Source organism: Vibrio sp. 14G-20, from assembly GCF_026241515.1.
Lineage (GTDB): Bacteria > Pseudomonadota > Gammaproteobacteria > Enterobacterales > Vibrionaceae > Vibrio.
Genome location: NZ_JAPHPW010000002.1, coordinates 288,358 through 346,028, shown reverse-complemented (window position 1 = coordinate 346,028; position 57,671 = coordinate 288,358). Strand labels below are relative to the sequence as shown.

General features: G+C 43.7%; 51 protein-coding genes and 1 pseudogene (2 of these 52 only partly in view). 26 read left to right on the top strand and 26 right to left on the bottom strand.

Features of this window, described 5'->3' with window-relative positions:
• The 3 genes and pseudogenes from OQJ75_RS03165 to OQJ75_RS03155 all read left to right on the top strand — a co-directional run.
• Positions 1 to 3: pseudogene (locus OQJ75_RS03165) on the top strand (GTP-binding protein); its annotated part reaches 111 nt to the left of the window's first position; the annotation flags it as partial.
• A gap of 182 nt (positions 4 to 185) precedes the next feature.
• The gene (locus OQJ75_RS03160; protein ID WP_019821956.1) at positions 186 to 1,472 is read left to right on the top strand and encodes a DEAD/DEAH box helicase; all 1,287 of its coding nucleotides are present in this window, start codon (positions 186 to 188) and stop codon (positions 1,470 to 1,472) included.
• Between the two features lie 136 nt (positions 1,473 to 1,608).
• Entirely contained in the window at positions 1,609 to 2,229 is a 621-nt protein-coding gene (locus OQJ75_RS03155; RefSeq protein ID WP_265970620.1) for a LysE family translocator, read from the top strand.
• Between the two features lie 272 nt (positions 2,230 to 2,501).
• On the opposite strand, the gene OQJ75_RS03150 is transcribed toward OQJ75_RS03155, so the two are convergent.
• Positions 2,502 to 4,529, bottom strand: a complete 2,028-nt coding sequence (locus OQJ75_RS03150; RefSeq protein WP_265970621.1) for a PhoX family protein — start codon at positions 4,527 to 4,529, stop codon at positions 2,502 to 2,504.
• A gap of 254 nt (positions 4,530 to 4,783) precedes the next feature.
• Between OQJ75_RS03150 and OQJ75_RS03145 the strand changes: the two genes are divergently transcribed.
• The 5 genes from OQJ75_RS03145 to OQJ75_RS03125 all read left to right on the top strand — a co-directional run bounded on the left by OQJ75_RS03145 (position 4,784) and on the right by OQJ75_RS03125 (position 9,130).
• A complete protein-coding gene (locus OQJ75_RS03145) occupies positions 4,784 to 5,125 on the top strand; it encodes a YggL family protein (RefSeq protein WP_048606344.1) in 342 nt (113 codons plus the stop codon).
• 399 nt (positions 5,126 to 5,524) lie between these two features.
• Positions 5,525 to 6,208 (top strand): spondin domain-containing protein, encoded by a 684-nt coding sequence (locus OQJ75_RS03140; RefSeq protein WP_265970622.1) that lies wholly within the window; start codon positions 5,525 to 5,527, stop codon positions 6,206 to 6,208.
• A 9-nt stretch (positions 6,209 to 6,217) separates the two neighbouring features.
• Positions 6,218 to 6,898, top strand: coding sequence for a spondin domain-containing protein (locus OQJ75_RS03135; protein ID WP_265970623.1), 681 nt, complete (start codon positions 6,218 to 6,220; stop codon positions 6,896 to 6,898).
• A gap of 81 nt (positions 6,899 to 6,979) precedes the next feature.
• On the top strand, positions 6,980 to 7,711 hold the full coding sequence (locus OQJ75_RS03130; protein ID WP_265970624.1) for a response regulator transcription factor: 732 nt from the start codon (positions 6,980 to 6,982) through the stop codon (positions 7,709 to 7,711).
• Between the two features lie 45 nt (positions 7,712 to 7,756).
• The gene (locus OQJ75_RS03125; RefSeq protein WP_265970625.1) at positions 7,757 to 9,130 is read left to right on the top strand and encodes a sensor histidine kinase; all 1,374 of its coding nucleotides are present in this window, start codon (positions 7,757 to 7,759) and stop codon (positions 9,128 to 9,130) included.
• 33 nt (positions 9,131 to 9,163) lie between these two features.
• On the opposite strand, the gene OQJ75_RS03120 is transcribed toward OQJ75_RS03125, so the two are convergent.
• Together OQJ75_RS03120 and OQJ75_RS03115 are read right to left on the bottom strand one after the other, a co-directional pair.
• Complete coding sequence (locus tag OQJ75_RS03120; RefSeq protein WP_265970626.1) at positions 9,164 to 9,619, bottom strand: exoribonuclease R; 456 nt, start codon at positions 9,617 to 9,619, stop codon at positions 9,164 to 9,166.
• A 158-nt stretch (positions 9,620 to 9,777) separates the two neighbouring features.
• Entirely contained in the window at positions 9,778 to 10,707 is a 930-nt protein-coding gene (locus OQJ75_RS03115) for a DMT family transporter (protein ID WP_265970811.1), read from the bottom strand.
• Between the two features lie 149 nt (positions 10,708 to 10,856).
• Here OQJ75_RS03115 and OQJ75_RS03110 point away from each other — a divergent pair, with 149 nt between their 5' ends.
• A complete protein-coding gene (locus tag OQJ75_RS03110; RefSeq protein WP_265970627.1) occupies positions 10,857 to 11,315 on the top strand; it encodes an Lrp/AsnC family transcriptional regulator in 459 nt (152 codons plus the stop codon).
• A 169-nt stretch (positions 11,316 to 11,484) separates the two neighbouring features.
• On the opposite strand, the gene OQJ75_RS03105 is transcribed toward OQJ75_RS03110, so the two are convergent.
• Both OQJ75_RS03105 and OQJ75_RS03100 read right to left on the bottom strand, forming a co-directional pair.
• On the bottom strand, positions 11,485 to 11,727 hold the full coding sequence (locus OQJ75_RS03105) for a hypothetical protein (RefSeq protein ID WP_017062621.1): 243 nt from the start codon (positions 11,725 to 11,727) through the stop codon (positions 11,485 to 11,487).
• A 269-nt stretch (positions 11,728 to 11,996) separates the two neighbouring features.
• The gene (locus OQJ75_RS03100) at positions 11,997 to 12,572 is read right to left on the bottom strand and encodes a hypothetical protein (protein ID WP_265970628.1); all 576 of its coding nucleotides are present in this window, start codon (positions 12,570 to 12,572) and stop codon (positions 11,997 to 11,999) included.
• A gap of 96 nt (positions 12,573 to 12,668) precedes the next feature.
• Between OQJ75_RS03100 and OQJ75_RS03095 the strand changes: the two genes are divergently transcribed.
• The 5 genes from OQJ75_RS03095 (at position 12,669) to phaC (ending at position 18,291) form a co-directional block, all read left to right on the top strand.
• Positions 12,669 to 13,346 carry an SH3 domain-containing protein gene (locus tag OQJ75_RS03095; protein ID WP_265970629.1) on the top strand — a complete coding sequence of 226 codons (678 nt, stop codon included), beginning with the start codon at positions 12,669 to 12,671 and terminating at the stop codon, positions 13,344 to 13,346.
• A 585-nt stretch (positions 13,347 to 13,931) separates the two neighbouring features.
• The gene (locus tag OQJ75_RS03090; RefSeq protein ID WP_265970630.1) at positions 13,932 to 14,672 is read left to right on the top strand and encodes an SDR family oxidoreductase; all 741 of its coding nucleotides are present in this window, start codon (positions 13,932 to 13,934) and stop codon (positions 14,670 to 14,672) included.
• 26 nt (positions 14,673 to 14,698) lie between these two features.
• The gene (locus OQJ75_RS03085; RefSeq protein WP_265970631.1) at positions 14,699 to 15,910 is read left to right on the top strand and encodes an acetyl-CoA C-acetyltransferase; all 1,212 of its coding nucleotides are present in this window, start codon (positions 14,699 to 14,701) and stop codon (positions 15,908 to 15,910) included.
• 131 nt (positions 15,911 to 16,041) lie between these two features.
• Complete coding sequence (locus tag OQJ75_RS03080; protein WP_017632947.1) at positions 16,042 to 16,389, top strand: phasin family protein; 348 nt, start codon at positions 16,042 to 16,044, stop codon at positions 16,387 to 16,389.
• Positions 16,390 to 16,464: 75 nt separating this feature from the next.
• Positions 16,465 to 18,291, top strand: coding sequence for a class I poly(R)-hydroxyalkanoic acid synthase (gene phaC / locus OQJ75_RS03075; RefSeq protein WP_265970632.1), 1,827 nt, complete (start codon positions 16,465 to 16,467; stop codon positions 18,289 to 18,291).
• Positions 18,292 to 18,466: 175 nt separating this feature from the next.
• On the opposite strand, the gene OQJ75_RS03070 is transcribed toward phaC, so the two are convergent.
• The 6 genes from OQJ75_RS03070 to napF all read right to left on the bottom strand — a co-directional run bounded on the left by OQJ75_RS03070 (position 18,467) and on the right by napF (position 23,093).
• A complete protein-coding gene (locus OQJ75_RS03070) occupies positions 18,467 to 18,604 on the bottom strand; it encodes a TIGR02808 family protein (protein ID WP_010430103.1) in 138 nt (45 codons plus the stop codon).
• Positions 18,605 to 18,615: 11 nt separating this feature from the next.
• Positions 18,616 to 19,197, bottom strand: coding sequence for a NapC/NirT family cytochrome c (locus tag OQJ75_RS03065; protein WP_170964248.1), 582 nt, complete (start codon positions 19,195 to 19,197; stop codon positions 18,616 to 18,618).
• A 29-nt stretch (positions 19,198 to 19,226) separates the two neighbouring features.
• Positions 19,227 to 19,688, bottom strand: coding sequence for a nitrate reductase cytochrome c-type subunit (locus OQJ75_RS03060; protein WP_017062614.1), 462 nt, complete (start codon positions 19,686 to 19,688; stop codon positions 19,227 to 19,229).
• 110 nt (positions 19,689 to 19,798) lie between these two features.
• Entirely contained in the window at positions 19,799 to 22,288 is a 2,490-nt protein-coding gene (napA, locus tag OQJ75_RS03055) for a periplasmic nitrate reductase subunit alpha (protein WP_265970633.1), read from the bottom strand.
• Positions 22,285 to 22,590 (bottom strand): chaperone NapD, encoded by a 306-nt coding sequence (locus OQJ75_RS03050; RefSeq protein WP_019824440.1) that lies wholly within the window; start codon positions 22,588 to 22,590, stop codon positions 22,285 to 22,287. Before OQJ75_RS03050 ends, napA begins: the two co-directional genes overlap by 4 nt.
• A 23-nt stretch (positions 22,591 to 22,613) precedes the next feature.
• Positions 22,614 to 23,093: a ferredoxin-type protein NapF gene (gene napF / locus OQJ75_RS03045; protein ID WP_061038200.1), complete on the bottom strand. Its 480-nt coding sequence runs from the start codon at positions 23,091 to 23,093 to the stop codon at positions 22,614 to 22,616.
• Positions 23,094 to 23,345: 252 nt separating this feature from the next.
• On the opposite strand from napF, the gene narQ reads away from it, so the two are divergent.
• Both narQ and OQJ75_RS03035 read left to right on the top strand, forming a co-directional pair.
• Positions 23,346 to 25,076, top strand: a complete 1,731-nt coding sequence (gene narQ, locus OQJ75_RS03040) for a nitrate/nitrite two-component system sensor histidine kinase NarQ (RefSeq protein ID WP_265970634.1) — start codon at positions 23,346 to 23,348, stop codon at positions 25,074 to 25,076.
• Positions 25,063 to 25,695: a response regulator gene (locus OQJ75_RS03035; RefSeq protein ID WP_008219279.1), complete on the top strand. Its 633-nt coding sequence runs from the start codon at positions 25,063 to 25,065 to the stop codon at positions 25,693 to 25,695. Before narQ ends, OQJ75_RS03035 begins: the two co-directional genes overlap by 14 nt.
• A 185-nt stretch (positions 25,696 to 25,880) precedes the next feature.
• On the opposite strand, the gene dcuC is transcribed toward OQJ75_RS03035, so the two are convergent.
• The 3 genes from dcuC to OQJ75_RS03020 form a co-directional block, all read right to left on the bottom strand.
• A complete protein-coding gene (dcuC, locus tag OQJ75_RS03030) occupies positions 25,881 to 27,248 on the bottom strand; it encodes an anaerobic C4-dicarboxylate transporter DcuC (protein ID WP_016785306.1) in 1,368 nt (455 codons plus the stop codon).
• 472 nt (positions 27,249 to 27,720) lie between these two features.
• On the bottom strand, positions 27,721 to 28,227 hold the full coding sequence (locus tag OQJ75_RS03025; RefSeq protein WP_265970635.1) for a hypothetical protein: 507 nt from the start codon (positions 28,225 to 28,227) through the stop codon (positions 27,721 to 27,723).
• Positions 28,220 to 28,924 carry a winged helix-turn-helix domain-containing protein gene (locus OQJ75_RS03020; protein WP_265970636.1) on the bottom strand — a complete coding sequence of 235 codons (705 nt, stop codon included), beginning with the start codon at positions 28,922 to 28,924 and terminating at the stop codon, positions 28,220 to 28,222. Before OQJ75_RS03020 ends, OQJ75_RS03025 begins: the two co-directional genes overlap by 8 nt.
• 357 nt (positions 28,925 to 29,281) lie before the next feature.
• Between OQJ75_RS03020 and OQJ75_RS03015 the strand changes: the two genes are divergently transcribed.
• From OQJ75_RS03015 to OQJ75_RS03000, 4 genes are all read left to right on the top strand, one after another.
• Positions 29,282 to 30,943: a lipase gene (locus OQJ75_RS03015; protein WP_265970637.1), complete on the top strand. Its 1,662-nt coding sequence runs from the start codon at positions 29,282 to 29,284 to the stop codon at positions 30,941 to 30,943.
• Positions 30,933 to 32,120: an outer membrane protein transport protein gene (locus tag OQJ75_RS03010; RefSeq protein ID WP_265970638.1), complete on the top strand. Its 1,188-nt coding sequence runs from the start codon at positions 30,933 to 30,935 to the stop codon at positions 32,118 to 32,120. Before OQJ75_RS03015 ends, OQJ75_RS03010 begins: the two co-directional genes overlap by 11 nt.
• 193 nt (positions 32,121 to 32,313) lie before the next feature.
• Positions 32,314 to 33,636, top strand: coding sequence for an efflux RND transporter periplasmic adaptor subunit (locus OQJ75_RS03005; protein ID WP_265970639.1), 1,323 nt, complete (start codon positions 32,314 to 32,316; stop codon positions 33,634 to 33,636).
• The gene (locus tag OQJ75_RS03000) at positions 33,623 to 36,700 is read left to right on the top strand and encodes an efflux RND transporter permease subunit (RefSeq protein WP_265970640.1); all 3,078 of its coding nucleotides are present in this window, start codon (positions 33,623 to 33,625) and stop codon (positions 36,698 to 36,700) included. Before OQJ75_RS03005 ends, OQJ75_RS03000 begins: the two co-directional genes overlap by 14 nt.
• A gap of 121 nt (positions 36,701 to 36,821) precedes the next feature.
• Here the strand turns inward: OQJ75_RS03000 and OQJ75_RS02995 are convergent, their stop codons facing one another.
• The 4 genes from OQJ75_RS02995 to OQJ75_RS02980 all read right to left on the bottom strand — a co-directional run bounded on the left by OQJ75_RS02995 (position 36,822) and on the right by OQJ75_RS02980 (position 40,820).
• Complete coding sequence (locus OQJ75_RS02995) at positions 36,822 to 37,838, bottom strand: polysaccharide lyase family 7 protein (RefSeq protein WP_265970641.1); 1,017 nt, start codon at positions 37,836 to 37,838, stop codon at positions 36,822 to 36,824.
• Positions 37,839 to 38,030: 192 nt separating this feature from the next.
• Positions 38,031 to 38,783 carry a DUF481 domain-containing protein gene (locus tag OQJ75_RS02990; protein WP_265970812.1) on the bottom strand — a complete coding sequence of 251 codons (753 nt, stop codon included), beginning with the start codon at positions 38,781 to 38,783 and terminating at the stop codon, positions 38,031 to 38,033.
• A 191-nt stretch (positions 38,784 to 38,974) separates the two neighbouring features.
• Positions 38,975 to 39,871: a hypothetical protein gene (locus OQJ75_RS02985; RefSeq protein WP_265970642.1), complete on the bottom strand. Its 897-nt coding sequence runs from the start codon at positions 39,869 to 39,871 to the stop codon at positions 38,975 to 38,977.
• A 232-nt stretch (positions 39,872 to 40,103) separates the two neighbouring features.
• Positions 40,104 to 40,820 (bottom strand): GntR family transcriptional regulator, encoded by a 717-nt coding sequence (locus OQJ75_RS02980; protein WP_102433833.1) that lies wholly within the window; start codon positions 40,818 to 40,820, stop codon positions 40,104 to 40,106.
• Positions 40,821 to 41,137: 317 nt separating this feature from the next.
• On the opposite strand from OQJ75_RS02980, the gene mngA reads away from it, so the two are divergent.
• From mngA to manA, 4 genes are all read left to right on the top strand, one after another.
• Positions 41,138 to 43,072: a PTS 2-O-a-mannosyl-D-glycerate transporter subunit IIABC gene (gene mngA / locus OQJ75_RS02975; RefSeq protein ID WP_265970643.1), complete on the top strand. Its 1,935-nt coding sequence runs from the start codon at positions 41,138 to 41,140 to the stop codon at positions 43,070 to 43,072.
• A 239-nt stretch (positions 43,073 to 43,311) separates the two neighbouring features.
• Positions 43,312 to 45,966: a mannosylglycerate hydrolase gene (gene mngB / locus OQJ75_RS02970; RefSeq protein ID WP_265970644.1), complete on the top strand. Its 2,655-nt coding sequence runs from the start codon at positions 43,312 to 43,314 to the stop codon at positions 45,964 to 45,966.
• Between the two features lie 45 nt (positions 45,967 to 46,011).
• Entirely contained in the window at positions 46,012 to 47,178 is a 1,167-nt protein-coding gene (locus OQJ75_RS02965) for a glycerate kinase (protein ID WP_265970645.1), read from the top strand.
• A 2-nt stretch (positions 47,179 to 47,180) separates the two neighbouring features.
• The gene (manA, locus tag OQJ75_RS02960; protein ID WP_265970646.1) at positions 47,181 to 48,368 is read left to right on the top strand and encodes a mannose-6-phosphate isomerase, class I; all 1,188 of its coding nucleotides are present in this window, start codon (positions 47,181 to 47,183) and stop codon (positions 48,366 to 48,368) included.
• 391 nt (positions 48,369 to 48,759) lie between these two features.
• Here the strand turns inward: manA and OQJ75_RS02955 are convergent, their stop codons facing one another.
• The 3 genes from OQJ75_RS02955 to OQJ75_RS02945 all read right to left on the bottom strand — a co-directional run bounded on the left by OQJ75_RS02955 (position 48,760) and on the right by OQJ75_RS02945 (position 52,056).
• Entirely contained in the window at positions 48,760 to 49,050 is a 291-nt protein-coding gene (locus OQJ75_RS02955) for a putative quinol monooxygenase (RefSeq protein ID WP_265970647.1), read from the bottom strand.
• Between the two features lie 182 nt (positions 49,051 to 49,232).
• Positions 49,233 to 50,654, bottom strand: a complete 1,422-nt coding sequence (locus OQJ75_RS02950) for an endonuclease/exonuclease/phosphatase family protein (protein ID WP_265970648.1) — start codon at positions 50,652 to 50,654, stop codon at positions 49,233 to 49,235.
• A gap of 259 nt (positions 50,655 to 50,913) precedes the next feature.
• On the bottom strand, positions 50,914 to 52,056 hold the full coding sequence (locus OQJ75_RS02945; protein WP_265970649.1) for an acyl-CoA desaturase: 1,143 nt from the start codon (positions 52,054 to 52,056) through the stop codon (positions 50,914 to 50,916).
• A 166-nt stretch (positions 52,057 to 52,222) separates the two neighbouring features.
• On the opposite strand from OQJ75_RS02945, the gene OQJ75_RS02940 reads away from it, so the two are divergent.
• Positions 52,223 to 52,768, top strand: a complete 546-nt coding sequence (locus OQJ75_RS02940) for a GNAT family N-acetyltransferase (protein WP_048613495.1) — start codon at positions 52,223 to 52,225, stop codon at positions 52,766 to 52,768.
• A 170-nt stretch (positions 52,769 to 52,938) separates the two neighbouring features.
• On the opposite strand, the gene OQJ75_RS02935 is transcribed toward OQJ75_RS02940, so the two are convergent.
• The 5 genes from OQJ75_RS02935 to OQJ75_RS02915 form a co-directional block, all read right to left on the bottom strand.
• On the bottom strand, positions 52,939 to 53,964 hold the full coding sequence (locus OQJ75_RS02935) for a GGDEF domain-containing protein (RefSeq protein WP_265970650.1): 1,026 nt from the start codon (positions 53,962 to 53,964) through the stop codon (positions 52,939 to 52,941).
• 282 nt (positions 53,965 to 54,246) lie between these two features.
• Positions 54,247 to 55,182 carry a ribosome biogenesis GTPase YlqF gene (gene ylqF, locus OQJ75_RS02930; RefSeq protein ID WP_029405588.1) on the bottom strand — a complete coding sequence of 312 codons (936 nt, stop codon included), beginning with the start codon at positions 55,180 to 55,182 and terminating at the stop codon, positions 54,247 to 54,249.
• A 167-nt stretch (positions 55,183 to 55,349) separates the two neighbouring features.
• Entirely contained in the window at positions 55,350 to 55,664 is a 315-nt protein-coding gene (locus tag OQJ75_RS02925) for a c-type cytochrome (RefSeq protein WP_265970651.1), read from the bottom strand.
• 89 nt (positions 55,665 to 55,753) lie between these two features.
• Positions 55,754 to 56,758 (bottom strand): low-specificity L-threonine aldolase, encoded by a 1,005-nt coding sequence (gene ltaE / locus OQJ75_RS02920; RefSeq protein WP_265970652.1) that lies wholly within the window; start codon positions 56,756 to 56,758, stop codon positions 55,754 to 55,756.
• 17 nt (positions 56,759 to 56,775) lie between these two features.
• Entirely contained in the window at positions 56,776 to 57,291 is a 516-nt protein-coding gene (locus OQJ75_RS02915) for an NUDIX hydrolase (protein WP_265970653.1), read from the bottom strand.
• Positions 57,292 to 57,578: 287 nt separating this feature from the next.
• On the opposite strand from OQJ75_RS02915, the gene OQJ75_RS02910 reads away from it, so the two are divergent.
• Positions 57,579 to 57,671: the start of an ATPase RavA domain-containing protein gene (locus tag OQJ75_RS02910; protein WP_017632334.1), read on the top strand. It continues 1,563 nt past the right edge of the window; the window shows 93 of its 1,656 coding nt (coding positions 1-93); it begins with the start codon at positions 57,579 to 57,581; its stop codon lies beyond the right edge, outside the window.

Here is a 57,671-nt window from a genome sequence, read left to right as displayed (position 1 = left end):
TAGCCCTGTTTTTGCTGTTTGAACCAAGGATCTTGGTGTTTACTTCGTTGAAGGCGGGATAAACACCAGATTAAATGAGAAAGTTTGCGTTATATCACGATAAATGTGAGATAAATCACTCTAATTACTTTATAGTGCTCGGCTGAAATAAGAATGTAGGCTGTCTGCTTAAGGAACCCGTAACAATGTCATTTTCCTCTCAAGGTTTTGCTCCTGAATTAGTCAAAGCGTTGACTGAGTGTGGTTATGAAAAACTCACTCCAATTCAACAAAAAGCGATTCCAATGGCTCGTAAAGGCCATGATATTTTTGCTACTGCTCAAACCGGTACGGGTAAAACAGCGGCATTTTCATTGCCTGTTATCCAACACCTTTTGAACAGCGGTAAAAAGGCGTCTAGAGGAACGGCTCGCGGCCTTATTCTTGCTCCAACTCGTGAGCTTGCTGCGCAGATCGCTCAAAACATTAAAGACTACGTTAAATACACGGATCTAAGCGTTTCTGCGGTTTACGGTGGTAACAAGATGTCTTCACAGGTTCGTCAATTAGAACTGGGTGTGGATATTTTGGTTGCAACCCCCGGCCGTTTAGAAGAGCACTTAGAAGCGGGTAACGTGTCTATCGCAAATCTAGAATTCCTAGTATTCGATGAAGCTGACCGTATCCTAGATATGGGCTTTATCAATGCCGTTCGTAAGATCATGTTGGATGTAGAAACATCGCCGCAAATCATGATGTTCTCTGCAACGACTTCTACTCAGTTAAACCAGCTGTCTGTTGATATTCTGCGTAAACCTAAACGTATTAGTGTTGAGCGCGAAAACTCAACGGCTGCTACTGTAGGTCACGTAGTGTACCCAGTGGATCAAGAGCGTAAAACTGAACTGCTTTCTGAACTAATTGGTCGTAAAAACTGGCGCCAAGTGCTTGTTTTCGTGAACTACAAAGAAACAGCGAACGATGTAGTTAAAGAGCTTAAGCTAGACGGTATTAAAGCAGTACTTTGTCACGGTGATAAAGCGCAAAGCGCTCGTCGTCGTGCTTTGGATGATTTCAAAGAAGGTAGAGCACGTGTGATGGTGGCAACCGACGTTGCGGCTCGTGGTCTTGATATCGAAGACTTACCACACGTAATTAACTACGACATGCCTTTCCTAGCGGAAGATTACGTTCACCGTATTGGCCGTACAGGTCGTGCTGGTAAACAAGGTCACGCAATCTCTTTCGTCAACCGCGAAGAAGAGCTGACTGTTGTCCAAGTTGAAAAACTGATTCAACAGCGTATTCGCCGTGTTGAACAACCGGGTTATGAACCGAAGAAACGTGATGCTTACATCGAGAAGTTGAACACTAAATCGGCTTACAAAAACCGTCAAGGTCGTAAGAACAACGCGAACGAAGAGCCACAAGATCAAGCAAGCGCTGAACGTCGTTTGACTATGATGAAGCGAATTAAAAACCGTCGTAAGTAAAATTATGGTTGGTAATGAAAAAGAGCCACTGTATTGTGGCTCTTTTTCGTTGTGTCGCTACATACAAGGTCGCTACTTACAAAGATCGTTCAACAAGCTGAACACTCAAATAAAAATAAGTCGATAAGGTAATAATATGGATAGCGCACTACTTTGGGCTTTTATTCCCACGTTTTTCTTCGTGTCAATCACGCCCGGCATGTGTATGACCTTGGCTTTGACACTTGGAATGAGTGTTGGATACAAGCGTACATTATGGATGATGATCGGTGAATTGGCTGGTGTCGCTGTGGTTTCAGTTGCCGCAGTATTAGGTATCGCTTCGATTATGTTGAATTACCCATGGCTATTTACAGGCTTCAAGTTTGTGGGCGCAGGGTACTTGTTCTATTTAGGTGTTCAGATGTGGCGTTCAAGAGGCAAGCTGGCGATCAGTACTGATAATCAAGAAGCTCAAGTGAACAATGATTGGGACTTGGTGGCTCAAGGCTTTGTTACTGCGATCGCTAATCCAAAAGGCTGGGCGTTTATGATTTCTCTACTGCCTCCTTTTATCAACAACAGTAAAAACTTAGCACCACAGTTGTTGATTCTTGTGTCGATTATTCTGGTCTCTGAATTTGTTTGTATGACTTTATACGCGACAGGCGGAAAGAGCTTAAAGCATATGCTGGGCAAAGCCGATAACGTTAAGTTGATGAACCGTATTGCAGGTACGTTGATGATGGGTGTTGGTGTGTGGTTGTTCGTGAGCTAACTGTGATTAACGGTATTGCGATCAGCGATAACGGTTAAAGATCCCTGATTCAGTCTTTCCTCCTACTCGAGGATGACGAGAGCTTAGGATTACGAGCGCTTTGAATGACGATGAGTTTTGAAGGCTCGGATTCTTACTCAAACCGAAGAATGAATAGAATATCAAAGAGCGATAGGGCATTTAACCTTATCGCTCTTTTTCGTTGTAACGTCTTTAGATTGAGCCGCTTTTAATCACTATCGATATCAAAAAGACCAGCTTTAAAGCTCTGATTAAACGGCGATCTCACCACCGTCTTCACGACGAATCACAACCGTAGATGCTCTCGGGCGAACATTGCCTTGAGTTTGCGCAGTTGCGTCACTTGAAGAAGGCCAGTTTGCAGGGTGTTGAATGTTCACAAACAGTGATTTGAAGTCTGGGCTGATAGTAAAGCCAGTTACTTCACATCCGTTTGGACCCACAAAGAAGCGTTTAAGCTGTGCTTGGTTGTTTGCATCAATCACTGCGCTGTTGCCTTTGTCATCCGTTAATTGAGATGGAACAACAGCCAGCATTTGGTCATTGGTGTAGCCGGTTACTTCGTCTGCGCCGTTATCTGTCTGAATCCACAAGATGCCACGAGCATCAAACGCTAAGCCGTCAGGGCTCGCGAATTGGTTCATGTCTGTTAGACCAGAGCGGTTAATAGACTTGTCTTCCACTGCTGGAGAGCCAAATACGAAGATATCCCAATCGAACTCACCTGTCGTTTTGCCTTCATCCCAACGGATAACATGACCAAATTTGTTGTTTACGCGAGGGTTCGCAGAGTTCGCTTCTTTACGCTTGTTGTTATTAGTCAGCGTTAGGTAAGCGGTACCTGTCATCGGGTCAACAGAGCACCATTCAGGGCGATCCATTGGCGTTGCACCAACAAGGTCGGCAGCGCCTGCTGTATTGATGATAAGCGCTGCTTGAGAGTCAAATGAATCACCTAGCTTGCCGCCATTTGTTGTATTGCTGCTCAGAGTCAGTGGTAGCCAAGTACCTGAACCATCATCATTGAACTTAGCCACATACAGTGTGCCTTTGTCCATGTACTTGTCACCCGCGCTTAGGCGATTACGTGGGTCTGCGTCACGCGGGTCCCATTTCTCTTCAGATACGAATTTGTAGAGGTATTCAAAGCGAGAATCGTGACCAGAGTAGAATACGATTGGCTCGCCTTCGGTCAACTTACCAAACGTACAGCCTTCATGGCGGAAACAACCCAGTGCAGAACGTTTCTTAGCGCGAGAGTTTGCAGTGTATGGGTCGATTTCAACAATGTAGCCGTGACCGTGTGCTTCGTTACGGTAATCATCCATTGCTGACTCACCTGTTGGTGTTACGTCAAAGCGAGCAAATTCGTCTAAGCGTTCTTGTTTGTTATCTGAAAGCGTGTCCCAACCGTAACGTGTTTTGTCGGTTGCGATACCAATACGTTCTTGCGCTGGCGTTGTCTCGCCTTTGTTAACGAAATAACCCGGCCAGTTTTCTTCACACGTTAGGTAAGTGCCCCATGGCGTGTAGCCATTACCACAGTTGTTCAACGTGCCACGAGCTTGGCTGCCGTCTTGTGAGAACTTGGTTTTGGTAAATTCACTGTGAGCAATAGGGCCAGACAGATCCATTACTGTAGCGCCCGTGTAGCGGCGGTTCAGTGGATCGTTATCGACCATTACCCATTGGTTACCTTCTAGTTTCACGCGAACCACACTCACGCCGTGCGCGTTGATCTCTTTACGTACTTCATCAAGGCTAGGGCGGTTGCCTTGATCGTATGTAGGACCATTAGCGTGCAGTGCTTTTTGGTCGATGTATTCGTGGTTGATCACCAATAAGCCGTCGTTACTGTTGCCATCAAGCGGGAAGAAGTGCATGCCGTCGTGGTGCATGCCCAGTGAGTTTGCTTGATCTTGTGCGTTGTTGGTGCCGTCTTTTAACCAAGCCTTGCCTTGCTTATTAAGTGGAGTACCCCAAGGAACCAATACTTGTGCTGTATAGCCTTTTGGCACAACGACACTGTCTGTCAATGAGCCTTTAACCGATTCGAATGCAAGTGTAGCAGTGCTTTTTTTCGGTGCGCTAGATGATGCTGTCGCAGCGTGCGCTGTACTGTGGCCTGCTAAACCAAACGCGCCAAATGCGGTCATTGCACTGATGCCTAAGCCGCCTTTCAGAACGTTTCTTCTTGAAAGATTCGCATCTAACACTTCTTCGAAGGGTTTGTTGTTACTCTTGTTAAAACGAGTGCTATCAAATGTTTCCTTGCTCATCTCGACTGCTTCCTATTGTCTGATTTTATTATTCGTTATTCATGACTAACCCAGTTATTAACTAACGAGTTAATAAGTTGGGTCAATGTGTGACTAATCGTGAAGCAGTTAAGTGACAGATTTTTATAGATTTGATTAAGGTTTTGTTTCTGTAGCACGAATTTTGCTATTAACACTCTCGTGCAATACAAAACTCTTGGGGATTAGGGTAGAACTGTGTATAAATGCTTTATCAAACCAAAAGAGAGACAGTTATGAAATTAGATAAAATCGAAAACAAAAATCGCCGCCTACGCAAAAAGTTATATCTAGGTGAATTCGCGATTCTGGGTTTTGAAGTAAGCTGCAAGACTTCGATTGCTGATTTTGACCAATACGATGTGTTCATTGACGAGTTCATTGATTTCATCGACAGCATCGGTCTGTGCTTTGGTGGCGGCGGCCTTGAGCTGTTTGAAGGTTTCTTATGTTCAATTGAGCGCTACCGTTCAGTAACAGAAGCAGAACAACTGCAAGTTGCACAATGGCTTGAAGCCCGTGCTGAAGTAAGCAAAGTGGAAGTTAGCGAACTAATTGACGCAAATTACGCGTTCTAATTTGATGTTGTGTTGTTAGCTCGATTGAAAGGCCAAATACGGCTTATGAAAGAGTAACAACAGTACGCCAGAATAAAGGCCGAATCGGTAAATCGATTCGGCCTTTTTGCGTTTTATTCGTTCCATTTCTATTCTTTACCTTCTTTTCTATCCCTTCCTACGTAAATAATTAATCAATAACTTTCTTTTAAATATGAGTACCTTATCGCTACTTTTATTGGCAGTAATAAGTTTGGATAAACTTGTGAGAGTTTTATGAGAATTCAATGAAGTTGCTGATAGATTTGATCGCCATTCTTAGAGTCAACAACACCATAGTTCGTTCTGGCAAAGGTAACGGTATATCGCTGTTATTCGTTTTGTTGGCAACGATAGGACTCGATAAAGGATGGAATCAAAATGAATAAACATACTCAAATCAGCTTAGTGATCAGCTCGGCTATGCTGGCCTTCGGAGCGGCTCAAGTTCAGGCTGCTGAGCTTGAAGTCACTGTCACTAATGCAACGAAAGGGATCTACTTTACGCCTATCTTAGCGGCGGCTCATGACTCAAGCCTGTTCATGTTTAGAACGGGTGAAACTGCTTCTGCGGAACTAGAATCCATGGCTGAAGGTGGCGATATTTCAGGTTTATCTGGTGTCATTGCTAACGCGGGCGGCGTGGTGGTTGAGAATCCAGCCGCCGGAATTCTCAACCCGGGCGTCGCAACTACATTTGATATCAGTACTGGTGATTTAGAGTACCTATCATTAGGTGCCATGCTGCTGCCGACCAACGACGGCTTTGTTGGTCTAGATAGCTGGAAAATCCCAACTCAAGCGGGCACTTACAAAGCGACTCTAAATGGTTATGACGCAGGCACAGAAGCCAATGATGAGCTGGCGGGCAGCATGCCGAACCCTCCATTCATTACCTTTGGCGCTGGTGGCACTGGTGTAGAAACGGCAGTATCAAACGCTAAGGCTCATATTCATCCGGGTAACATTGGTGATAGTGACGCGGCGGGTGGCATCAGTGACCTCGATAGCAGCAGCCATCGTTGGTTAAACCCTGTTGCAACTATCACCATTGTTGTGAAGTAAGGGGGATGTATGAAAGCTAGAATTCTATTTATCGCTGCATCAGTAGCTGTTTTGGCGGGTTGTCCGGACGATGACGACGATTACTATCGCTATGATGTGAGTGTTACTAACCTCACCTCTAATCAACCAATGTCACCGCTCGCGGTGCTGACTCATAATACGAATTTTGACCTGTTTGAAGTTGGGCAAAGTGCCTCTGTCGATCTTGAATACTTGGCGGAAGGGGGCAGTAATGCACAATTGCTTGCGCTCAGTGACAGTGACGCAAATGTTTATCAAGGCATCTCAGGCAATGGGCTGATTCTTTCAGGTGAGCAAGACACGGTGTCGATTCGTGTCGACCCAAATCAAGAAGGGTATATCTCAGTTGCTTCCATGTTGGTGAACACCAATGATGCGTTTGTCGGCGAATCCGGATTATCGCTCAAGTCATTAGCGGTGGGTTATACCTTTACCATGAACATGAATGTTTGGGATTCGGGAACTGAGTTGAACGATGAGCTCGCTGCAACCATTCCGGGACCAGCAGGCGGTGGTGAAGGTTTTAATACCACACGAGACGACACCGATGTAGTGAGTTTCCACTCTGGAGTAATTAGCCAAGATGACGGCCTTACGACTTCTACTTTAAGTGCAAATCATCGTTTCCTTAACCCCGGTGCAAGAATCACCATTACTCGAACTGAGTAACAGGTTGAAAGCACGATGAAAGAATTCCTGCTCTGTTCCGGTCAATTGAAAGGTGGGTAGACTCAGAATAGAGCAGGGATCATGAATAGTGCTGCGGTAAATTTGATGGCAAACATATTGTTGGTTGAAGACGATGATGACTTGGCTGAGCTGGTGCAGATGCATCTTAAGTTCCAGGGGCATAACGTAATCAGAGCTAATGTGATTGAAAAAGCTCAGGCGCTCTATAAAGAGGGTCATTTTGATTTGATCGTACTGGATCGTGGCTTACCAGACGGTGACGGACTCGATTTCTGTCGAATGTTGCGTCAGCAAGAGGATTGGACGCCAGTACTCATGCTAACCGCAAGAGACGCTGAGTTAGATAAGGTGTCAGGCTTAGAAGCCGGTGTTGATGACTACATAACGAAACCTTTCAGCGTTCTCGAGTTTCAAGCAAGAGTGAGGAACGTGCTTCGCCGTTTAAGCCATGTCGAATCAACTGATCAAGATACTTCAATAATAGAATCGGTTATGAGCTTTGGTGGTCTCACTATTCAACCAGAACGCCATCAGGTTTCACTCAATAACCAAGACGTACCGCTGACTGCTACTGAATTTACCTTACTTCATTTTTTAGCAACACGCCCAGGACGTGTGTATAGCAAAGACGAACTGCTCGATCATGTTTGGAATACTCATCACTCTGGCTATCACCATACCGTCTGTAGCACAGTCAACCGCCTAAGAACCAAGCTTGCGATGCCGAATAGTGATGATGACTTTATCAAAACCGTTTGGGGTGTTGGTTATAAGTTTGAGTCAAAAGCTTAGGTTTATGTGTTGCGTCCCAAGCTTAAGATCCTTCGAGGAGAAAACATGAGTTTTAAATCGCGTTTAGTGTTGTTCACAAGCTTGTGGTTCCTGATCGTGAGTGTGGTGATTGCTTACACCTATCATTGGCAAAAAGAGACCATAGAACAGAGAACTAAGCAGAGCTTACATAAAGATCTGGCGGTGCATATGCGTGATGATAATCCACTGATGATTGGTACTGACTACAACCCTAAAGCGCTCAAATCCATATTCCACACCTTGATGTTGATAGGGCCAGATTTCGATATCTATTTCCTCGACAGTCAGGGCAATATTACGACCCATGCTGCGCCGGAAGGCACTGTGTTAGCGAACCAGATAGACCTAGCGCCCATTCAACAGTTTTTAAACGACGAGCCTTATCCCATTCTGGGAGAAGACCCGATCAATCCGGGGGCTCGCAAGGTGTTCTCTGTGGCGGCGATTGAAGAACTAGGTTCGACCGTTGGGTATCTGTACGTTTTGATTGGCAGTAATCGCCACACCGTGATTGCCAATTCGCAGGTCGACACGCCATACATTGCGTTAGCAGGGCTTATGCTGATCTCTATCTTAGGTTTTGCGGTTGGGGCTTATCTGTTGGTCAAACGTAGCCTATTAAACCCAATAGAAGCAGTAACCAACAAGCTGCAGCAACAAGCAGAGCAAGATTTTCGATTGGATCCGAACTTCATTCATCAAGTACCAGAATTGGTGCCGATTGCGCGCTCGTATCAATTGATGGCGAAGCACATTCAACAGCAATTTTTGCAACTTGAATATCAGTCATCACACCGCAGACAAAGCTTATTGCAACTCAGTCATGATTTGAAAACGCCATTGTCGAGTGTATTGGGGTATCTGGAAACGTGGAAGATTCAAAACCCGCAATCAGATCCGTTAATTGACGTCGCTTACCGCAATGGCAACAAGTTGTCAGAACAGCTCCATTCACTACTCGATAGCGCTAAACGTGATAACCCTGTGCCAACCTATCAGTATGCTTCGATTGATATCAATGTGTTGATGGGAGAGTGCTTAGAGACGATACAAAGCCAATACTTGCAGAAAAATGTTCAGATCAATATCGAAATACCTGATGGGGTTAAGGCTGTAGGTGATAGTGATCTGCTTGAGAGATTGATCTTGAATCTGTTAGATAATGCATTAAGACATAGCCCAAGTGGGACGGCGGTATCGATGAATGTTGGTCTAGAAGCGGATTCAAAACGGGTGAAAGTGGTTATACACAATGAGATCGAGTTGGAAGCACCTAATGGATCGCTGGGTATTGGGACTAAAATCGCACAGTCGATACTGATGTTGCATCACAGTGTGTTAGAAACAACAAAGGCAGAGAACTCATTTCAGCAAAGTTTCTACTTGCCTTCGGTATAGTTCTGTCTGCCTTCGGCTCGGAGATATTCGAGTCTATCCGTTTTCTTTGTCGTCATTCACTTCAGCATAGAAGTGAAGCAGCTCTGTGAGCTCTTTTACCCAAGCAAATGCTTCTGTCGGTGCTTTCAACAAAATCTTCTCGACTTTGTCACAGTGAGTTTCAAGGCTGATCGCTTGCTCAAGGTTGAACGACATTGCATAGAAGTGCCAAAGCAATAGTCGAGTCATGCGCTCGATGTTTTGTTGCGAGTTATCCGACTCACTAAACGCAAGATTCACTTCACTCAGCGCGATTGCAGTCATTCGAAGCATCGCATCAAATTTCGCTGATTGCATACGCTCTTCATTGGTCACTTCTTCCTGTTCGAACGTAAACAGTTCCGTCATTGCATCTTCAGGGACAAGGCGATGAATCATTCTTAAACTAAATTCTTCTAGTTCTTCACGAGGCATGTTGTTTAAGCAAGTTAAAGTGTAATCGCGTTGCATGGTGTTCTCTTGGATCTGCAAAAAGGTCGGACAGTTTAATGGAGAAGCGAGCTCAGAAAAAGCAGATTTTAGATAAGCCTACGTTGGTAGGCTTATCTGTGTACTGCAAGCCCTAAAATTGATGTTTAGGGGAACTGTATTTAGGTTGGAACGCAGTATCAGGCTTTGTTATGGCTTGGCGGTTGATACTGCATAGACTGGTCGTTTCTCATGAAAATGTTGCTCGCGACCAAGCTGCCGATACAAATTGAACCAAGTGCTAACCAAGTCATCGTATCCGGAATCTCGTTGAACAGTGGGATCGCCAACAAAGTTGCTACGGCTGGAGTTGCACTGCCAAATGCTGCTGAACGCTCCGCCCCTAACGTGTTTACAGCATATAAATAAGTGAAAGCCGCGATTAAACCTGCACCAACGCCTTGTACCGCTGAATGCACGGTAAGCTCTGTGACTGGCCATTGAGCAATTGGTGTACTCATTAAATGGCTAGGAAGGGTTCCTGTAAGGATAAGGATCAGTAGTAGCAAAGTGGAACAGAATGAGATAAAACCTGCACTCACGAGCGCATTAAGGTTGGCAACACGTGCTGAGATGGTAAAAGTCGCCCACATCAAACTGCCGCACAAAAACAACAAGTGACCTTTGGTGTATTCAAAGTTGAAGCTGCTTAAGCTATTTCCTAGAAACAACAATATCCCGAGTAAAACAAGACCTAAACCAACGACACGGTGCCGGCTAAGCGGTTGTTTAAAAAAGAGTACCGCGATTCCTGTTACGAATAGAGGAAGCGTTCCCGGAACCAAAGCACTCCCGTGTGATACTGGAACAAACTGCATGGCTGTCCCTGCAACAAGTAGATAAGGTAATCCGCTACCCACAAACATACCCGTTAGATATCGTTTTGGGACTTCAGCAATCGCACTGCGTGCTTTCCACATCAGAGGCAATAACACCAAAGCCGGTATGAGAAACCTTGTGAGAGCGATATCTGCAGGTGTTAAATCTGAATTTGCTCCGCCTTTAAGAGACAGGAAAAAGCTCGCCCAAATGAGTAGGGTGACAGTAATAGATAAGTAGCCAAGATTCATAATATAAAAGGAGAGTGGGTGATGGCCCATTATGGGATAGTTGGTGTGCCACAGGTTGGCAAGTTTTGGTCTAACTTGAGCTATCGTTGAGGATTTCTGCTAATATTTGCCAAATAATTAACGGATTTAACTAATGTTTGGCATTTGCTATGGATAGAATTGATAGACATCTTCTCGAACTGCTACAAAAAGATGGCAGGTTAACCACGGCTGAACTTGCTGACGAAGTGGGTTTGTCACCGTCGCCTTGCGCAAGGCGGGTCAAAAGGCTAGAAGAAAAGGGCATTATTGACGGTTATCGTGTGAGCTTGTCTCGAGAGCAAGTTGGCATCGCAATGAGTGTATTTGTTGAGGTAAGCTTAAACAATCACCAAGAAGTGTCGATTAATAAGTTTGAAGGGGCTGTTGTAGGGATGGAGGAGGTTATCAGTTGCCACGTTGTATCTGGGGCTTATGATTATCTCTTAGAGGTGGTTAGTCCTAACTTGATGGCCTACGAGGCATTTACAAGAAAACTTCAAAGGCTCTCTAACGTGAAAGACATCCATACTCACCTTGCGATAAGACAAGTAAAAGGCAACGCGGCACTGCCAATTTATACCGATTAAACCAAAATTAGAGCAGCTACGCGGCGGCTGAATGAGCTGAAATCGAAATGGTTTGCTCTTGAGTTAGAAGTGCCGTCAATGTTAAATGTCATCGATAAGTTGTCAGGTTCCAAGCAATAAAAAACGGAGCACCTCGTGAAAGGTACTCCGTATATGATAGGTGCAAAACTTAGTGATACTTAAAGTTAGAGATTGAACAATCCCCAGTTTGAGCGTTAATTCTGAATGAAAAAGCATGTGAATGATAATCCACACCGTCATTCCAAATCGTCTCTCCAAATATCTTACATAGCTCTAGCTCACTTACTGAACCGAACTCTTCCATGTGTTTAGCTACAGATAAAAGTTTACCTCTTATCTCCGCAGTCCATTCCGTGTTACTCAAGCAGTTGAAAGCCATAGTTTTTTGCATATTACCTAGCCAAAATGTTTCTTGTTATTAAGTTATATGAATAATCATGATAACAATTTCTTGGCGTTTGTAAATCTATTTTGTGATGAATATCTCACATATTTGCTTGCGTTGGTCGGAAAGTGAACTTTATTGTTGATAGTTACCACATTAGCTTTACAAGCTATTGATAAAGCTTTGATTAACGATTTTTCTGGATATTTTGGCAGGAGAATAGTCTGTTACAACGAGATATCCAGTCGATGAACAGAGAAAGTTGAATGTGGGTTTCAGTTTGATGCATCGTTTATCAGTGCCTTTGCATGACGTGCTTCATCTATCATATTGGCTTCTTTACGATACTTTGACGACAGCTGACGGAATTTATCACTGAGTGTATGGAGATCTTTGGAGAGCGATTGTGAACTTGTCACATGCGATTGTGCGCTTTCAGATTGGCGCGGTAGTTTTGCTTTAGCACAGTGTTGAGCAACGGCTTGCCATGAGCGAGTGAGAGACTGAGCTCCTTCTAGTTCGCTAGAAACGATGTATGCCTGTTTTAACAAAACTTCAGAGACATCATAAGCGGTATTCATATGACTATTGAGCTGTGTATTAAACCTTTCTTCATACTTCGCCCAAAGCTCAATGATCTGTGTTTCGTTGAAGTGTTTAGATAGCAGTGTTTGTGATTCATAGGTTGAGAGCACTTGGTTGAATTCTTTGGTGTATTGGTTGTAGCGACCTTCAAATACGAGTTGGCGATCCAGCAGTGTTTGCCAGTTTTCACGATTGCAATGGCTTGCGACCGCGACATTGGCAATCAAAGGTATACTCATAATGATAACCTTTACCCAAAAACGCATGACTTTCCTCTACTTACCGTGCTCTCTATAGAGAGTATAGATGAGTGGCAGCATGAGTTGATGTACACTTCATGTATACCTAAAACGGAAGAGCTGGTGGATTTGATGAAAAAAGCGCTGATCGCTTTACTTGTATTGTTAATATTGGGCGGAGGAGGAGCGGCGTACTACTTCTTTGTTATGAAAAAAGACCCAACACCAGCAGAGAAAACCGAAGAGTCCGTTGAAGAAGTTGCTCAGCCTGAAGCTGATTTAAAACCGATCATGGAACTTAAACCTGAGCCAGAGCAGACAGAGTTTTACGTTCTGGATAGAAAGCTTGAAGTGGTAGAACAGCCGGAAATTGATGGTCTGATAACAGACCACCTCTACAAAGGCGAAAAAGTCGAAGTGCTCGAAAAGCAGGGTGAATGGGCACGTATCTCAGATTACATCGTTCTAAAAGAAGGCGGGCCACAGACAGCCGAATGGGTTTCGATGTCTGGCCTATCGAATGATGAAGTGATTATTTCCGAGAAAGAAAGCATAGAGATATTGGATTCATATTTGGTCAAATCCGACGATCTGAAGATCCATAAAGAGAAGTTCCGCAATACGGTTGCAGAGCTGATCTCTGATGGCGAATGTGACCCAAGTGACTTCGAGGAACTAGGTGGTTGGGTGAAATCGGTGAAGTACAGTGACCGAGATGTCTATTTTATCTATTGTGGTGGACTGTCTCTTGAAAATAAAATTTATTTAGATGTAAATACAAATGAAATATTTACTAAGTAAGATCCACTCCGTTATTAATATTCGATGTATTAATAGCGATTAACCTTTCTATTTATTGATTTAGACCGAAAGCCTGCTCTCAGCGAGAGTGGGCTTTTTTATTACCTATATGTTTTTATGACCTAATCAAACAGTTAGTTACTATGAATTTAAGCATTAAATTATATTGAACTCGATATAGGTTAGCCTCGATAGATTTATTAATAAGAAATAATGGTCTGATTATTATTTGCACCGTCAATTGTTTGATTTTCCAATGTTGCATTATTCTTGAAATAAGTTGGAGAGCATCATTTTATTTATGGTAAACAATGGCTTATCGGCTTGGTGATAAAAGTGAAATTAAATAAACCTTACTAATATCATAGTCTTGCATTGGTTTGCATATGTGTAACATTTCATTGATTTTGGGATGCAAGTCTAGTTTTTAATCATAATACGGAAATATTTTATATTTGTAATAATACTTTTTGATCTTGAGTTGTAGGGTTTAATTAAAGCAAAACGAAAAATTTAATTATCAACTAAGACATTATCTTATTAACATCATTGTTATTTAATTGCTTGTAAGGGATGGAACCATTAATGAAAAAGCTTGCTTTAATTACAGGGTCAAAAGGCGGTATCGGCTCAGCAATTTCCTCTAAATTAGTTGCAGACGGCTATCGTGTTATCGCGACTTATTTTACTGGAAATTACCAATGTGCATTGGATTGGTTTAATGAAAAACAATTCACCGAAGATCAAGTGAGATTGTTTGAATTAGATGTTACCAATACTGCGGAATGTGCGCTGAGCTTAAGCAAGTTGTTAGAAGAAGAAGGCACGGTGGATGTGCTGGTCAATAACGCAGGTATTACACGTGATAGCGTCTTTAAAAAGATGGATGCCGAAGCGTGGAAAGAGGTTATCGAAACGAACTTAAACAGTTTGTTCAACGTGACTCAACCTTTGTTCGCTCCTATGTGTGAAAAGGGTAACTGCCGAGTCATCAACATCTCTTCCGTCAATGGTCTTAAAGGCCAATTTGGACAAACTAACTACTCGGCAGCAAAAGCTGGAATGATTGGTTTCTCTAAAGCATTGGCTGCGGAAGGCGCTCGTAGCGGCGTAACCGTGAACGTAATTGCTCCTGGCTACACAGCAACTCCTATGGTTGAGCAAATGAAGCCTGAAGTACTGGATTCAATCAAGAACCAAATCCCGATGAAACGCTTAGCGACACCTGTTGAAATTGCAGACGCAGTGGGCTTTTTAGCGAGTCAATCTGGCGCGTACATTACAGGCGAAACATTGTCTGTGAATGGCGGCTTGTACATGCACTAATTGGCGAAACTGAAGGGATTGGAATGATGGAAAAAGTATTTATTGTTGCGGCTAAGCGCACTCCTATTGGTGCATTTACCGGGTCGCTAAAAAACGTATCTGCGGGCGAGCTGGCTGGCGTTGCGATCAAAGGTGCGCTTGAGTCTGTCGATATTTCGTTAGATGCGATTGATGAAGTGATCGTCGGCAACGTGATTTCGGCAGGTCAAGGCATGGGGGTTGCTCGTCAGGCTTCCATCTATGCGGGGCTTCCTGAGGAAACACCAGCATACGGCGTGAACATGATTTGCGGCAGTGGCATGAAATCAGTGATGGACGCAGCGGCGCACATCAAAGCACAAGATGCTGAAGTGATTATCGCTGCCGGCGTTGAAGTGATGTCCCAAATTCCTTTTGTGGTACCAGCGAGCGTTCGTAATGGTCACAAAATGGGTGACATCTCAATGAAAGACTTACTGGTTGGTGATGGCTTAACCGATCCGTTTAATCACTACCACATGGGCATGACTGCTGAGAATATCGCGAACACGTTAAATATTTCGCGCCTAGCTCAAGATAACTATGCCTTAGAAAGCCAACAGAAAGCCGTTGCTGCAATTGAAGCGGGTAAGTTTAACGCGCAAATCGTGCCTGTAGAAGTTAAGCAGCGTAGACAAACCGTGACTTTTGATACGGATGAGTATCCGAAGTCAGACGCGACATTCGAAGGTCTGCAAAAGCTTCGCCCAGCCTTTGACTGTGAAGGGTCTGTCACGGCGGGTAACGCTTCGGGCATCAATGATGGTGCGAGTGCGATTATCTTAGCGTCTGAGTCGGCGGTAGCGAAATATGGTCTAACACCTTTAGTGGAACTGACCAGCTACGCACAGTCAGGTTTGGATCCAGAGATTATGGGTTTAGGACCAGTAGAAGCGGTTTCTAAAGCGCTTGATAAAGCGAATCTCACTCTCGAAGAAATAGATTTATTTGAATTGAATGAAGCGTTTGCAGCACAAGCTCTTGGCGTAATGTACCAATTATCAGAGCAGCATGACTTACCGCTTGATGCGTTCAAGCCAAAGGTGAATGTGAATGGTGGTGCAATCGCGCTTGGCCATCCTTTAGGTGCGTCAGGCAATCGAATTATTGTTTCACTCATCCATGAAATGCTTGAACAGAAAATGACTTATGGCGTTGCTTCACTCTGTGTGGGTGGAGGAATGGGAACCGCTGTTTTGCTAAAAGGTATTGAAGGTTAGAGCCTGATATATCGGTAGCAAGCTTAAAATATCGGATCAGCTTTTCAAAGCATCGTGAGTTAATCGATGAGCGTTGGCTGAAACGGTAGTGACACAAATTTATTAAACTATGTATTCATCAGGAGTTACTTATGTACACGGATATTTTCAAAACAATTACTGACCAAACTGAAAAGCAATTTGAACCGTACTTAAAGTTCAACAAGTTGGTTGCAAAGAACGTCCAAACGATGACTGAACTGCAAATGAATGCAATGCAGACTTACACGGACATGGGTCTTGCGCAAATGAAAGCAGTGACTGAAATCAAAGACGTGACTAGCCTAACGGCTTTCAACAGCCAGCAACTAGCAGCGCTAACTCAATTGTCTCAACAGATGATGACTGATAGCTCAAAAATGCAAGCTGCTGCAAAAGAGTTCAAAGAAGATGTTGAAACACTAACAACTGAAAACTTGAAAACAGTTACACCTGCATAAATTTAATCGCCATCGAGTTAGCGCAGTGTTTGCTGTGAGGCTCGGTGGCGATTTTCCGATTATTGGAGTCATGTTATGTTTCAACACTTCTTTTCGGACTACCTTGTTAAACTTCAACAAACGAACCAGCAATGGTGGGAAAGCTTTGAACAAAACAAGGAAGCCGCGCAATCTCCCCTAAACCAAGCGATGCAAGAATTGAACTTTGAGGATGCATCAAAAATCTTCGAGCAAGCCGCCAACCAACCCGCCGTTCTACTTCAGTTACAATCTCAATGGTGGGAACAGCAACTTAAGATCTGGCAGAATGCCGCGCTGATGGGCAACACCGAGAGTCTTATCTCAGAAGACCGCAGCGACAAGCGCTTTATTGATGAAGCGTGGAAAAACGACCCGTTCTACAGCTTTATCAAACAATCCTATTTATTATTCAGTAAAAGCTATATCGACACCATCAACTCGATCGAGGGTATTGACGAAAAAACCAAAGAGAGAGTGGCGTTCTTTTCTCGTCAGGCAATCAATGCACTTTCTCCAAGCAATTTTATTGCAACGAATCCAGAGTTGATGAAACTGACGCTTGAGCGAAATGGTGAAAACCTTCTCGATGGGTTAGAGCAGTTACAAGCGGACGTTGAAGCAAGCGCCGATATACTCAAGATCCGCATGACCAACAATAACGCTTTCCGATTGGGTGTGGATGTGGCGAACACCGAAGGTGATGTTGTTTTTCAAAACGAGCTGTTTGAACTGATTCAGTACCATCCAAAGACACCGCAGGTTAACGCGACGCCTTTGTTGATCGTTCCGCCGTTCATCAATAAGTACTACATTCTTGATCTTCGTGAGAAGAACTCGATGGCGCGCTGGTTACTTGAGCAAGGGCATAGCGTATTCATGATGTCTTGGCGCAACCCAGGTGAAGCGCAGAAAGACACTGAGTTTGGTGACTATGTCACGGAAGGTGTGGTTAAAGCCGTTACCGCGATTGAAGACATCACAGGTAAAGAGCAAATCAATGCAGCCGGTTACTGTATTGGCGGTACGGTGTTGGCTTCGACGGTAGCTTATTACGCTGCGAAACGAATGAAAAAGCGCATCAAAACAGCGACCTTCTTTACCACCTTGTTGGATTTCTCGCAGCCGGGAGAGGTTGGCGCGTATATCAACGAAACGATCATTAACGCGATTGAGAAACAGAACGACGCCAAAGGCTATATGGATGGTCGCTCATTGAGTGTGACGTTCAGTTTGCTGCGTGAAAACAGTCTTTACTGGAACTACTACATTGATAACTACCTCAAAGGCAGCAGCCCGATGGAGTTTGATCTTCTGTACTGGAACAGTGATAGCACAAACGTAGCAGCTAAGTGTCATAACTTCTTGCTGCGAGAGCTTTATCTTGAAAACAAACTGGTTCAAGACAAAGGTGTGAAAGTGGGCGGTGTTTGGATTGATTTGAATAAGATCAAAATACCAAGCTACTTCATTTCAGCCAAAGAAGACCATATTGCCTTGTGGCAGGGGACTTATCGCGGTGCATTGAATACGGGTGGCAACAAAACCTTTGTATTGGGTGAATCCGGTCATATTGCAGGCATTGTTAATCATCCAGACAAGAAGAAGTATGGGTTCTGGTTGAATGACAACCTTGATGATTCTGCTGATGAGTGGCTATCAAATGCGAGCCATAACGAAGGTTCATGGTGGACACACTGGGACCAGTGGTTACAGGGCTTTGAGACTGACGAGAAGATCGAACCTTTCAATCAAGGTTCTGAGCTTAACCCTGTGATTGGCAAGGCACCAGGTAACTATGTAAAACAGGTGCTGCCGATTGTTGAGCAAGAGGCTGTTGATAAAGAGCCTGCTGACACAGAAGCTCCGAAAAACGAAGCCTAGGTTTTGTTATATAAGGCTTTCTTTATATTAGCTACGATGTCGCTTTACTAAAGTTTCATCATCCCCCTAGCTGTAAACAGAAACGCCAGATAATAAAAAAGCCACTGAATTCAGTGGCTTTTTAGTGTCAACTTATCTCAAGCATAACTGGAAAAAGTTAACGCAATCTCGATTCTTAATCGATTTCTTTGTCTTTACCCATAGATAAAATCCAAAGAGATACGGCTGCAACACCAGCGAAGCCGCCCAGAATGATAACTGGCATAGCGCTGTAACCTAGGATGTGCCAAATTACGCTTTCTAAAGTACTCATTCAATCGCTCCTTATTGCCAGCCTTCAACGCCGTGCATGTCTGGTAGTTTGTGTGCAATACCTTTGTGACAGTCTACACACGTTTTCTCACCAGAAGCTAGCGCTGTCGAGTGTTGTTTCGCACTACGAGGGCTCTGCTCTGAGAAGTCCATGTAATCGAATTGGTGACAGTTACGACACTCAAGTGAATCGTTCTTTTTCAATCGAGCCCATTCGCGCTCTGCTAAGTGATGACGACGCTCTTTGAATTTCTCAGGCGTATCAATCGTCTTAGAAATAAAGTGCGCATATAGCTCTTTTGATGCTTGAACTTTACGAACGATTTTATCTGTCCACTCATGCGGTACGTGACAGTCTGAACAGATTGCACGAACGCCTGAACGGTTAGAGTAGTGAATCGTCTCTTGGATCTCTTCAACAATAGGTGCGTGACAGCCAGAACAGAATTCTTCTGTGTTGGTTGCTTCCATACCCGTGTTAAATGCACCCCAGAACAAAAGACCGCCCGAGAAACCCAAGAATAAAACAACGCCTACCGCTGCTTTACTTGGTGTCGCGAGTCTTTTCCAAAACGCTTTAAGTAATTTTATCATGTATAGCCTCTCTTACAGTCCGGCTACGATTAACGCAGTGAATCTACAGGTTTGAACTCATTCTCAACTAGTGGTTTTGCATTAGCTTGAGGAACGTGACACTGCAGACAGAAGTAACGACGAGGTGACACATCAGCAAGAACGGCGTCTTCACGGTTCATGTAGTGAGTTACACTCACCTTAGTTGCACCCATTTCTTTCGCATTTTTCCAGCTGTGGCAAGACAGACATTTGTTTGCGTTTAAAGAAACTTCGTAGCTACGAATTGTGTGAGGTACCAATGGTGGTTGGTATACGTAATCGCTCTCTAGCACTTGGTCGCGTGGGAACTTTTTAAAGTCGTCCGCTGCGCGAGTTGCTTCTAGTTCACTTGCACCACGTAGAGATTCTACGCCACCAATGCCGCCTGGGTTATCCAGCTCAGCTTCAGCTTGAACTGCACCAGCTAGTAAAAGACCAGCTGATAGTAGGGCAGTAATCAGTTTTTTCATGTTAATTTCTCCGCCTAAAGGCTAATTCTTTGAGAGGACTACTTTTTTCAAAACAGTGAAAAAAGTAGTCGCAATATTAGATACTTAAGATCGTCTCTCTAAGCCTAGGCTTAAGCGACTTTAGTGATCTTAACTGGACACTTCTTGTAGTCCGTCTGTTTAGACAGAGGATCCGTTGCATCCAAGATCAACTTGTTGATCAGAATTCTTGCATCAAAGAATGGTACGAATACCAAGCCTTGTGGTGGACGGTTACGGCCGCGAGTTTCAACACGTACACGAACTTCACCACGTTTGTTTTCGATAAGAACTTCATCACCACGGCGAAGGCCACGAGCTTTAGCGTCAGCAGGGTGGATGTAGCAAAGTGCATCCGGTACTGCTTTGTAAAGTTCTGGTACACGACGAGTCATAGTACCTGTGTGCCAGTGCTCAAGAACACGACCTGTACATAGCCACATATCGTATTCATCGTTTGGTACTTCAGGTGGCGCTTCGTATGGAGCATTGATGATCAGTGCTTTACCATCTGGCTTACCGTAGAAGTCCCAATCAGAACCTTTCTTAGCGTATGGATCTGAACCTTCTTTAAAGCGCCATAGTGTCTCTTTACCGTCAACAACAGGCCAACGTAGACCACGAACTTTGTGGTAGCGATCGTATGGTGCTAAATCGTGACCGTGACCGCGACCAAAGGCTGCGTATTCTTCGAATAGACCTTTTTGAACGTAGAAACCTTGTGCTTGTGCATCGTCGTTAAGCTCTTGAGCTTCAGACAGAGGGAAAGCATCAACATTGCCATTTTTGTAAAGCACGTCGTACATGGTTTTGCCACGGTACTCAGGCATTTTCGCAACCAGTTCTTCACCCCAAACTTCTTCAATAGTGAAGCGCTTAGAGAACTCCATGATTTGCCATAGGTCAGACTTAGCTTCACCTACCGTTTTCACTTGTTGGTACCATGCTTGTGTACGACGCTCAGCGTTACCGTAAGCACCTTCTTTTTCAATCCACATTGCTGTAGGAAGGATAAGGTCAGCCGCTTGAGCTGTTGCTGTTGGGTACGGGTCTGAACAAACAATGAAGTTATCTGGGTTACGGTAACCTGGCAGACGTTCAGTGTTGATGTTTGGACCCGCTTGCATGTTGTTGTTACACATTACCCAGTAAGCGTTGATCTTACCGTCTTTAAGCATACGGTCTTGAACAACAGCGTGAGCACCTGGTTTAGCAGGGATAGTGCCTTCTGGAAGTTTCCAGATGTCTTCTGCAATCTTACGGTGTTTAGGGTTAGCAACAACCATATCTGCCGGTAGACGGTGAGAGAACGTACCAACTTCACGAGCTGTACCACACGCAGATGGTTGGCCAGTTAGTGAGAATGGGCTGTTACCTGGAGTAGAAATCTTACCTGTAAGAAGGTGGATGTTGTACACAAGGCTGTTCATCCATACACCACGAGTATGTTGGTTCATACCCATTGTCCATAGTGACATTACTTTGATGTTTGGATCGGCGTATTGCTTAGCCAGTTTGATCAGGTCATCTTGAGATACACCTGACATTTCAGACGCTTTCTCAACTGTGTACTCAGCAACAGACGCTTTGTAGTCTTCGAAAGAGATAGCAGTCATTTCACCTGAGTTAGGGTTTGCTGCTGCTTTCTGTAGTGGATCATCGTCACGAAGGCCGTAACCGATGTCTGTCGTTGCTTGCTTGAAGTTCGTGTGCTTGTTCACGAAGTCCCAGTTAACCGCATCGTTTTGGATGATGTAGTTTGCGATGAAGTTTGCAATCGCAAGGTCAGACTGAGGGTTGAAGATGTAACCAGTGTCTGCAAGCTCAAAAGAACGGTGGTAGTAAGTAGACAGTACGTTTACTTGAACGTGTGGGTGGCTTAGACGACGGTCTGTAATACGGGTCCATAGTACTGGGTGCATTTCTGCCATGTTTGAACCCCACAGTACAAATGCGTCTGCGTGTTCAAAGTCATCGTAACAACCCATTGGCTCATCGATACCGAAGGTACGCATGAATGCACCTACCGCAGAAGCCATACAGTGACGAGCGTTTGGATCGATGTTGTTTGAACGGAAACCCGCTTTCATCATCTTAACGGCTGCGTAGCCTTCCATTACTGTCCACTGACCAGAACCGAACATACCAACACCTGTTGGGCCGTTCTTCTTAAGAGATGCTTTCCATTTCTCAGCCATCACGTCGAACGCTTTGTCCCAAGATACGGGTGCGAAGTCACCGTCTTTATGGAACTCGCCATCTTTCATACGAAGAAGAGGTTGTTCTAGACGGTCTTTGCCGTACATGATTTTTGAAAGGAAGTAACCTTTGATACAGTTAAGGCCTTTGTTTACTGGTGCTTCTGGGTCGCCTTGAGTTGCAACCACTTTGCCGTTTTGAGTACCTACTAGTACCGAACAGCCCGTACCACAAAAACGACAAGGCGCTTTATCCCACGTGATTTTTGTTTGATCAGAGCTAGCAATCAGGTTGGTTGCTGTTGCCGGTAGAGTTACACCTGCAACGGCTGCCGCTGATGCAGCTGCGTTTGCTTTCACAAACGCACGTCTTGTCATTTTCATACTTCACCCTCAAGTTGAGAATTGTTGCTTCCAGTTTCTAAATCCGTTTCGTCCAGTCCAGTTTCGATTTGGTGATAAACCAAAGCTGTCCCTAAAACGTTCGTAATATTATTAATTTCTTCGATGGTATCCGTTACAAAACCTTGGTTCTCGGTTTCTAGGACCACTATGATTTTGCCTTCAGGGCTACTGCCGTAAATCTCTGCATTATCGAACTGCTCGATTTGTGCTTTGATCTCGTCTAGATGCTCTGGGCTCACATGCACGACTAAACTTGATATATGCACTTCATTTAGTGCCATAAATTGCTCTCGTTATTTTTGTTTTATGCATTACTCACAAGAATAGCTGAAGTAGGGCAAACTGCTACGCAGGCTCCACAACCGCTACACTCATCTAACTTGATTTTTGGTAGAGCAACACTGCCTGCTCTAAGTTGAAATTGAATGGCCATAGGTTCACACATGTCACCACAGCTTCGGCATTCAACATTTTGCTGTGCTAAACACTTATCAGAGATATGTGCTTTTGCTTGCCAAGGCTCTCCTTGCTTTGGCTTAAAAATGGGTTCGGGACATACATCTGCACATTGATAGCAGAACGTACACTCATCAATAGAGAAATCGACAGTAGGAAAACCACCATCGCCTACAATGATTATCTTAGTCTCACAACTCTCGATGCATTTACCGCAGCGAGTACAGTCATCTGTAAAGCTTTCTAGATTGTTAATCCAAGGCAAACGAATCTGGCTTGAGTCAACTTTTCGTCTTGAAAAAAGACGGCGTTTTGATAGATCTACCACTAGATACCTATAGATGTTACTAAGATGTTGTAATTGTAGGTCATTATTCTATTAATATCTTGTAATGAGTCCTCACAAGTAGTGTAGTTTTAGAAACAATTGTATAAATACCCCCTAAGGGCTAATTGGGGGCATATATTGTCTTAGATCAATAAATTACGGAGCGAGTGATCACATATTGAATGGAGCTATGATTTTTGATGTGTGACAATACGATATCGCTGGCAAGTCATTTATCATAGGAAGGCACTTTTGCTTATAAGACCGGTTTCATCTGTAACAAGTACGATAGCAAAATCTTTGCTCTCTATACTGCTGTTGTCGGTTGCTACAACTGGCTTTGCCATCTTTACTTTGGCTTCAAGTTTGAATGATGCGGAAGCGGTTAACGTGGCCGGTTCAATGCGAATGCAAAGCTACCGTTTAGCCCATGATATTCAAATAGAATCTGTCGATTATGAATCTCATATTCGTGAATTCGAAAGTTCTCTTTACTCGCCATCCATGACCAATTTAGTCAGTTGGAATGTTCCGACAGACATCACAGAAGATTACTATTTAATTATCGGCCGTTGGCATGAGCTGAAACAGGTCTTGAATAGCGAAGAGCGCGATCACTATCTCGTGTTGGTTGAAAACTTCGTGGCTGAAATCGATGGCTTTGTTTATAAGCTGCAAGAGTTCTCTGAAGACAAGTTAATAAAGTTAGCGTGGGCTGGTGGTATCGGCCTTGGTGGAATTCTGGTCATATCTCTTTTTGTTGTTCACTTTGTACGTAAACAAGTTGTTAAGCCACTCCACGCGCTCGTTGGAGCCAGTCAGCGGATCAAAAACAGTGACTTTGAGGTGGAGTTAAAAGTCACTAACAACAATGAACTTGGCATTCTGACTAAGACGTTTAACTCGATGGCCAAAGATTTGGGCGTGCTCTATCGAAACCTTGAGTCTGTTGTCGACGCTAAGACGGTCGAGTTGCAAAACGCCAACCAATCTTTGCAGGCGCTTTATCACTCTTCACAAGAACTTACGGTTACGCGTATCGCCCCAGAAAACTTCCGAGCTATTCTGCAGCACCTAGTCAGTCTAGAAGGAATAGAGTCGTTAAGGCTTGAGATTGCTGATAGTTCAGGTCGTTCGTTGATTATGGACGAAGGGTATGATTCGAACTTGGACCATGAAAAGTTTGAAATGAAGTTGGATGATAACGAGCTTATCTTGGGCTATTTATATTGTTCATATCATCATGGTCATTCAACCAAGACGCTGATTGAGAGCTTTATCCAACTGTTATCACGAGCGATCTATTATAATCGCGCGCAGAAGAAAGCAGAACAGCTTATTATAATGGAAGAGCGTGCAACGATTGCCCGTGAACTTCATGATTCATTGGCTCAATCACTGTCGTATTTGAAAATCCAAGTGACATTGTTGAAGCGCGTGATTGGCAAATTGCCAGAACAACAGCACCGAGAGCAATCTGAACAAATAGCGTCGGAAATCGGCAACGGTTTAGCTGATGCCTATACTCAACTACGAGAGTTGCTCACAACCTTTAGGTTGACGATAAAAGAGGGCAACTTCGGAGACGCTTTGAGCACCATGCTTGAAGAGCTCAGTGAAAGAACAGATGCAAAGATTAACCTAACCAACAATCTTTCATCCATAGAACTTGATGCACATAGTCAGGTTCACTTGCTTCAATTGATTCGTGAAGCAACAATTAACGCAATAAAACACGCCAATGCCGACTTGATAGATGTATGCTGTATCGATGAGGACGGTGAAGTATTAGTCGTGATTAAAGATAATGGAGATGGCTTTGACTCAAGTAGTTCTAAGATGAACCACTACGGGATGAGCATTATGCAGGAGCGTGCGGCAAGACTGAATGGCGACTTAACGATTGAAGCGGCTCAAGGTGAAGGCTGTACAGTCATATTGAAATATAAAAGTTTGAAGGAAGTTAAAGTTGACGATTTGTAAAGTAATGCTGGTTGATGATCATCCATTGATGCGCAGAGGTATAAGCCAATTACTGAGCTTTGAAGATGAATTCGAAGTGATTGCAGAAGCAAGTAACGGTACTGAAGCGGTCGCTCTTGCCCATGAAGAAGAACCGGACCTGATCCTTTTGGATCTTAATATGAAAGGCATGTCTGGACTTGACACGCTGAAAGCACTTCGTACTGATGGCTCAAGCGCTAACATCGTTATTCTAACGGTTTCTGATAGCCCTGCAGACATTGAAGCGATTGTAAAAGCAGGCGCTGATGGCTACTTGTTGAAAGACACAGAACCCGATGAGTTAATCGAACTGCTTAAGCAAGCACACAGCGGTGACAAGGCTTACAGCAGTGTGGTTGCTCGTTACTTAAATGACGCTGGTAGCCGCAATGATATCTTCGACCAACTGACTGAACGCGAAATGCAAATCCTTCAAGAAGTCGCGAAAGGTTACCGTAACAAGCAGATAGCAGATCACCTGTTTATTTCTGAATCGACAGTTAAGGTACATATGAAAAGCTTGCTGAAAAAGCTGCAAGTGCCTTCTCGTACTGCTGCAACGGTTCTGTATCTAGAACGCTACGGTGAAATGAAGTAGGGCTTGTTCCTTTGAAATAAAACTATTTCAAGCCGTACTATTAGTTACAAGTGCTCGGATCAAATAGCGTTAGCTTCAAACGACATTGAACATGTGACATTAAAAAAGGCGCTGAGCTTATTAAGTTCAGCGCCTTTTTGTTTAAGCATTTTATATCTAAATTACCATGTCTCTTTTACTGACAATTAAGCTGCCATTGGTACTAGAACAAGCGTACCGAAGATAACGGTAATAAGACCACAGATTACCGGTACAGACGTACGTTTAACGACTTCAAATGGGCTAATTTTACCCATGCCAGAAGTCGCTACGATTACACCAGATACTGGTGAAATGGTACGGCCTAGGTTCGATGCTTGAAGCATTGGGATGATTAGGAACGCTGGGTTCAAGCCCATTTTCGCCGCTAATGATGGAGCCAGCTCTACGAATGCATAGAAAGGCGCGTTACCAGAGCCTGTCGCGATAGCAGCAGCCACCGTTAGGCCTGTCAGGATAAGCATTAATGCGATACCGCCTGCGCCTGCCGATTCAGCAAGACCGATTAGGTTATCAATCGCACCAATAGACATTAGACCTTGAGCAAATACGCCCGCCGCAACCAACAGCATTACCACGCCTTTGAATGCTTCCGCCATGCCTTGGTAGCAAGAGTCTAGATCTTCTAGTGTTTTCTCACCGTCAAACTTCTTCACAACGTAATCGATGATTGCGCCCACGAAGATAGAACCCACTACGATGGTGTAGATATCAAGTGAAAGGCCTGGAATCGTACGGCCGTTAAATAGGAATACACCGATGATAGGTAGGAATGGCAGTGCAGCGTAGAAAGCGGGTGCCGTTGTTTCAATGTCAGAAACGTCTACTTTTTCCATTGGTGTGTTTTCTTTCTTATCTAGATACTTGTTCCAGAAGAAAGCGGCTGCAGCCATTACGATGATTGCACAGATAGAAACAGGCAGTACCGTTTGAACAGCAAACACATCAAGAGACATGCCTGATTTTTCTGCTGCGATAACCACATCACCAGAGGTTGGTGAAAGAATGATGGCTGCAGGTGATGCGCAAACCGCAACTGCTGCTGGGCGAGAAATACCCATTGCCGTCATCATTGGGAATAGGGTTGCCATCAATAGCACACCAAGGCCTGTAGCAGAACTTACTGCTAGAGACATTAGACACGCTACGATGTAAGCCGCAACAAGAAGTACATAAGGAGACTTGATCGCTGCAAGTGGTTTAGAAAATTGCTTTACTACCACGTTGTTCGCGCCGATGTGAGTCATGTATGAAGCGAAACCACACAGAAGCATGATTTGCATGCCTAGGCCGCCCCCGCGGTATTGAAGCATATACTTAACGAATTCTAGTGAGTCGGTAACCATGTTACCTGTTGAAGCTACCTTAGCTGGTAAAACTGTGTGACCAATAAGGCCAGTAATAAGAAGTAGGGCGAGGCCAGCAGTTAGTAGTACACCCGCTGCTTTATAGCCTTTTACAATAAAGTAACCAACAGCAATAGTAATCACTAATCCGATCAAGAGCTCTAACATAGAAATCTCCACAAAGTTTAAGAAATATAAGAAAGTGTTTCAGAATATGACAATGAATGTACAGAAAACTGCACTGTGGCACGAGGCATAGTTGAGGTTGATATGATCTAAGACAAACATTTTTTTCGATGTTAATTGTGGTTGTAAATCGTGATTAACTACTGTTGTTTAGATGTTAATAAACAAATTTTGTAGCTCGTTAGAATATAACTTGGATCACCTTTGGTTGTTCTAATTGCATATGTGGGCCTTGTTTTATAAATTGCGGGTGTTTTCTGTACTTTGGAAGGGAATGTGTAACGAAGTGAGTATTTATCGGAGTAAAGAGGTGAGAATCTTAGCTTTTAAGCTTACTTAGCTTTGAAGCTTATTTACGTTTAAAGATTACTTATGTTTAACGCTTACTTATTTCCCTTAAGTAAGCGCTAAAACACAAGCTGGCACTAAAATATAATTAGAATAACGAGCGAGTTTAGTTTATATCAACGTCAGGAGTGTCATTTGAATACGTTGGCAGCTCAGAACAGATGACCTTCTTACAAAAGTGAATCATCCCATAGCGAGTAATGAGTAAAAACTCTTCTTTATTCAATGGAATATAAGGCATCGCGTCAGAAGAAAGGGTAGCCCCTTCACTTATCATCACCTTTTCGTAAAACGACAACTCGCGATTCGGGATGATTTGCTGGTGTTGGTTCTCATCCAGTGAGATGTCGTGTTGAGTGACAGAGTAAGATCCTGATGACGTAAAGCCGACTTGCTTAGTTGATACGTACAATAAGTCATAACTGTCATTCTTCTTAAACTCGATATTAATAGCAGACTGGTTATGAATCATATTATTGGATGGGTTAATAATCGATGCTGTATTGGCTAAATAATGCCCTTCAAGATGTGACTTGGGAATAAAGGTAGAAACCCAGCCGACTAATACGCCAAGCAGTACTACAAAAATTGCTGTATTCGTTTTGTTATTCACAAGTCACTCCTTTAAATCCTACTGGAAAGCTCAGAGATTTTCCTGAATTATCTATGATTATTTTTCGTCCCTTATATTCATAAAGCGTGACGTTGAATAACTCGTTAAAAGTGAATTCGTCGGATTCGATTTTACAAGAGATAAAATGCTGACCCACGAGATCTTCGCCTAGGCCATTTCTATCTAAATAAGAAAACAAATAATGGGATAAACCCGCAGTCACTACAAATAATGCAATCAGTGCTAATACATTGTTTGTTTTCTTTGTATGAACTGCTTTTTCTGTCGTTGTACTCTCTTTTACAATGCTTTCGGTTTGCTGTTGAGCTTCTTGCTTTAACTGCGATTGAATTTTACTAAGCGCGCGTTGCTTGTCTTGGGTTACTTGGCCTGCAAATCGATAACCTTTACCACGTTCAGTAACGATGATCATTCCACTCTTGTCTCCCAAAGCTTTTCGGCAGATAGAGATGGTTTGCATTAAGCTTCCATCTTCAACGTATATACCTTTAGAAACCCACACTTGTTCGATCAGAACTTGGCGAGTGATTACTTCATTCGGTCGAGAGATAAAAAACTTGAGTAGCTCTAATTCATTCGAACCTATTGGGTATGTACGACCTGTCTTAAAGTGATGGATTTCACTCTCTTCTAAATTGACTTGTATATCATCATTGATAATAAATTCAGCAGACATCTGGGTTCTCATTGTTGTAAGCGTTCTAACCTAAATATAACAAATGTTGCTACAAATATAAACTCGCTGACTTTGTCTCCTTTGATATTTAAGTTATTGAATAAATTTATTTTATTTCCCTATTTAGATTCCCTTATAAACCTTTTTGAGGTTGTTTAATGTGGTTTCAGGTGCTTGCCGTTAGTAGCTATTGGATCATTAACGGGTGACGCTGATTTAGTGGGTGTGGGTTAATTGCTCAAATTTCTTACGTAGTTCTATCAACGTGTCATTCCAATTTCGTGTTGCCTTGCTCTCTACAAATAAAAGTCGAACTTACCTCCGACTCAATCGGCAACTCAAATAACGATAAATCGCATGACCACACCAGTTAAATGCGAAAGCTACGAAGGAGCTGTTTTGAAAGATTTCAATAAGCCATATATATGTGGACTAATTACGCTTGCCTTACTCGGCTGTCAGTCTGAAGACTCGACTCAAGAGGCCGTTTCGGTATTGGTTCCCTACAACATTAATGAACTACCAAAACCAAACGATGGGTATGGGTATGACGACGATGGAACAATATCAGGAGTCGGTGAAGAAGTTGCCGCAATGTCATCGACCAATGATGCTTATTATCAGGACTACAACAATTCATACGCAGCCCTAGACGGTTGGGGACTTTGTGCGGAACCGATTTTAATTCCTCTACAAAGTGTTAATTCGGACAAACGTTATCCACTCAATAACGAAACCTTAGCCGGGAATGTTGTATTAATTGATGACCTAACAGGCGAAGAAGTTGTCACTCAAATATCCGCTGATGGTTCCAATATTAAAATTCAATGTGAATCAGGCTTAGCTGAGAGTCGTACTTATTCGATTGTAGTAACGGATGGGGTAAAAACTGAATTTAATGAGCCTTTAAAAGTAGATGCTAGCTTTGATGATTTGATTTATTCAGAAGTTCCATTAAATAACGAAAAAGAAGAAGTGCTTCAAGAGCAAGTATTGAGCGCTATTGATTCATATTATGCGTTATATCCAGATAAGGGTATTCCTGTATATGCCGCGCAATTTAAAACTCAGAGTACTTATTCCCCTCTGGATGTAATGAGAAATAATCACGTTAATTTCCATACTAAATTTTTAGATGGCGTTGAAAAGGTTCGCGAGTTTAATAGTGACTACAGCCAGTACTCTAAGAAGTTAAGAATACCGTCTTATCTGCCTTTTACTCAAGAAAGAGAATCTGAGTGCACCATCGATGAGTTTGATCCAAAAGAAAACTGCCCTCCATTATACGAATGGATTACCAATACTGAAGGTGGTTTCCCGACCGCTGCAATGCCAGAAGGGGTTAAGAAATCCCCAGATGTTCAGCGCGGCATTGCTGAAACGGTGATACCAGATACATGTACAACAGAAGCAACGAATCAGCAGTGCATTGAAGCGCTTCGTGATTTTGTCGCACTTTCAACAGATAACGCGCTGCTTGTTAGTCAGCTAGAGGATGACATCTTCGATTTGGTTGTGACAGACCTTAAACAAGGGGTCCAAGCAACAATTGATAGTGCTGACCCTGCGAGCTTTATCTCTCGCCAAGTCGCTGCTGAGCAACCAACTCTTTTGTTAGCTGCCGTTGGAGATTGCGGGGAGACTTGTGACGTTGGTGTTGACTATGTCCCAGATAGCGTAATTCCCAATACCGCGCCAGGTAACATTCGTACTGGTACTGAACCACTGATTACTGCGCTTGGCTTAGACCCAATAACAGGCACATCAGAAAATATTAATGAAAAGCGTGGAGCAGTACGAACCACAACCGGCGGGCATGGTACGTATCTGTTCCCCTATGAAGGTCCCGTTGATGAAAATGGCTTACCGGGCACACCAGGTGAAAACATGTCAGACGTTCGTGAAGCGGTGGACACTCAACAAATTGCCGTTGCTTCTATGGTAATGAGTGACGGTGCAGTAGTCGTCATTAATAACGAAGATCACATCGAAACCGAGGTGCCTCAAGATGAAGAATAAATTCTTACTGAGCACTGCCGCTGCTCTTGTCCCTTGCCTGACTAATGCGGCTGGCTTTCAACTTAACGCGCAGTCTGCAACCGGGTTAGGTCGTGCATTCGCCGGTGATGCAGTGATGGCAGATAGCGCGGCAATTGTTGCTAAAAACAGCGCTGCGATGGCTTACATCGAGCAACCAACACTCTCTGTCGGCGCTATCTATATCGATAGTGGTATTGATGTGTCTAGCGTTAGCTACACACCAATGGTTGGTGATACTGAAATGTTAGATGACCAATCATTAGACGCAGGGACATTAGTTCCAAACATTCATTATGTTCATCCTATCGAAGATTCGAAGTTCACGTTGGGTACGACGGTTCACTCCAACTTTGGCACTGATGTTGAATTTGATAACTCGTTCGAAGCAGATGAGTTTGGGGGTAAAACGGCGCTTTCAAGTATCAATGTTGGCTTCGCTGTTGCTTATGAATTGTCTGAAAAAATCAACTTAGGTGCCGGGCTGGATGTTATCTACGGTGAGGGTGAGATCTACCGTCAGGGCTTGTTGAATGTAGATGCGGACGGCTTTGGTTTGGGAGCCAACATTGGTGCGACTTATCAAGTGAATGAGCGAAACAGGTTCGGTATTTCTTATCGCTACAGCCCTGATATCGAAGTTGAAGGTGACATCACTAAAGCAGGCGTTTCTGCTGACGAAATGAACGTTCCGTTACCCGATACTTTGGAGTTCTCCGGTTGGCATCAACTCAACGAACAGTGGGCATTTCACTACAGTCTGCAATGGGTGAAATGGTCTGAATTTGACTCGCTAACATCTGACTCTTATGACGACTCGATTAAAGAATATCAATGGAAAGATGCAGGGCATATTTCTGTCGGTGGTACGTACACCATGTCGAAAGACATCGTTGTACGAGCGGGTTACATGTATGACATTTCCCCGACTGACGAACTCACATCGTTATCTATCCCTGATGTTAACCGTCATTGGTTTACAGTTGGAGGGACTTACCACCTGACAACAACAAGTTCTGTAGATCTTGGCGTTGGTTTCATTGTTGGTGAATCTCAACACGTAGATGAAAGTCTAGATGGTTTATCAAGAACTAATGTTACTGCTGACGTGACTGCTGATGCCTTACTCCTAGGTGTACAGTATCAGCATCGTTTTTAACTTTTACTTTGGAGTTCAGAACGTAAAAATTTAGGAATCATATAAAAATTGCAGGGCTCGACAGTGAGTTGAGCCCTTTCTCATTATTAGCTGTTTTAGCATTATTTAAATAGCTGGAAGCTCATTAAGTAAGAAATAGCTGCTTAGAAAAACGTCTTAATTCAGACGAATTCAACGGTTATGGTTATTAAAAATGAAATTTACAAAGCTTAGTAAAACAATCTGTTTGGCACTGTTTGCCTTACATATCTATCCATCGTTTGCCCAAGACTCAAACTTGATTCCTGTGACTATCGAAAAAGCTCACAAACAAGCATTCACTTCTTCAATCAACGAGGTTGGTAAAATCAGGGCAACGGACTCTGCTGCATTGACATTTAGTGCCTCCGACAAAATTCTCAACATCCATTTCAAAGATGGAGATTCAGTTAAAAAAGGCGAACTGATCGCTCAACTGGACAATACCAAAGCGAAAGCCGATTTAGACAAAGCAAGAAGCTCTCTAGCGTTAGCAAAGTCGAAATTAAAGCGAGTACAAGAATTACTAAAGAAACAGCCTGACTCTATGTCTCAACAAGATGTGGAAGAACTGGGCGAACAGGCGAACCTAGCCGCAGCTGATTTCCGTCAGAAAGAAGCGCTGATGAATGACTATTTATTGGTAGCGCCATTTGATGGGCAGCTAACTAACTTCACTCACTCAGTGGGCAGTAAGATTGATAGCGCAACCGCGTTGGTCAGTTTGATCAAACTCGATCCTGTCGAAGTTCAGTATTCCATTGGACAGTCGGATTTAGGAAACGCAAAGCTTGGGCAGAATGTTTCCATCCAAGTTGATGCATTTGTCGATGAAGCATTTTCTGGTGTGGTGGATTACATTGCGCCAGCGGTGGACGAAAGCTCGGGCCGTGTAGAAGTTCACGCGCACGTGACTAACCCAGAGCATCGCTTAGTTCCGGGTATGTTTGCCAAAGTAAGTCAGATGACCAGCGAAGATTCAACGCAGATGGTGGTTTCTCAAAACTCCGTTCAAGCAAAAGATGCAGAGCGTTTTGTTTGGGTGGTGAATGGTGAAAAGATCGAGCAACGCATTGTCGAATTAGGCGTGAATACTAACGACGGTTACGTTGTTGTCGAGAAAGGCTTGAAGCTTGGCGATAACGTCGTTGTGACGGGACAACAGAACCTCAAGAAAGCGTCGTTAGTTAAGGTCATGAACCCAAATGCTGAGCAGAAAACTGTTGAGCTAATAACGGAACCGACAAGCAAAGAAAACACTCAGAAGATCGCTGAACCCAAAGTAGAAAAGACTGTAATACAGGTGGATGAACCACATCCTATTGAACCTTCGGTTGATTGGACGGAAGCATCGAAAGGTGTGGACGAAGCGATCAGCGAAAACAGTGAGCAAGCAGAGACCAGTGCGACTGTTGAGGAGTCATCAAGCGAAATTCAAAGCAAGGAAACACTAAGCAAGGAAGCTGTAACGAAGGAGAATCTGAATGAAGCTTCCTGAGATTTGTATTAAGCATCCAGTTTTTGCTTCAGTACTGAGTATCACGATTGTTTTGCTTGGGCTTTTGTCGTTTCAAAAGCTCTCAATCCAATACTTTCCTGAACATAAAACACCGTCGGCGACTGTAACCGCGGCGATCAATGGCGCGAGCGCTGAGTTCATGTCGCGTAATGTGGCCGACAAACTGATCATGGCGGCAACGGGCTTAGACAACGTGAAAACCATGACGACCGACTGTCAGGAAGGAACGTGTAATCTAAAAATCATTTTTGAAGATGACATTAATGACGTCGAATACACGAGCTTGATGAACAATCTGCGCAGCAGTGTTGAAGCGATTGGTGATTTCCCGCCGAGTATGACGGATAAGCCAACGGTAACGGATGACTCTTCTGATACCAGTATGCCGAGTAACATCATCACGTTTGTGAATACCGGCAAGATGTCTAAGCAAGACATGTACGACTACATTAGCCAGCAAGTCGTGCCCCAGTTTAAGCACATCCAAGGTGTGGGGGGGATTTGGGGGCCGTATGGTGGCAGTGAAAAAGCGGTTCGTGTGTGGTTACAACCTGATCGAATGATGGCGCTTAATATGAGTGCATCGGATGTAGTTGGTACATTAAGCTCATACAACGCGACATTTACCGCGGGTACGATCAAAGGTCAGGTGAGAGATTTCTCTATTAACCCGGTCAACCAAGTGACCAGTGTTGATGATGTGCGAGATTTGGTGATTCGTGTTGATAACGGCAAGATCATTCGCGTCGGCGATATTGCAGAAGTTAAAATGGGAGAAGAAAGCTTAACCCCGAGTATTCTTCGAGTCGATGACAACTTAGCAATGTCGATTCAGGTACTGCCACTGAAAAGTGAAAACCCAGTGACTGTTGCCAATAAGGTTAAGAAGCAAATAGACGTGATTCAGCCTCAGTTGCCAGAAGGCATTGAGATGAAGATGGTTTATAACCAAGCCGACTTCATTAAAACTGCGATTGATGAAGGTTTTATGACTTTGGTTGAGGCGATTGTTCTTGTTTCAGCCGTTGTCGTGTTGTTCCTTGGTTCAGTTCGTGTGGCGTCTATTCCTATTATCACGATCCCAGTGTGTGTGATTGGTGTGTTTGCAGTTATGCATGTGCTCGGGTTTAGTATCAACGTGCTGACTATCTTGGCCATCATTCTTGCGATTGGTTTGGTCGTCGATGATGCCATCGTCGTGGCTGAAAACTGTTACCGACATATCGAAGCGGGCGAAAACCCTTTTAATGCGGCAATCAAAGGGTGCCGAGAGATCGTCTTTCCTGTGATAGCGATGACGCTGACTTTAGCGGTCGTGTATCTCCCTATTGGTTTGATGTCGGGCTTAACCGCCGACCTATTTAGACAATTTGCTTTCACGTTAGCAGCAGCAGTGATCATCTCTGGGTTTGTGGCTTTAACGCTCTCACCCATGATGTGTGCTTACTTAATGAAGCCAGTTACAAAGCCGGCAAGGTGGTACAAAAAAGTTGATGCGAAGCTGAATGTTCTGTCTGACTTGTACACCAAGGAACTTAGCAAATGGTTTGAGCGTAAAACACTGATGAGTGGTATTGCCTTGGCATTGATTGCTCTATCTGCTTTGGCGGTTTGGACAATGCCTCAAGTGTTGCTTCCAACGGAAGATACTGGTTTTGTTGAGGTCACTTCAACGCCTCCTACAGGAGTCGGACGTCAGTATCACCTAGACAACAACGAGCAGCTTAACAGTGTGTTCAAAGGTGATAATTCAGTAGAAGCGAATTTATCTTACATCGAAGGGACTCCGACCAATCACGTTTTATTGAAATCATGGGGCGAGCGTGACCAGTCAGCTGATGAGTTGGTGAACGAGTTTATCGCTAAAGCGCAAAGTTCGGTCTCTGCTTATGGCATGTCTTTCAAGGTTCGCTCGGCTGATAACTTGAACATTGCCACTAATATGATCCTAGAGTTAACGACGGTTAACCGTGATACCACCGTATTGTCGGAAACTGCGAATGAGGTGGTGGAGGCGCTTGAGAGTTATGAGGGCGTGACCAACATTAAAAATTCGATGTTACGCGACCAATTACGTTATGACTTGTCGATTGACCGCAATGCGATTGTGTTGTCTGGCGTGGATTACAGTAATGTCACCAATGCGCTATCTACTTTCTTAGGTTCAGTGAAGGCGGCAGATTTGCAAGCCGATGACGGTTATACGTACCCAATTCAAGTTCAAGTAAATCTCAGTGATCTTGGCGATTTCAAGGTGCTCGATAAGCTGTATGTGGACTCACAGTCTGGCCAAAGGCTTCCTTTGTCTCAGTTTGTATCGATTAAACAAGTGACATCAGAATCTAACTTTAAGACATTTATGGGTAAAGACAGCGCTGAAATTACGGCTGACTTAATGCCCGGATACACAGCGAGCGATGTGAAAGCTTATATCGACGACACGGTGCCGAGCTTATTGAAACCCGCACAGAGCTACGAGTTCAATGGCATAGTTAAAGACTTGGTTGATTCAACAGCCGGTGCACAGGTGTTGTTTGTATTGGCGTTAATTTTCATCTTCCTGATTTTGGCGGCGCAATTTGAAAGCTTTGTCGACCCAATGATCATCTTGCTAACGGTTCCGTTGTGTATCGTGGGTGCGATTCTGACGCTATCGATATTTGGCCAAAGCCTTAATATCTACTCAAAAATCGGCTTGCTTACTCTGGTTGGGCTAGTGACCAAACATGGTATTTTTCTGGTGGAATTTGCTAACGAGAAACGTAAATCTGGCGCGAGTGCTCAAGAGGCGGCGATCAGCAGTGCGCGTTCAAGATTGCGTCCTATCTTGATGACATCACTCACCATGATCCTCGGTTCATTGCCACTGGCACTAGCGGATGGTCCGGGTTCACTGGGTCGTATTAATATTGGTTTAGTGTTAGTTGGTGGTTTATCGGTTGGAACCTTCTTCTCATTGTTTTTAGTGCCTGTCGCGTATGTAGGTATGGCGAACCTAAAGCAAATGGATGTATTGACTCGATTGAGAACCAAACCAGCCTAATTTATCTAATCGATTTACGGTTAACGTAATCGAAGAAACGAAAAAGCGCCCACCATGTGTCATGGTGGGCGCATTAACAATCATAGGTCCCAGACTGTTTTTGTGTTAGCAGATTCGATTTTTACTTATGATCGATATTGATCTTCGAGAAGCTTACCGAGAACAGTTCACCTGCTAATTCTTTCGATGGCTTTATCTGAGCATAAAGGCCAGCTTTAAAGTAGTACTCTTCCTCTAACCATGCTTTTGACAACGTAACCTTGTTGCCATCACGATCTTCTGTTTCGATGCCCCAAGGTAAGAAGCGCTCTGATAATTCGTCATTAATGAGTGTTGAAAGGTAAATACCTTGCTCATCGAGGCGAATCGTGTAATCCCAATCCAGGTTTGCAGGCGCAATTCCTAGGTTGACACTGAATGGCTGACAGTCGCTACACATTTTGTTTCCTGGTAGAAATGAATCGTTCAGAACAACGCGTACCGGTTTGTTTTCACCATCCCACTGCAATTTGACCAGCGCTTGCTTAATGTCCTTGCCATGGATTTGGCCAAGAACGACTTTAGGGTCGCTGCCTGTTACATCTTTATTCGGAAATTGGTCAACGCTTAATGTCGCTTTTAGTTCGTGCGTTCCGGTTACTGCCCAGTTTTGCTCTTTAGTACTGCAACGATTTTCTGAATCAAAGTTGTAAAGCTCACGAAGCTCTGAGCGAACGTACTTTGTGTTTGGCGTTGTGGAAACTTGTCCGCCAAGATCTACAGTGAACTTGAGACGTTCTTTACCGTTAACCGATTCACGCGAAAACCAAGGGAGATGAGTGTCGTTGGTTAGATACTCTTTACCATTACACTCTTGTGGGATGAGCTCGGCTGCGCTAGTGCGGCCATTGTTGTAGTAATCGTCACCACTGACTGGAAGGGTAATCTTCCATTGCTCGATGTTCCAATTGCAATCGGTGCACGTTTTAAGCTCTGCTTGTTCGCTTTTAGCGTTGGCTTCACAGCCAGCGAGTAATAATCCACTAGAGATAAGCGCAGCAATTTTTAGGTATTTTAAAGGTTGTTGATAGTTGAACATAAAAATTATTTGTAATACAAAAGGTGAGCGAACTTTATCGATAAACCATGAGTTTTTCATTGGATAAAGAGAGGTTTTACATTTTGTTGACAGAGCTTTGAGCTACCGATTCCAAAAACACATCTCAATACAATTTTTCTAGTTATGGAGCTAGAGCTAGAGTCAATGAGGTTGGTTTTCGTATACGGTTTAGTAATGATTTTCTGAACGATCACGCAAATCCTTTTGCATGTTCGATGGGGGAAGCGTTATTTAGAAATCGTAGTTTAGGTTCATTGAGCTGTAGATTTCGGCGTTACTTTGGTCTGATGCGACAGTGGTGTTGTAGATGTATTCGGTATCGAAAGTCAGCGCTAAATTACCCATCAAGATGTTCTTTAGATAGCCTTTGAGGTTGTAATTGGTGTTCTCTTCACCGCAAGCCATGTTAGCGGTTGCCCCAATAGAAAACGTTTCTGTGAGCGTCAGAGAACCATCAACACTGGCATTGACGATCAGCTCATAGTTCTCTTTGTTCGGGAACTCTTCATCGGAGGATTGGCGTTGACTGATTCGGTAACCCGGGCCAGCGGAGCCTTGAAGTTTGATTCTTTCAGTATCATAAAAGTGGCGACCCAGTCCTGTAGCCGTTATGAATTGCTTACGATAAGTACCAAAGTGGTCGTGTTCAAAACGTGTTGTCGCGACCAAATAGGTGACTTCGTTCAAGTCATAGCTGATGCCATAGTTGGTGGTATAGCGATTGGTGCCGTCTTCGTCGTTTTCAGCATCGGTATAGTAGGTATCAAACTGAACTCGTTGGCCCCAGTTCTCTTTTTTGTATCCAACAGAGATTCCAGAGTTGATCGACAAAGATGAACTGGTGTTTTGCGAGTAGATAAACCCGAGCTTGGTCAGGGTCGTAAAAGGGGATTCTTCAGCTTCTTCTTGTAACTCGGAACCTTCGCTTAATGCGACTTCGTCCTCGAGTACCACTTCTTCAACCTCTTCTCCAAATACGGGCATAGAGAACGCGATAAGAAATAGAGGCAGCTTTGCTCGGGATCGTATGTATGAAACTGTGTTGGTTAATGGGCGCGTTGTTTGTGGGATAGCGTGTGTCGACATAATGATTTGGTATATAAGGTGATTGAACACGACGAACGCAAGGCTAGTCGTGAAGAGTCGTCAATGATTGAATCGAAAATGCGAGTGAGTTATGACGCCATAGGCAAAGGCGAAAAAATCGTTTTTATCGCTGAGAATCCGTTACCTCGATGAGGATTGAAATCTTCAATGTGGACAAAGAATTCAAGTATCTCAGAGGGTTTATCGTCTTCGATTAACAAGAACTCGAGTAGCCCTTGTTCGACATGGCATGAAACTATGGTCTCGCTCGATTGATCTGCTGAAATCTGTTCAACATTGACCACAACGCTCGTCTCGGGTAACACATTGAAAGCATCTTGCGCACACTTGAGAATACAACTGCAGACATACTCTCGATATAAGGCATTACTTTCAGAAAGAGACATCGTTTCAAGCTTCACTTCGCCTTGGCACAATACCTTTTTTTCTTTAGGGATCACGTTGTGCTTATTAACCTGAATATTGACTTCTAGCAAGTGACCATTCTTATAGGTATTGAAGTTATGGTTAATCAGCTTAGTGTCGACTACCGCAGCGTTAATCGGGTTCTGTTGAGCTTCGGAAAGGGCTGATAGTTTTGCTTCACTATCGTTGTTTAAAATACCTTTTGATAATTGGTTGCCCTTGGCCCAGTAGCTGTAGTTTTGAGCCCAATGTACAAACTCTGTCTTGTATTGCTCGATGTCTTGTTCGGCGGCACGCTCGATATTATTGGTGAGGGTGTACAACTTCGACTTGTTGCCCAGCAACATATCTAGCCAGTTAGGTTTGTACTCATCGAGAGCTTCCATGGCTTTGACTTTATGATCGAATCGAACCGTTGGCATTGTCGGCGCAGGTTCCATCGCAATCGACTCCCAATTCATTTTTGGGGTCGGAATGGTATGCACGGATTGGATTAAGTGGAGGTGCTGATTGAATAAGCTCACTTCACTTACAGCGTCCTCAAGTTGTTTGGTATTCATCTACATTCCTGTCGACTGTTGTTCTTGTCATTTGGCGCTTAGTTTATGGTCAAAGCGCGCGAACAGTATTTAAATGAATGTGAATGATCTTTCGTGAGGTTACTTGATATTGGTTTAGGAATATTTGGGGAGGAAAGTTGGGTTTATGATTGAGTTAACAGCATAGAAACACAGAGAGCAAGGCGCTCTCTGTGTTGGTCATCTTACTATTATAAAAATTCGCTGATGAGTATTATCTCTGGCGTCTTGCGACCAAAGTAAATCGGTAATCGTTAGACGTGAAGTAGTTGCGGCTGTATTCAAACACCGTGTTATTGGCGAGGTAACCGCGAGTACGTTTTTCAATGATAGGCTGAGCTGGGTCAATATCTAACTGTTTAGCAACGTCTTCAGGCGGAAGAATCGGTACCAGTTCTTGCTCACTTCTATCAATCACCATGCCTTTGGTGTTCTCAATAAAGTCGTACTTTGATGTTTGCATCACTTGATAGGTGAGATCTGGGAATAGGGCAACAGGTAACCAAGTTTCTTCAACCGTGATTGGATTGTTGTCTATGAAACGAACACGCTTTACGTAGAAAACCAATTCGCCTTCTTTGATATCTAAATGCTCAGACATCGCCAAAGAACACGGCTTCATTTCAAAAGCCAGAACTTCACTGTGTGTAACCACATCCAAATGCGCCCACTTTTCTTGAAAGCTCGACTGTTTGTAGATGTCGTAATTGATCTTGTTCTCTTTGACGTAAGTACCGCTGCCTTGAACGCTTTCAAGCTCATCGTTTTCGATCAGTAGTTTCAGCGCCTGTCTAACCGTTACACGACTTACCGAGAATACTTCACGCAATTGCGCTTCCGTTGGGAGTGCCTCTCCAACTTTATATTCTCCAGAACTGATCTTTTCTCTTATTGCATCGGCGATTTGGCGATACATAGGGAGTCTTGCCATTTTTGCCTCATTTGTGCGCTAGGACAACTAGACTTTGATTAACAACCTGTACCTTAAATACGTAAATTTGCTCTATATAAGCCTTGCTTTAAAGGTTAGTGTGAGCGTCGTATCGGCGTTTTGTAGTACATATAATACAAATTAAACGATACATAACAAGCTTTCTTAAAGGATTTACCAATACGATTTAAATACAAATTAAATACAAATGTGTATTGGTGAGATCGTGATCACGGATTAAATGTCTTGAAGTTGTATTATTCTTCTCGTCGGCAGGGACGACTGTCGTACTAATCCGTGACTATGGGACAAAGGTTATGAAACTTACTACTCTAACGAATAAGTCGCTCGTAAATCTGCAAACTACGTTTAGCAGTCGAGAAGAAGCGATTTACGCACTTGCTGACCAACTGGATCAGCAAGGCAAACTGCATAACAAGCAAGAGTATATTGATGCAGTATTTGCTCGTGAAGAGCAAGGCCCGACAGCGCTTGGCGAAGGCCTAGCAGTACCGCATGGCAAGACTGACGCGGTTAAAGAAGCTGGCTTCGCTGTAGCAACGCTTAAAAAAGACATGAAATGGAAAGGCTTGGATGAAGACGAAGATGTAAATCTTATCTTCCTAATTGCGATTCCAAATGCAGAAGCGGGTTCTACCCACATGCATCTGCTCACTGCATTGACAACTACATTGGTTGACGACGATGTTCGCGAAGCGGTATTAAAAGCGACAACCGCTGAAGAAATCTTTGCGCTTCTTGATGGCGACAATCAACAAGATGAAAAACAAGACAACTTAGATACAAATGCACCGACAATTGTATGTGTTACTGCTTGCCCAGCAGGCATTGCTCATACCTATATGGCGGCAGAATATCTTGAAAAGGCGGGCAAAAAGCTTGGCTATAATGTGCATGTCGAAAAACAAGGCGCAAACGGTATTGAAGATCGTTTAACTGCGGAACAACTTAACAATGCTGTGGCGTGCGTGTTTGCTGCTGAAGTCGCGATTAAAGAATCTGAGCGCTTTAATGGCATTCCTCGTGTTGAAACCCCAGTTGCGGAACCGATTAAACACGGTGAACGCATTCTTAATGAAGCAATTGAAGAGTCGAAAAAAGGTAACGGTGCAGAACGTAAAGTTGCTACTGATGACAAACCTAAAAAACTGCCGTTGAAAACTGAGCTTAAACAAGCACTGCTTTCTGGTATTTCTTACGCGGTTCCTCTTATCGTTGCTGGTGGTACTGTTCTTGCGGTTGCTGTTCTTATCGCGCAAATTTTTGACCTGCAAGAGCTGTACGCAACAAAAGATTCTTGGCTATGGATGTATCGCAAACTAGGTGGCGGCCTACTGGGTACATTGATGGTGCCAGTACTGGCGGCTTACACAGCTTACTCATTAGCAGACAAACCCGCACTTGGTCCTGGTTTTGCCGCAGGTATTGCAGCAAACATCATTGGCTCTGGTTTCCTAGGCGGTGTTGTTGGTGGTTTGATTGCTGGTTACGTGATGCGTTGGGTAAAAGAGCATGTTCGCTTAGGCCCTGCGTTTAACGGCTTCCTTACTTTCTACCTTTATCCGGTGATCGGTACTTTGGTGGCAGGTAGCTTGATGCTATTTGTTATCGGTAAACCTGTAGCGCTCCTAAACCAAGGTCTAACGGACTGGTTGAACGGTATGTCAGGCACCAATGCGCTGTTATTGGGTGCGATTCTTGGTCTGTTTGTATCATTCGACTTAGGTGGTCCGGTAAACAAAGCTGCTTACGCATTCTGTTTAGGTGCAATGGCGAACGGTGTTTATGGCCCATACGCAATCTTTGGTTCAGTAAAAATGGTATCGGCGTTCACCGTAACGGCTTCAACCATGATTGCTCCACGCCTATTCAAAGACTTTGAGATTGAAACCGGTAAATCTACATGGCTACTTGGCCTAGCGGGTATTACCGAAGGTGCAATCCCAATGGCGATTGAAGATCCAATCCGTGTAATCGGCTCATTCTTACTAGGATCAGTGGTTACAGGTGCTATGGTTGGCGCGGCAGGTATTGGTCTATCGACTCCGGGCGCAGGTATCTTCTCTATCTTCTTGTTACACGATTCAGGTTTGGGCGCATTCTCTGCTGCTGCAATCTGGTTCGGTGCTGCGATTGTCGGCACAGTGATTTCAACCATTACTCTTCTGATGTGGCGTGGTCATGCTGTAAAAAAGGGTAAGTTTGAAGCAAGTACTGCAACACAGAACTAACTAAATTTTTTGAGCTAACTTCTAACTCGCAATTAAAACACCATATAAAAAATAACGAACAACTTGGCTGTCCTAAATACCTGTGCTCCTAACGGTTTTATTCACACAGATTCTGGGCGTGGTTTTCTGCACCCTAAATTTAGTGGCAGCCAATTTTAACCCCTTGAAAAACTTTAATTTAGTCGTATTTGAGCTCGAATTTTAGATTTACTCGAAGCGACACATTTAGGTAAATGATTATGACTACATCACGCGTACATATTACTCCGCACATGCACTGGGATCGTGAATGGTATTTCACAACAGAAGAGTCTCGTATTCTTCTTGTGAACAACATGGAAGAAATCATGAACCGTCTGGAGAGCGATCCAGAATACAAATACTACGTTCTAGATGGTCAAACCGCTGTTCTAGAAGATTACTTTGCGATCAAACCAGAGAACACAGAGCGCGTAAAAGCATTGGTTGAAGCGGGCAAGCTTATTATTGGCCCTTGGTATTCTCAAACCGACACAATGCAAGTTTCTGGTGAGTCGATTGTACGCAACATGATGTATGGCATTCGTGACTGTATGAAATTTGGCGATGCAATGAAGATTGGTTACCTACCAGATTCATTCAGCATGAGTTCTCAACTGCCGATGATCTACAACGGCTTTGACATTACACGTGCAATGTTTTGGCGTGGTTGTTCAGAGCGTCATGGCACCAACAAAACAGAATTCTTATGGCAATCAAACGACGGCAGTGAAGTAACGGCACAAGTGCTTCCGCTGGGTTACGCGATTGGTAAATACCTTCCACAAGACGAAGAAGGCTTGCGTGCTCGTTTAGATAAGTACTTCCCAGTGCTAGAAAAACCATCGGTAACCAAAGACATCTTGTTGCCGAATGGTCACGATCAAATGCCTATTCAGAAAGACATTTTTGAAGTAATGGACAAGCTTCGCGAAATCTATCCAGATCGCGAATTTTCAATGAGTCGCTTTGAAGAAGTATTCGAAAAAGTAGAAGCAGCACGCGATCAACTCGACACAATCAAAGGCGAGTTCAACGACGGTAAATACATGCGTGTTCACCGTACGATCTCTTCTACGCGTATGGACATCAAACTGATCCACGCAGAAATCGAAAACAAGATTGTAAATATCTTAGAACCTCTAGCGTCTATCGCTTGGACATTAGGCTTTGAATATCACCACGGTTTGATTGAAAAAATGTGGAAAGAGAGCATGAAGAACCACGCTCATGACTCGATTGGTTGTTGTTGTTCTGACAAGGTGCACGCAGAGATCTTAAACCGTTACATCCTTGCGGACGATATGGCGACAAACCTGATTCACTTCTACAAGCGTAAGATTGTCGACCACATGCCAGATCGTGAAGGTTGCGACAAACTGGCGATGTTTAATCTTTCTCCGTACGAGCGTGAAGAAGTGGTGAACACAACCATTACTATCCGTGCTCAAGAATTTTCTATCTTTGATGAAAACGAAAACCCAGTTGAGTACTTCATCCAAGACAAGCGCCAAATCGACCCAGGTAAAGTAGACCGTCAAATCGTTCACTACGGCAACTACGACCCGTTCATGGAGTTTGATATTCAAATCAAACGCACTGTGCCAGCGATGGGCTTCACCACGTTACACATCCAAGGTAATGAGAAGGGCGCAGTTAAAGTCGCTGAGCAGAAGGACTACCTATTAGAAAACGAATACTACCGAATCAATGTAAACAATAACGGTACTCTGACTATTTTCGATAAAGAGACGGAGCAAGTGTTCGACCAAGTACTTCGTTTAGAAGACGGTTCTGATGACGGCGATGAGTACGATTACTCTCCATCTCGTCAAGAGTGGTTGTTGTACTCAGACGAATTTCCGGTAGAAACATCAATTGACCACCAAGGCTTCCAATCGGTAGCGAACATCGCTTTCCGTATGAACGTGCCTGCAAACCTGGCAGAGCGTGAAGAACGTACGGGTCAAAACGGTTTTGTAGAAGCGCAATGCCAAGTGGTATTGAAGCAAGGTTCTCGCCGCATCGAAGTTCGCATGGAGTTAGACAACCAAGCCGACGACCACCGTGTACGTGTGCTAGTACCAACGCCATTCGTTTCTGAAACTGTCGTTGCAGATAACCAGTTCGGTTGCATTACTCGCCCGACCAACGACCCTGCTATGGCGGTTTGGGAAGAAGAGAAGTGGAAAGAAGCGCCGGTTCCTGTGTATCAGTTAATGAACTTTGCAGCGCTAGAAAACGGCAATGCAGGCATGGCGATCATGTCGAATGGCCTACGCGAATTTGAGGTGATTGCATCTCAAGGTGACGAAAACAGAGATACCTTCGCACTGACATTGTTCCGTGGTATAGGGGTGTTGGGTAAAGAAGAGCTATTGCTTCGTCCGGGTCGTCCTTCTGGTATCAAGATCCCGACCCCAGATTCACAAGTGCGCGGCAAGTTGGTGTGTGAATTTACACTGTGTGGCTTCTCTGGTAATCACATTGACGCGAACATCATGGCGCAAGCACGTGACAATGTCACTCAAATCGAATGCTACAACAAGATCCCTTACAATGCGATGAAGCTGAATGTGGGCGAACAAAACCTACCGATGACCTTTAGCCTTCTGTCTAAGCAACAATCAGGCGCAGTGCTGAGTGTGCTGAAGAAAGCGGAAGATGAAGATGCACTGATCATGCGTGTTTATAACCCGGCAGAAACAGGTTCTGTGTCAGATTCAATTTCGTTCACTCAAGCGGTTTCAAGCTGGAAAGAAACAAGCATGAACGAGCGCGTTCGTGAAGGTGGTATGGCAACTGAAACCTTCGGTGGCTTGTCTTTTGGCGAACTGGCATCTTGCCAAGCAAAAACATTCCAAATCAAATTCTAATTTCGATAACCCGCTCACCTTGGTGGGCGGGAATGGTGAACGACAATGAAAATTGTAATTGCCCCTGATTCGTTTAAAGAATCACTCGACGCTCATCAAGTTGCGTCTTGTATTGAGCGTGGATTTACTGACGTTTTCCCTCACGCAGAGTTTGTGAAAATGCCACTCGCCGATGGTGGAGAAGGCACGGTAGACGTGTTGCTAGACGCGCTCAGTGGTAAGAAACAACGGTTACAAACGACGGATCCAATCGGACGTGAATGCACGGCTTACTGGGCTTCACTTGAGCAGCTAGTTGATGGAAAAAGCGTAAACACTGCCTTGGTGGAGTTTGCCCAAGCATCGGGTTTAGACCGATTAACCGTAGAAGAAAGATCACCTCTCACAGCATCGTCTTACGGCACTGGCTTGCTGATTAGAGATGCGCTAGATAAAGGCGTAGAACAAATCATCATTGGTCTGGGCGGCAGCGCCACCAATGATTCGGGGGCTGGCATTTTACAAGCGTTGGGAGGCAAGTTACTAGACCAGCAAGGCAACGAGTTAACGGGTGGCGGCGCCGCGTTAAGTCAGCTAGCAAGCATCGATCTTGATGGACTGCACCCTAGATGTAAGGAAGTGACGTTCGTGGTCGCGTGCGATGTGAATAATCCATTGTGTGGCGAAAGCGGAGCAAGTGCCGTGTTTGGTGCTCAGAAAGGGGCTTCACAAACTCAAGTTCAACAACTTGATACTGCCATCGGACACTTTGCCGATATCGCTCAAGCGTATACAAGAATTAATCATCGAGACACCGCTGGTTTTGGGGCGGCTGGTGGTACACCACTGGGTTTAAGTCTTGCATTCAATATCCAAATTAAAGCGGGTATTGAGATGGTACTAGACGCTTTAGATGCGGATAAGGTGCTTGAAGGTGCTTCACTGGTCGTGACCGGAGAAGGGCAGATGGACAACCAAACTCTGCAAGGAAAAACACCTTTTGGTATCGCACAGCGAGCGCAAAAGCTGAACATTCCAACCATTGGGATCGCGGGATCTTTGGGTAAAGACGTTGAAAAGCTTTACGGCTCAATGTCTAGCTTATTTGGAACCGTACGTTCACCGCAGCCTTTAGACCAAGTTTTATCAGAAGCGAGCCAAAACTTGACTCGTAGTGCCCGTAATATCGCAGCCACGCTCAAGCTTGGCGGCCAGATTTTTAATGAGAAGTAATTATGTCTCTATTCAAACTCGACAACGTTATCCAAAACTACGCATGGGGCAGCAAAGACTCCATAAACCAATTGTTTGGTATTGTTAACCCAAAACAAGAGCCTCAAGCTGAAATTTGGATGGGTGCTCATCCTAATGGTTGTTCAAAAGTAGGCGATACCGGTGAGCCGCTTTCTCACATGATTGATGAAAATAGAATCGATGTTTTAGGCGGGTACACGGCGGCCCGTTTCGGTGAACTACCTTTTTTATTTAAGGTGTTGGCAGCAGAAACACCGTTGTCGATTCAGGTTCACCCAAATAAGCGTAAATCTGAGTTAGGTTTTGAGCGAGAGAATGCACTTGGTATCCCTTTGAATGCGTCTAATCGTAATTACAAAGATCCAAACCACAAACCTGAACTTGTTTATGCGTTGACGTTCTACAAAGCGATGAATGGCTTTCGTCCAATCGACGATATTATTACGTTGTTCGAAGAAGCGGAGATTCCTTCGTTAGCGATTGAGCTTAATGTACTTAAAGCCAATACCGACAGTGATTCTCTGAAGTCTTTCTTTAGCGCAATTATGTCGCTTGAAGGTAAGCGTAAAGATGCTGCACTTAACGAGCTTTATGCTGCGCATGCGCGACCAGCTAAAACGGTCATGGGGCGTGAAGCTCTGCAATACAGCAAAGAGTTCAAACAACATTATCCGGGTGATATTGGTTTGTTTGCACCATTGATGCTTAACACGGTTGAACTGGCACCTGGTGAAGCGATGTTCCTATTCGCAGAAACCCCACACGCTTATGTCCAAGGTACAGGCTTGGAGATCATGGCAAATTCAGACAACGTGTTGCGTGCTGGCCTCACACCAAAGTACATAGATGTTCCTGAGCTTATCGATAACACGATCTTTGAACCGATTAAGCCAGAAGATATTCGCCTTAAGCCTGTATTAAAAGAGGGCAAGATGAGCTATCCGATTCCAGTGGATGACTTTGGCTTTGATATCTTGTCTGCGACCGATGAGAGTAAGTCACAGTATTTACGTAGCGCAGAGATCTTGTTCTGTGTAGAAGGAGAGGCAGCCGTGACTTCAGAAGGACGTACAGTTTCTCTTAAGCCTGGAGAGTCGGTCTTTGTAAGTAGTAATTCAAGTGTTTACCAATATCAAGGGAATGGCATTTTGGCTCGTGCTTTTAACTAGTGCCCCCGTGCTAGCGATCAGTAAAAGAAATGTCAGAGTGCCATTGTAGTGGTACTCAATATTAGATTGATGGTTGTTATACCAATCACAGTAAGTAAGTGAATAGAAATAGCGCAGGAAAAAGACTTGAGAACAAGGCAGAATTTTTCGATAAGTAGTTATTCTACAATCAAAAATTCTAACGCAGTTATCGAGTTTTTGAACCAGCTAGGCTGACAGTTATTTACTACGATTGGTATTATCTATCTGTCTTTGACAGTCATGATTATTGACCATACCCGCTACTCTGGCGGGTTTTTTCATTGTTAGAATAAGCAGATACAAGCCTTTAGAAAAGACAAACCCTGCGATAAGAGCAGGGTTTTTTATTGAATCAGTACTAAATGATTGGTTAGGCAATGTGTGTCATTTTATTAAGCACGAAGGTTTCAATACAATCTTCGGTCGCAGCCATGTACTCGGCGATGTGTTGGCTAGCTAAGTGTTTCTCTAGATGAGCTTCAGACTCCCAGTTTTCATGAAAAACGAAGTGCGTAGGGTTACTGTTATCTTGGTGCAGATCGTAGTTAATACAGCCATATTCGACACGGGTTTTATCGATCAATTTAATCATCTCAGCTTTTACAAGCTCAATTTTGTCTTCTTTAGTGACGATCGTTGCAATAATGGTCAGTTTGCTCATTCTTTATTCCTCAGCGTTCCACTCGGTAAGTGTAATTAATATAAGCAGTTGAATGAGAGGGTTAAAGATTGGCTAGATCCAATTACTATGGATATTTTAGTCCATAATTAAAGCCAGTCTCTTTAATAAAAAATGCCCGACTATAATAGTCGGACATGGATGATAGAGTTTATTCGAAAGTATTAGTTGTTGATTTCTGCTTTAATCCAAACCATACGGTGGTCAGAAGATATGTCCTTACCGTTTCCGTAATTACCTACACGCTCGTCATTCATTAATAGACGGCCGTCTTCGAACGTTGCTGGCCAGTAAATACCAGAGTCTGAAATCGTTAGGTTTTCTGATGGTACAACATGATCAAGGCGTAGTCCGCTCGTGCTGGTCACTTGACCAGGGTATGGAGTATCCCAGTTTGCTTCTTTACATTCGCCAAGAGCTAGACATTCTGGGCCACCAAGGCTGGCAGGTGCTAATGGACCGAACGTCGCTAACCGGTTAACTTTGTCGTGGTCCATCAGTGCATTGATTGCTGTCAAATCACCATCACCTTTAAGAGGGTCAGCGTTAAGGTCGCCCATAACAACGAATTTAGCGTCTGTACTTAATCCGCCAGTCACGCCTTTATCGTCGTACATGTAGCTTTGACCTTCGATGTAATCGACCCAGAAATTAACTTCATCTGCATTTTGAACCTTGTTCTTACCCGTGTCGAAAATAGGTGGCGTTGGGTGAGACATAAGTAGGTGAATCGTCTCTGAGGTACCGTCTTCTTGAGGGATTAGGATCGGTGCGTCAACGTGGTTTTTAGAAGAAAGGCGAACTTCTGCCCACTCTTCAGCAGTATACCAGTCGTCACCACACTCCATGCCATCTGGCATAGGGTTCCAAGAATCGTTACAGTTGGTGATAGTTGGCATGGTAGCCGAAGGCATATCGCTCCATTTGAACTTTTGGAAAGTACGAATGTTGTCGTGATCAATTTCATACATAGACATTAGAGCGAACGCATATTGTCCGTGGTAGGTACCAAAGCCCCATGCATCGCCTGGTAGTTGCCCCGGATTACCGTCATTATCTAGGTCAAAACCAAATTCGTTTAAAAGGCCAGTGTTGGTCGCGAAGTTGGCAAAGTACTGGAATACGATTGGATCTAACTGAGTGCCGTCTTGATCAAAGCTATTTGAATTTTGAGATACAGATAGGTAGTTCAAGCGGAAACCGATAAGAGCATCGTTATTTTCAGCGGTACCATCGTTGTTAAACTCCGCCATCATGATTACTTCTGGGCGTTCAGTCTGGATGATTGCAGCTACGTTACGAATCTGGATTACTTTAAGAGCGGTGGCTTTGGCTTCTTCAGACAAAGTATCATTTTCCCAGCCTTCAACCAATGCGTCTTGCTCTGGCTTAGTCAGTTTCATTTCAGCTACAAGATCTTCGTAGGTATAACGGTCAAAAGACAGGTTGAATACGGCGATTTTAGCTTCTGTAGAAGATGGTACGGTTGGTTCTTGAGGGTAGTAGTTATTAGTTGTTTCGTCACCGCAGCCGAATAAAAGGGTAGTAGAGATTGCTAGCGCTAGTGATGTTTTTAACATTTTCATAAAATGATTCGCTTTTGTAGTCCGTGGAATAGGAGGGCGCGCATTTTATGTTACAAAATGAAATTCCGTAAGTGACTCTTGTCACAGTTGGTAATGTAATAAAACGTTTTATTACACTGTATGTGTGATATTTGACATTGGTCCATTTTTGATTAGAGTTTTTATTCAACCCAAATCGCAAATAGGGTCATAAAAACAAGAAAGCGCCGAGACAGTTTTAGCCTAGGCGCTTGATAAAAAAGAATATGTTATTAAAAGGTTAAGCGTACTGTTCCACCGTCATTGCCCAATTTTTCTTCTGTTGTTCGAAGTTCATTTTGATTTGTTGGTAACGAACTTTAAGTACAGAGTGTTCGTATTTTTTCACAACGTTTTCGCGCTTGCTTTCAAGTAGTTGCTTTTTAACTTCGTAATATTCGTTCATATTTGACACGAGTGCATCGAACTCTTGCTGAAGCTTGTCTGCGATTTGTTGCTTGTCGGCACGGTGCATGATTTTTTGCTGTGTGCGCTTAAGTAGCATGGTCGCTTCGGCCTTTTCAATGCGGGCTTGAGGCGTTTTCTTTAGTTTGCTTGCTAAGCCCATCAATGAAGCACTCTTAATCAACCATTTCGTTGGATCGTATTGCCACCAGTAAATGCCATTACGGTAGTCGTTCTCAAAGATGTGGTGGAAGTTGTGGTAGCCTTCGCCGAAAGTGAGTACTGCTAGCACACCGTTATCACGCGCTGTGTTTTTGTCAGTAAAAGGTTGGCTACCCCAGATGTGAGCAAGAGAATTAATGAAGAATGTTGTGTGGTGGTTAAGGACCAAACGAACCGCACCTACGATTAACAACATACCTAGTACATCACCGTAAATCACACCTAAAGCGATAGGAACACCGAAGTTCATCAGTAATGCCAACAAAACGTAGTGCTTGTGCTGCCACATCACAATCTTGTCTTTCTTCAGATCGCGGCAATTCTCGTAGTCCGTATACATTGCTGTGTTGTAATTACGGACCATCCAGCCAATGTGCGAGTACCAGAAGCCACGTTTGGCTGAGTATGGGTCTTTGTCGTTGTTATCGACATGCTTGTGGTGCACACGGTGGTCAGAAGACCAGTGTAGCGCGCTGTTCTGGAGGGCAAATGCACCGCCCAAAGCAAACAGGAATCTTAGGCTTAAATGCGCTTCAAACGCTTTATGAGACCATAAGCGGTGATAGCCTGTCGTGATAGACAGGTTACAAAAAGTAAAACAGATCGCTAGCCATATCCAGTGCTCCATACCATAGCCAAAAAAGTAGCCATAAACGGGAGCCGCAACAACAGCAAGCAGCATACTAGAAGAAAAAACAAAAATATTGAGCCAGATTAATGGCGGCTTTTTTGTTGATGGTTTGTCGGCACTATTCATTAGCAAATTTCCATTGGGCTTACATCTGTGCGCTAGAATATCAGCGTACACGTGTAAGTCAATATTGAAAGTGTAAACGTGTATTAGTATGTTTTGCTTAAATATTGTATAAAGGTAGTGTGAAATGTAGTAGCAAGTCATAAATGGAAGTACTAAGGGCTAATAAATGGAAATTAAGGTAGCTGAATATAAAGATTATGAGCGGATTGCCCAGTTACACGCGGATAGCTGGAAGCTATATTACCGTGGCATTCTTGCTGATGATTACTTAGAAAATGATGTTTTGGAGGATAGATCTGTTATTTGGCAGACTCGTTTGATTAATCCTCCTTTCAACCAACATGTGTTATTGCTTGAAGAAGGCGGTCTACTGGTTGGTTTCGTCTGCGCGTTTGGTAATCACAACTTTGAGCGTGGCACGTTCATTGATGCGTTACACGTTGACAATAATTATCGCGGTAGAGGTGTAGGCAAGCGTTTATTGTCTGAACTATCGAAGTGGTTGCAACAATACTATTCGGACTCAGGGCTTTACCTCGAGGTGATGTCTGAGAACCACCAAGCGATTGCTTTTTATGAAGCGATTGGTGGCAAAGAAGAACTAGAGCAAGTTTGGAACGCACCATGCGGCAGCCAAGTGAACGAGAAAGTGATTTCTTGGAATTCTCCCGTTGAACTTGAACAGAAAACAGCAAGCGTCGTGTATTCTTAGCTGATTCTTGTTGAATGCTGTTTTTTTGCCGAGTAGCAGATTCTTAACGAAGCTATTTTAAAGCAGAAGAACAAAGACAAAAGCCCCGAGCATTAAGTAAGCTCGGGGCTTTTTTGATTGGGTTTATGGTTGTTTTAATGATTCGCAAAGGCGCGTGAAATATTGGGTGACTAATCACACCATGTGATCTTATTTCTACCGCCTTTCTTCGAAATGTACAGTGCTTGGTCGGCGTCGTCGATAAGTTGCTCGACAGAACCAAGGGCTTGAGGGGCATGTTTCACACCGATTGAAATCGTTACATCTAACCTAAGGCGAGCAGGGGATTCTAAAAGGGAATTAACGAGCGATTCAATTGAAGCCTTAGTTTCTCCTTGAACCATCACCAAAAACTCTTCACCGCCGTATCGAAAGCAGTTACTGCTGGTAGGTAGTCGTTTTTGAATCTCATCAGCCAGTTCTTTTATCACCATGTCACCCATTTGATGGCCGTAGGTGTCGTTGATCGATTTGAAATGATCAATATCTATCATGATCGATGTAATGGATAGTTGACGGTCTATGCTCGGTTCTATCACCTGATGAAGATAAAGGCGGTTGTAGCAGCCCGTTAGCGCGTCTTGATAAGAAAGGGCCTCAAACATATTAGATTGCTTGCGAAGCTGAATCGCTTGTTTGCGCAGTTGCTCGGATTGAGCGAAACGTTTGTGTACTTCCAAGTCACGTCTTATACAGGCCGCCGAGATTAGGATATAAGCCGAGATATAAACGGAAATTGTTTCTATTTCATTCTTTGGCTCTGCTTCATAAAGCAATGGTGCAAGGCCGATGAGATAAGCCAAAAAGATAAACGACAGCGTAGAGATACTGTATTTGGCTGACAGTCGTGAAAACGTACCAATGTAGATCATGACGAGAATGACGCCACCTTGGTAATCGAAGTTGTTTAACTCAATCGCAAGTCGACCGACATAGACCAAAAAAAGCGAGCTAATTACAAGGAAGGTACTTTCTACGGGTTCTAAAACGTTGGGTTTGCTGGTGATGCAATATCTGGCGGCAGCCATCATCAATAGAAAAAGTATGACTCGGAAAATGATAGGTGTAAGGCTCTCACTACCAAAGTGGATGTAGTCAGTGATGATGAATGCACAGAATATTGAGATCGGGATGTAGATGAAATTTATGTACGGCAAGTAAATTTCATTATCGAAATAGGTTTTAAATCTTTGATTCTTGAACCCAGAATAAGAGCGCATTGAGAAATTAGCCGAGATTGATACACAATAATTTGCGTAGTATGTCACAGTGTTTGGGATTGTAAACGACCGTTTCTATAGATTTGTCAGTATGTTAGCTAGATCAACAAACGGTAGCAGGCAATATTCACGCTCTATTATCGATAGAACGTGAATATCTAGAGGCAGGTGTAAGAGTGGTAAACAGAAACTAAAGCAGATTATAAAAACTAATCGCGATTAACGCTTGTTCTTCAAGTAACGTTTACGACGCTCTTCTTTTTTCTTAATCTGTTGTTCGGCTTTCAGCGCAGCCGCTTCTTCAACTTCGATCAGCTCTTGTGTGATCATTTCTGGTAGCTCTAGCGTTACCTTACCTAAAGTGCCGTTACGCAATTCGTGAAGTAGTATTTCAGAACATTTGTGAATGTCGATATGACCACCGGCACGAAGTGCACCACGCTTACGACCAATCGCTTCCATTAGTTCGATGTCAGACTCTGGCAGCTCTTCAATTTGGTAACGTTCTTGCAAAAGGTTAGGGTACTGCTTTGCTAGGTATTCTACTGTGTAGAATGCCACTTCATCGTATTCCATTGCTGTATCTTTTACAGCACCTGTTGCAGCCAAGCGGAAGCCACTGTGTGGGTTTTCTACTTTAGGCCAAAGGATTCCAGGTGTATCAGAAAGGATCACGCCATTCTGCAGGTTGATACGTTGTTGACGACGAGTTACCGCAGGTTGGTTACCAGTAACCGCAATCGTACGTCCAGCCAAGCAGTTGATGATGGTCGATTTACCCACGTTCGGGATGCCCATGATCATTGTACGAATGTTCTTGCCCATCTGTTCACGGTGCGGTGCCAGTTTACGTACTAGCTCCATAACGTGGTTAACTTCTTCTTTTACGCTAGTCGTAATCGCAATCGCTTTAACGCCTTGCTCTTTCTCGAAGTGCTCAATCCAACGTTGAGTCAGTTCAGGATCCGCAAGGTCACGCTTGTTCAACACTTTTACACAAGGCTTATCGCCGCGCAGTGAAGAGATCATTGGGTTTTCACTACTGAACGGGATACGAGCGTCCAGTACTTCGATGATCACATCAACTTGTGGGATAACTTCTTCGATTTCTTTGCGGGCTTTATGCATGTGACCCGGAAACCATTGAATAGACATAGAGATAAACCTTGATAAATATATTTGCTGCACATTGTAAGGCTTGGATGATACGTGTAAAGGTATATCTATCCCGACCTTCAATGAGCCCAGTGAGTTTGCTTGAAGTATAGGCGACTTGGTGATGTTTATTTAGCTGATGATTGACTTAATGAAAGTGGGAGCCGCTAATTTTGTGAAGCGTAAAAAGCCGCTACATCTCTAAAGTCTTGATCGTTGAGCTTACTCAGTTGTGCTCGCATCATATCCGCGTAGTCACCTTGTCTTTCCTCGTTTTGATACGCTTTCATTGCGTTAAAGAGATAAATTGGATCTTGGCCAGATAGCTTGGGATAGGAGTTATCAGTCGAAGGGCTGGTGGGGTTATGACAAAAAACACAGCTCGGGGATTTCAGTTTACCAAGTTCTGGATCACCAAAGTCTTCTGCGTGAAGTGTGAAAGAGAGAGTAGCAATGAGTAAAGCTAGGGACTTGTTGTACACGTATATACTCCTGTGAAAACAAGAGTATAAAGCTTCCCCTTAGGGGAAGCTCAAGTATTAATAGCGATATCTGAGAATTTTGTTGAGAGTTACAGCGCTTTTTCCAATTCCGTTAGGAATCGAGAAATGTCTTCAGAACTAATGTCACGGTGAGTAACAAAGCGCACAGGGTTACCTGGCGACATAGTAATGCCTTTTTCACCTAACTCTCGTGCGATGCGATTGATATCAACAGAACCATCTAACTTAGCGAACATGATGTTCGTTTGAATGAGATCAGGGTTAACCGAGAAGCCGTCAAGCTTGCTTAGACCAATCGCTAGGTTTTTCGCGTTCTCGTGGTCAGCTTTAAGTTGAGTAACGTTTTCAGTCAGCGCCATTTTACCTGCAGCCGCAAGGATGCCTGCTTGACGCATGCCGCCACCGACCATTTTACGTAGTCGACGTGCTTTAGCGATGTACTCTTTATTACCAAGTAGCAGAGAGCCGACTGGAGCACCTAAACCTTTCGATAAACAAATCGTCATCGAATCGAAGTGTTGTGCGATCTCTTTAACGTGAACGTCTAACGCGACTGCCGCGTTGTATACGCGTGCGCCGTCTAAGTGCATCTGCAAACCATGTTGGTTTACGAACTCACGCGCTTCCGCTAGGTAAGACATTGGAAGTACTTTACCATTAATCGTGTTTTCTAGGCTCAAAAGCTTAGTGCGGGCGAAGTGGCTGTCATCTGGCTTAATAGCAGCAGCAAGCTTTTTGAAATCTAAAGTGCCATCTGGGTTGTTTTCGATTGGTTGAGGTTGAATCGAGCCCAGTACCGCAGCGCCGCCAGCTTCGTATTTGTAGTTGTGCGCTTGTTGGCCACAAAGGTATTCGTCTCCACGCTCACAATGTGCCATCAAGCCGAGAAGGTTGGCTTGCGTACCTGAAGAGGTGAACATTGCGGCTTCAAAGCCTGTTTCGTTGGCTGCCCACTGCTCAAGTTCGTTTACTGTTGGGTCGTCACCATATACATCATCACCGACTTCTGCGTTTGCCATTACATCGCGCATTGCTTGTGAGGGTTTAGTTACGGTATCAGAACGAAAGTCCATGTTTCTCTCCTAGAGTATTATAGGTAGCCGCAGAGTTGGGCTTTACTTAAACAAGCGATAGTTTTTGTATCGGTGATTTGATCGTGTCGTATTTTGTCGTGCAGTTCTTCTAAGCTCAGCTCGATCACTTCTATGACTTCATCTTCGTCACATTCAAAGCGGGTAGTGAGGCTAAGGTCTTTTGCAACGAATAGGTGCTGTATTTCATCGCAGAAGCCAGCTAAAGGCGTAACTTGCCCTAAGCTTTGAAATGAAGTTGCACTGTAACCTGTTTCTTCTTCCAATTCGCGCTGCGCGCATTGAAGAGGTGTCTCATCAATTTCCATGGTGCCCGCAGGTAACTCTAGAAGCCACTTTTTGAGAGAAGGGCGAAATTGGTTAATGAGGATAATCTTTCCAGACGAAGTGATAGGAAGAATAACGGCCGCGCCAGGGTGGTTGATTGTTGTATGTTTTACCACGACGTTCGTAGGGAGCGTCACGTTCTCTTCTATAAGAGAAATACTTTTCCATTGATGGATAACTTTACTCATGCAGTCTGGCCACATTCCTTGCCAATTTGTCGATAACTGAAGACGTGCACCACCATAACGTCTATGGTGTCGAAAATAAAAGAAAAATTGGGTTTAGTTTTAGATTTCGGTTTACGCTGTTCGTGATGTTACTCTCATATTTGGAATCTATGATTACATGAAAATTACGACCCTAACCATCTGATATAAATGCAACTCAATAATAAAATACACTTGTAACAAAGTGCTAACAAATGTATAAAAACATATCTACACTCTCAACAGTTAAAAGATTTTCGGAGTAACGCATGAACCCTTCTATTTCCTCACATGCTGACAAAGCGCTACTCTCTGAAAGAATCAATAAATTAGCGCATGCTCTATCCGATGGTGTCTATGAA

Bases quoted from the DNA above. Each gene is read 5' to 3' on its own strand.
- OQJ75_RS03100 (WP_265970628.1), bottom strand. From the start codon at position 12,572: ATGCGTTTTTGGGTAAAGGTTATCATTATGAGTATACCTTTGATTGCC.
- OQJ75_RS02985 (WP_265970642.1), bottom strand. From the start codon at position 39,871: ATGAATACCAAACAACTTGAGGACGCTGTAAGTGAAGTGAGCTTATTC.
- OQJ75_RS02990 (WP_265970812.1), bottom strand. From the start codon at position 38,783: ATGCCCGTATTTGGAGAAGAGGTTGAAGAAGTGGTACTCGAGGACGAA.
- mngA (WP_265970643.1), top strand. From the start codon at position 41,138: ATGAAACTTACTACTCTAACGAATAAGTCGCTCGTAAATCTGCAAACT.
- OQJ75_RS03085 (WP_265970631.1), top strand. From the start codon at position 14,699: ATGGAAAAAGTATTTATTGTTGCGGCTAAGCGCACTCCTATTGGTGCA.
- OQJ75_RS02980 (WP_102433833.1), bottom strand. From the start codon at position 40,820: ATGGCAAGACTCCCTATGTATCGCCAAATCGCCGATGCAATAAGAGAA.
- mngB (WP_265970644.1), top strand. From the start codon at position 43,312: ATGACTACATCACGCGTACATATTACTCCGCACATGCACTGGGATCGT.
- OQJ75_RS02965 (WP_265970645.1), top strand. From the start codon at position 46,012: ATGAAAATTGTAATTGCCCCTGATTCGTTTAAAGAATCACTCGACGCT.
- OQJ75_RS03115 (WP_265970811.1), bottom strand. From the start codon at position 10,707: ATGAATCTTGGCTACTTATCTATTACTGTCACCCTACTCATTTGGGCG.
- OQJ75_RS03135 (WP_265970623.1), top strand. From the start codon at position 6,218: ATGAAAGCTAGAATTCTATTTATCGCTGCATCAGTAGCTGTTTTGGCG.
- napA (WP_265970633.1), bottom strand. From the start codon at position 22,288: ATGAAAATGACAAGACGTGCGTTTGTGAAAGCAAACGCAGCTGCATCA.
- OQJ75_RS03155 (WP_265970620.1), top strand. From the start codon at position 1,609: ATGGATAGCGCACTACTTTGGGCTTTTATTCCCACGTTTTTCTTCGTG.
- OQJ75_RS03005 (WP_265970639.1), top strand. From the start codon at position 32,314: ATGAAATTTACAAAGCTTAGTAAAACAATCTGTTTGGCACTGTTTGCC.
- OQJ75_RS03070 (WP_010430103.1), bottom strand. From the start codon at position 18,604: ATGAGTACTTTAGAAAGCGTAATTTGGCACATCCTAGGTTACAGCGCT.
- OQJ75_RS03125 (WP_265970625.1), top strand. From the start codon at position 7,757: ATGAGTTTTAAATCGCGTTTAGTGTTGTTCACAAGCTTGTGGTTCCTG.
- OQJ75_RS02945 (WP_265970649.1), bottom strand. From the start codon at position 52,056: ATGAATAGTGCCGACAAACCATCAACAAAAAAGCCGCCATTAATCTGG.
- OQJ75_RS03090 (WP_265970630.1), top strand. From the start codon at position 13,932: ATGAAAAAGCTTGCTTTAATTACAGGGTCAAAAGGCGGTATCGGCTCA.
- phaC (WP_265970632.1), top strand. From the start codon at position 16,465: ATGTTTCAACACTTCTTTTCGGACTACCTTGTTAAACTTCAACAAACG.
- ltaE (WP_265970652.1), bottom strand. From the start codon at position 56,758: ATGGACTTTCGTTCTGATACCGTAACTAAACCCTCACAAGCAATGCGC.
- OQJ75_RS03145 (WP_048606344.1), top strand. From the start codon at position 4,784: ATGAAATTAGATAAAATCGAAAACAAAAATCGCCGCCTACGCAAAAAG.
- OQJ75_RS03105 (WP_017062621.1), bottom strand. From the start codon at position 11,727: ATGCAAAAAACTATGGCTTTCAACTGCTTGAGTAACACGGAATGGACT.
- OQJ75_RS03000 (WP_265970640.1), top strand. From the start codon at position 33,623: ATGAAGCTTCCTGAGATTTGTATTAAGCATCCAGTTTTTGCTTCAGTA.
- dcuC (WP_016785306.1), bottom strand. From the start codon at position 27,248: ATGTTAGAGCTCTTGATCGGATTAGTGATTACTATTGCTGTTGGTTAC.
- OQJ75_RS03110 (WP_265970627.1), top strand. From the start codon at position 10,857: ATGGATAGAATTGATAGACATCTTCTCGAACTGCTACAAAAAGATGGC.
- OQJ75_RS02995 (WP_265970641.1), bottom strand. From the start codon at position 37,838: ATGAAAAACTCATGGTTTATCGATAAAGTTCGCTCACCTTTTGTATTA.
- OQJ75_RS03160 (WP_019821956.1), top strand. From the start codon at position 186: ATGTCATTTTCCTCTCAAGGTTTTGCTCCTGAATTAGTCAAAGCGTTG.
- manA (WP_265970646.1), top strand. From the start codon at position 47,181: ATGTCTCTATTCAAACTCGACAACGTTATCCAAAACTACGCATGGGGC.
- OQJ75_RS02940 (WP_048613495.1), top strand. From the start codon at position 52,223: ATGGAAATTAAGGTAGCTGAATATAAAGATTATGAGCGGATTGCCCAG.
- OQJ75_RS03150 (WP_265970621.1), bottom strand. From the start codon at position 4,529: ATGAGCAAGGAAACATTTGATAGCACTCGTTTTAACAAGAGTAACAAC.
- ylqF (WP_029405588.1), bottom strand. From the start codon at position 55,182: ATGTCTATTCAATGGTTTCCGGGTCACATGCATAAAGCCCGCAAAGAA.
- OQJ75_RS03130 (WP_265970624.1), top strand. From the start codon at position 6,980: ATGAATAGTGCTGCGGTAAATTTGATGGCAAACATATTGTTGGTTGAA.
- OQJ75_RS03080 (WP_017632947.1), top strand. From the start codon at position 16,042: ATGTACACGGATATTTTCAAAACAATTACTGACCAAACTGAAAAGCAA.
- OQJ75_RS03015 (WP_265970637.1), top strand. From the start codon at position 29,282: ATGACCACACCAGTTAAATGCGAAAGCTACGAAGGAGCTGTTTTGAAA.
- OQJ75_RS02915 (WP_265970653.1), bottom strand. From the start codon at position 57,291: ATGAGTAAAGTTATCCATCAATGGAAAAGTATTTCTCTTATAGAAGAG.
- OQJ75_RS03140 (WP_265970622.1), top strand. From the start codon at position 5,525: ATGAATAAACATACTCAAATCAGCTTAGTGATCAGCTCGGCTATGCTG.
- OQJ75_RS02955 (WP_265970647.1), bottom strand. From the start codon at position 49,050: ATGAGCAAACTGACCATTATTGCAACGATCGTCACTAAAGAAGACAAA.
- OQJ75_RS03010 (WP_265970638.1), top strand. From the start codon at position 30,933: ATGAAGAATAAATTCTTACTGAGCACTGCCGCTGCTCTTGTCCCTTGC.
- OQJ75_RS03020 (WP_265970636.1), bottom strand. From the start codon at position 28,924: ATGTCTGCTGAATTTATTATCAATGATGATATACAAGTCAATTTAGAA.
- OQJ75_RS03065 (WP_170964248.1), bottom strand. From the start codon at position 19,197: ATGATAAAATTACTTAAAGCGTTTTGGAAAAGACTCGCGACACCAAGT.
- OQJ75_RS03050 (WP_019824440.1), bottom strand. From the start codon at position 22,590: ATGGCACTAAATGAAGTGCATATATCAAGTTTAGTCGTGCATGTGAGC.
- OQJ75_RS03060 (WP_017062614.1), bottom strand. From the start codon at position 19,688: ATGAAAAAACTGATTACTGCCCTACTATCAGCTGGTCTTTTACTAGCT.
- OQJ75_RS03120 (WP_265970626.1), bottom strand. From the start codon at position 9,619: ATGCAACGCGATTACACTTTAACTTGCTTAAACAACATGCCTCGTGAA.
- OQJ75_RS02950 (WP_265970648.1), bottom strand. From the start codon at position 50,654: ATGAAAATGTTAAAAACATCACTAGCGCTAGCAATCTCTACTACCCTT.